The organism is Rhizobium sp. RHZ02, from assembly GCF_014851575.1.
GTDB lineage: Bacteria > Pseudomonadota > Alphaproteobacteria > Rhizobiales > Rhizobiaceae > Rhizobium > Rhizobium altiplani.
Map to the genome: position 1 here is coordinate 1 of NZ_JACUZX010000013.1, position 56,644 is coordinate 56,644.

54 protein-coding genes and 4 pseudogenes (1 of these 58 cut by a window edge) are annotated in these 56,644 nt (G+C 58.1%); 20 read left to right on the forward strand and 38 right to left on the reverse strand.

The features are described 5' to 3' along the window. Positions 1-82: 82 nt before the first annotated feature. The 7 genes and pseudogenes from IB244_RS18535 to IB244_RS18565 all read right to left on the reverse strand — a co-directional run bounded on the left by IB244_RS18535 (position 83) and on the right by IB244_RS18565 (position 5,563). Complete coding sequence (locus IB244_RS18535; protein WP_192305170.1) at positions 83-409, reverse strand: hypothetical protein; 327 nt, start codon at positions 407-409, stop codon at positions 83-85. 18 nt (positions 410-427) lie between these two features. Further along, positions 428-904: pseudogene (locus IB244_RS18540) on the reverse strand (LysR family substrate-binding domain-containing protein); the annotation flags it as partial. 8 nt (positions 905-912) lie between these two features. After that, positions 913-2,531: pseudogene (tnpC, locus tag IB244_RS18545) on the reverse strand (IS66 family transposase). 75 nt (positions 2,532-2,606) lie between these two features. After that, positions 2,607-2,951: an IS66 family insertion sequence element accessory protein TnpB gene (tnpB, locus tag IB244_RS18550; protein ID WP_007536941.1), complete on the reverse strand. Its 345-nt coding sequence runs from the start codon at positions 2,949-2,951 to the stop codon at positions 2,607-2,609. Beyond that, positions 2,948-3,331 (reverse strand): transposase, encoded by a 384-nt coding sequence (locus tag IB244_RS18555; RefSeq protein ID WP_169684544.1) that lies wholly within the window; start codon positions 3,329-3,331, stop codon positions 2,948-2,950. Before IB244_RS18555 ends, tnpB begins: the two co-directional genes overlap by 4 nt. A gap of 76 nt (positions 3,332-3,407) precedes the next feature. Further along, a pseudogene (locus tag IB244_RS18560) lies at positions 3,408-3,680 on the reverse strand (LysR family transcriptional regulator); the annotation flags it as partial. 1,037 nt (positions 3,681-4,717) lie between these two features. Beyond that, positions 4,718-5,563: a hypothetical protein gene (locus IB244_RS18565; RefSeq protein WP_192305171.1), complete on the reverse strand. Its 846-nt coding sequence runs from the start codon at positions 5,561-5,563 to the stop codon at positions 4,718-4,720. A gap of 183 nt (positions 5,564-5,746) precedes the next feature. On the opposite strand from IB244_RS18565, the gene IB244_RS18570 reads away from it, so the two are divergent. Both IB244_RS18570 and IB244_RS18575 read left to right on the forward strand, forming a co-directional pair. Next, positions 5,747-8,563 (forward strand): TrlF family AAA-like ATPase, encoded by a 2,817-nt coding sequence (locus IB244_RS18570; RefSeq protein WP_192305173.1) that lies wholly within the window; start codon positions 5,747-5,749, stop codon positions 8,561-8,563. A 70-nt stretch (positions 8,564-8,633) separates the two neighbouring features. Beyond that, on the forward strand, positions 8,634-10,217 hold the full coding sequence (locus tag IB244_RS18575; protein WP_192305175.1) for a hypothetical protein: 1,584 nt from the start codon (positions 8,634-8,636) through the stop codon (positions 10,215-10,217). Positions 10,218-10,397: 180 nt separating this feature from the next. On the opposite strand, the gene IB244_RS18580 is transcribed toward IB244_RS18575, so the two are convergent. After that, positions 10,398-10,547, reverse strand: a complete 150-nt coding sequence (locus IB244_RS18580) for a hypothetical protein (protein ID WP_192305177.1) — start codon at positions 10,545-10,547, stop codon at positions 10,398-10,400. A gap of 488 nt (positions 10,548-11,035) precedes the next feature. Between IB244_RS18580 and IB244_RS18585 the strand changes: the two genes are divergently transcribed. Continuing rightward, positions 11,036-11,878, forward strand: coding sequence for a hypothetical protein (locus tag IB244_RS18585; RefSeq protein WP_192305179.1), 843 nt, complete (start codon positions 11,036-11,038; stop codon positions 11,876-11,878). A 44-nt stretch (positions 11,879-11,922) separates the two neighbouring features. On the opposite strand, the gene IB244_RS18590 is transcribed toward IB244_RS18585, so the two are convergent. Next, a complete protein-coding gene (locus IB244_RS18590; protein WP_192305181.1) occupies positions 11,923-12,432 on the reverse strand; it encodes a hypothetical protein in 510 nt (169 codons plus the stop codon). A 286-nt stretch (positions 12,433-12,718) separates the two neighbouring features. On the opposite strand from IB244_RS18590, the gene IB244_RS18595 reads away from it, so the two are divergent. After that, positions 12,719-13,015 (forward strand): hypothetical protein, encoded by a 297-nt coding sequence (locus tag IB244_RS18595; RefSeq protein WP_312867250.1) that lies wholly within the window; start codon positions 12,719-12,721, stop codon positions 13,013-13,015. A 301-nt stretch (positions 13,016-13,316) separates the two neighbouring features. Here IB244_RS18595 and IB244_RS18600 read toward each other — a convergent pair. After that, positions 13,317-13,772: pseudogene (locus IB244_RS18600) on the reverse strand (LysR family transcriptional regulator); the annotation flags it as partial. Positions 13,773-13,925: 153 nt separating this feature from the next. Between IB244_RS18600 and IB244_RS18605 the strand changes: the two are divergent. After that, entirely contained in the window at positions 13,926-14,141 is a 216-nt protein-coding gene (locus IB244_RS18605; RefSeq protein WP_026371877.1) for a helix-turn-helix domain-containing protein, read from the forward strand. Between the two features lie 938 nt (positions 14,142-15,079). Here IB244_RS18605 and IB244_RS18610 read toward each other — a convergent pair. From IB244_RS18610 to IB244_RS18640, 7 genes are all read right to left on the reverse strand, one after another. After that, positions 15,080-15,268 carry a hypothetical protein gene (locus IB244_RS18610; protein ID WP_192241062.1) on the reverse strand — a complete coding sequence of 63 codons (189 nt, stop codon included), beginning with the start codon at positions 15,266-15,268 and terminating at the stop codon, positions 15,080-15,082. Between the two features lie 215 nt (positions 15,269-15,483). Continuing rightward, positions 15,484-16,554, reverse strand: a complete 1,071-nt coding sequence (locus tag IB244_RS18615; RefSeq protein WP_192305183.1) for an ABC transporter ATP-binding protein — start codon at positions 16,552-16,554, stop codon at positions 15,484-15,486. A gap of 22 nt (positions 16,555-16,576) precedes the next feature. Continuing rightward, positions 16,577-17,431, reverse strand: a complete 855-nt coding sequence (locus IB244_RS18620; RefSeq protein WP_018116377.1) for a sugar phosphate isomerase/epimerase family protein — start codon at positions 17,429-17,431, stop codon at positions 16,577-16,579. A gap of 31 nt (positions 17,432-17,462) precedes the next feature. Continuing rightward, a complete protein-coding gene (locus tag IB244_RS18625) occupies positions 17,463-18,701 on the reverse strand; it encodes an ROK family transcriptional regulator (protein WP_192305185.1) in 1,239 nt (412 codons plus the stop codon). A 41-nt stretch (positions 18,702-18,742) separates the two neighbouring features. Beyond that, on the reverse strand, positions 18,743-19,585 hold the full coding sequence (locus IB244_RS18630) for a carbohydrate ABC transporter permease (protein WP_062369753.1): 843 nt from the start codon (positions 19,583-19,585) through the stop codon (positions 18,743-18,745). Then, a complete protein-coding gene (locus IB244_RS18635) occupies positions 19,582-20,511 on the reverse strand; it encodes a carbohydrate ABC transporter permease (RefSeq protein WP_018116374.1) in 930 nt (309 codons plus the stop codon). The genes IB244_RS18630 and IB244_RS18635 overlap by 4 nt, the downstream gene beginning before the upstream one ends. A 68-nt stretch (positions 20,512-20,579) precedes the next feature. Next, positions 20,580-21,878 (reverse strand): extracellular solute-binding protein, encoded by a 1,299-nt coding sequence (locus IB244_RS18640; protein WP_192305187.1) that lies wholly within the window; start codon positions 21,876-21,878, stop codon positions 20,580-20,582. 269 nt (positions 21,879-22,147) lie between these two features. Here IB244_RS18640 and IB244_RS18645 point away from each other — a divergent pair, with 269 nt between their 5' ends. Further along, positions 22,148-23,194 carry a Gfo/Idh/MocA family protein gene (locus tag IB244_RS18645; protein ID WP_192305188.1) on the forward strand — a complete coding sequence of 349 codons (1,047 nt, stop codon included), beginning with the start codon at positions 22,148-22,150 and terminating at the stop codon, positions 23,192-23,194. Between the two features lie 15 nt (positions 23,195-23,209). Here IB244_RS18645 and IB244_RS18650 read toward each other — a convergent pair whose 3' ends face one another. Continuing rightward, the gene (locus tag IB244_RS18650) at positions 23,210-24,346 is read right to left on the reverse strand and encodes an ROK family transcriptional regulator (RefSeq protein ID WP_113470917.1); all 1,137 of its coding nucleotides are present in this window, start codon (positions 24,344-24,346) and stop codon (positions 23,210-23,212) included. Positions 24,347-24,558: 212 nt separating this feature from the next. On the opposite strand from IB244_RS18650, the gene IB244_RS18655 reads away from it, so the two are divergent. The 4 genes from IB244_RS18655 to IB244_RS18670 all read left to right on the forward strand — a co-directional run bounded on the left by IB244_RS18655 (position 24,559) and on the right by IB244_RS18670 (position 29,261). Beyond that, complete coding sequence (locus tag IB244_RS18655) at positions 24,559-27,585, forward strand: alpha-mannosidase (RefSeq protein ID WP_192305190.1); 3,027 nt, start codon at positions 24,559-24,561, stop codon at positions 27,583-27,585. Between the two features lie 252 nt (positions 27,586-27,837). After that, complete coding sequence (locus IB244_RS18660; protein WP_192305259.1) at positions 27,838-28,227, forward strand: antitoxin Xre/MbcA/ParS toxin-binding domain-containing protein; 390 nt, start codon at positions 27,838-27,840, stop codon at positions 28,225-28,227. Further along, positions 28,224-28,742, forward strand: a complete 519-nt coding sequence (locus tag IB244_RS18665; RefSeq protein WP_192305192.1) for an RES family NAD+ phosphorylase — start codon at positions 28,224-28,226, stop codon at positions 28,740-28,742. Before IB244_RS18660 ends, IB244_RS18665 begins: the two co-directional genes overlap by 4 nt. A 297-nt stretch (positions 28,743-29,039) precedes the next feature. Continuing rightward, positions 29,040-29,261: a hypothetical protein gene (locus IB244_RS18670; protein WP_018857951.1), complete on the forward strand. Its 222-nt coding sequence runs from the start codon at positions 29,040-29,042 to the stop codon at positions 29,259-29,261. Positions 29,262-29,584: 323 nt separating this feature from the next. On the opposite strand, the gene IB244_RS18675 is transcribed toward IB244_RS18670, so the two are convergent. From IB244_RS18675 to IB244_RS18710, 8 genes are all read right to left on the reverse strand, one after another. After that, the gene (locus IB244_RS18675) at positions 29,585-30,418 is read right to left on the reverse strand and encodes a sugar phosphate isomerase/epimerase family protein (RefSeq protein ID WP_192305194.1); all 834 of its coding nucleotides are present in this window, start codon (positions 30,416-30,418) and stop codon (positions 29,585-29,587) included. Further along, a complete protein-coding gene (locus IB244_RS18680) occupies positions 30,418-31,623 on the reverse strand; it encodes an NAD(P)/FAD-dependent oxidoreductase (protein WP_192305196.1) in 1,206 nt (401 codons plus the stop codon). Before IB244_RS18680 ends, IB244_RS18675 begins: the two co-directional genes overlap by 1 nt. Before the next feature lie 51 nt (positions 31,624-31,674). Continuing rightward, entirely contained in the window at positions 31,675-32,619 is a 945-nt protein-coding gene (locus tag IB244_RS18685) for a substrate-binding domain-containing protein (RefSeq protein ID WP_192305198.1), read from the reverse strand. 74 nt (positions 32,620-32,693) lie between these two features. Beyond that, positions 32,694-33,005 carry a MocE family 2Fe-2S type ferredoxin gene (locus IB244_RS18690; protein ID WP_192305208.1) on the reverse strand — a complete coding sequence of 104 codons (312 nt, stop codon included), beginning with the start codon at positions 33,003-33,005 and terminating at the stop codon, positions 32,694-32,696. Next, on the reverse strand, positions 33,002-34,036 hold the full coding sequence (locus IB244_RS18695; protein ID WP_192305209.1) for a sterol desaturase family protein: 1,035 nt from the start codon (positions 34,034-34,036) through the stop codon (positions 33,002-33,004). The genes IB244_RS18690 and IB244_RS18695 overlap by 4 nt, the downstream gene beginning before the upstream one ends. Before the next feature lie 148 nt (positions 34,037-34,184). After that, positions 34,185-35,186, reverse strand: coding sequence for a LacI family DNA-binding transcriptional regulator (locus IB244_RS18700; RefSeq protein ID WP_192305210.1), 1,002 nt, complete (start codon positions 35,184-35,186; stop codon positions 34,185-34,187). A gap of 123 nt (positions 35,187-35,309) precedes the next feature. Then, complete coding sequence (locus IB244_RS18705; protein WP_192305212.1) at positions 35,310-35,810, reverse strand: GNAT family N-acetyltransferase; 501 nt, start codon at positions 35,808-35,810, stop codon at positions 35,310-35,312. Between the two features lie 597 nt (positions 35,811-36,407). Beyond that, on the reverse strand, positions 36,408-37,172 hold the full coding sequence (locus tag IB244_RS18710) for an AraC family transcriptional regulator (RefSeq protein WP_192305213.1): 765 nt from the start codon (positions 37,170-37,172) through the stop codon (positions 36,408-36,410). Positions 37,173-37,259: 87 nt separating this feature from the next. On the opposite strand from IB244_RS18710, the gene IB244_RS18715 reads away from it, so the two are divergent. Beyond that, entirely contained in the window at positions 37,260-37,979 is a 720-nt protein-coding gene (locus tag IB244_RS18715; RefSeq protein WP_192305215.1) for a class I SAM-dependent methyltransferase, read from the forward strand. Between the two features lie 132 nt (positions 37,980-38,111). Here the strand turns inward: IB244_RS18715 and IB244_RS18720 are convergent, their stop codons facing one another. Then, positions 38,112-38,414: a hypothetical protein gene (locus IB244_RS18720; protein WP_192305263.1), complete on the reverse strand. Its 303-nt coding sequence runs from the start codon at positions 38,412-38,414 to the stop codon at positions 38,112-38,114. On the opposite strand from IB244_RS18720, the gene IB244_RS18725 reads away from it, so the two are divergent. Both IB244_RS18725 and IB244_RS18730 read left to right on the forward strand, forming a co-directional pair. Further along, the gene (locus IB244_RS18725) at positions 38,343-38,531 is read left to right on the forward strand and encodes a type II toxin-antitoxin system HicA family toxin (protein ID WP_192305217.1); all 189 of its coding nucleotides are present in this window, start codon (positions 38,343-38,345) and stop codon (positions 38,529-38,531) included. The genes IB244_RS18720 and IB244_RS18725 overlap by 72 nt on opposite strands. 5 nt (positions 38,532-38,536) lie before the next feature. Then, positions 38,537-38,974, forward strand: a complete 438-nt coding sequence (locus IB244_RS18730; protein ID WP_192305219.1) for a type II toxin-antitoxin system HicB family antitoxin — start codon at positions 38,537-38,539, stop codon at positions 38,972-38,974. A gap of 51 nt (positions 38,975-39,025) precedes the next feature. On the opposite strand, the gene IB244_RS18735 is transcribed toward IB244_RS18730, so the two are convergent. After that, the gene (locus tag IB244_RS18735; protein WP_192305261.1) at positions 39,026-40,402 is read right to left on the reverse strand and encodes a PLP-dependent aminotransferase family protein; all 1,377 of its coding nucleotides are present in this window, start codon (positions 40,400-40,402) and stop codon (positions 39,026-39,028) included. A 315-nt stretch (positions 40,403-40,717) separates the two neighbouring features. Here IB244_RS18735 and IB244_RS18740 point away from each other — a divergent pair, with 315 nt between their 5' ends. Together IB244_RS18740 and IB244_RS18745 are read left to right on the forward strand one after the other, a co-directional pair. Next, the gene (locus IB244_RS18740; protein ID WP_018857939.1) at positions 40,718-41,134 is read left to right on the forward strand and encodes a DUF983 domain-containing protein; all 417 of its coding nucleotides are present in this window, start codon (positions 40,718-40,720) and stop codon (positions 41,132-41,134) included. 53 nt (positions 41,135-41,187) lie between these two features. Further along, entirely contained in the window at positions 41,188-41,562 is a 375-nt protein-coding gene (locus IB244_RS18745) for a DUF983 domain-containing protein (RefSeq protein ID WP_113471142.1), read from the forward strand. 473 nt (positions 41,563-42,035) lie between these two features. On the opposite strand, the gene IB244_RS18750 is transcribed toward IB244_RS18745, so the two are convergent. The 3 genes from IB244_RS18750 to IB244_RS18760 form a co-directional block, all read right to left on the reverse strand. Then, positions 42,036-42,206, reverse strand: coding sequence for a 3,4-dihydroxy-2-butanone-4-phosphate synthase (locus IB244_RS18750; protein WP_192305221.1), 171 nt, complete (start codon positions 42,204-42,206; stop codon positions 42,036-42,038). 210 nt (positions 42,207-42,416) lie between these two features. Beyond that, entirely contained in the window at positions 42,417-43,139 is a 723-nt protein-coding gene (locus tag IB244_RS18755; protein ID WP_113471140.1) for an aspartate/glutamate racemase family protein, read from the reverse strand. A 22-nt stretch (positions 43,140-43,161) separates the two neighbouring features. Further along, positions 43,162-43,791 carry a flavin reductase family protein gene (locus IB244_RS18760; protein ID WP_113471139.1) on the reverse strand — a complete coding sequence of 210 codons (630 nt, stop codon included), beginning with the start codon at positions 43,789-43,791 and terminating at the stop codon, positions 43,162-43,164. A gap of 130 nt (positions 43,792-43,921) precedes the next feature. On the opposite strand from IB244_RS18760, the gene IB244_RS18765 reads away from it, so the two are divergent. Beyond that, positions 43,922-44,599, forward strand: coding sequence for a GntR family transcriptional regulator (locus IB244_RS18765; RefSeq protein WP_192305222.1), 678 nt, complete (start codon positions 43,922-43,924; stop codon positions 44,597-44,599). A 148-nt stretch (positions 44,600-44,747) separates the two neighbouring features. On the opposite strand, the gene IB244_RS18770 is transcribed toward IB244_RS18765, so the two are convergent. From IB244_RS18770 to IB244_RS18795, 6 genes are read right to left on the reverse strand one after another with little or no spacing between them, the layout of a single operon-like run. Beyond that, entirely contained in the window at positions 44,748-45,737 is a 990-nt protein-coding gene (locus IB244_RS18770) for an ABC transporter ATP-binding protein (protein ID WP_192305223.1), read from the reverse strand. Further along, positions 45,734-46,717 (reverse strand): ABC transporter ATP-binding protein, encoded by a 984-nt coding sequence (locus IB244_RS18775; RefSeq protein WP_113471137.1) that lies wholly within the window; start codon positions 46,715-46,717, stop codon positions 45,734-45,736. The genes IB244_RS18770 and IB244_RS18775 overlap by 4 nt, the downstream gene beginning before the upstream one ends. Then, complete coding sequence (locus IB244_RS18780; protein ID WP_192305225.1) at positions 46,710-48,197, reverse strand: amidohydrolase family protein; 1,488 nt, start codon at positions 48,195-48,197, stop codon at positions 46,710-46,712. Before IB244_RS18780 ends, IB244_RS18775 begins: the two co-directional genes overlap by 8 nt. Further along, the gene (locus IB244_RS18785) at positions 48,197-49,390 is read right to left on the reverse strand and encodes an amidohydrolase family protein (protein ID WP_192305227.1); all 1,194 of its coding nucleotides are present in this window, start codon (positions 49,388-49,390) and stop codon (positions 48,197-48,199) included. The genes IB244_RS18780 and IB244_RS18785 overlap by 1 nt, the downstream gene beginning before the upstream one ends. Positions 49,391-49,395: 5 nt before the next feature. Beyond that, the gene (locus IB244_RS18790) at positions 49,396-50,355 is read right to left on the reverse strand and encodes an ABC transporter permease (protein WP_192305229.1); all 960 of its coding nucleotides are present in this window, start codon (positions 50,353-50,355) and stop codon (positions 49,396-49,398) included. An 18-nt stretch (positions 50,356-50,373) separates the two neighbouring features. Then, on the reverse strand, positions 50,374-51,342 hold the full coding sequence (locus IB244_RS18795) for an ABC transporter permease (protein ID WP_113471133.1): 969 nt from the start codon (positions 51,340-51,342) through the stop codon (positions 50,374-50,376). Between the two features lie 13 nt (positions 51,343-51,355). Between IB244_RS18795 and IB244_RS18800 the strand changes: the two genes are divergently transcribed. Continuing rightward, the gene (locus tag IB244_RS18800; RefSeq protein WP_169682114.1) at positions 51,356-51,520 is read left to right on the forward strand and encodes a hypothetical protein; all 165 of its coding nucleotides are present in this window, start codon (positions 51,356-51,358) and stop codon (positions 51,518-51,520) included. A gap of 177 nt (positions 51,521-51,697) precedes the next feature. Here IB244_RS18800 and IB244_RS18805 read toward each other — a convergent pair whose 3' ends face one another. Beyond that, positions 51,698-53,263: an ABC transporter substrate-binding protein gene (locus tag IB244_RS18805; protein WP_192305231.1), complete on the reverse strand. Its 1,566-nt coding sequence runs from the start codon at positions 53,261-53,263 to the stop codon at positions 51,698-51,700. 170 nt (positions 53,264-53,433) lie between these two features. Here IB244_RS18805 and IB244_RS18810 point away from each other — a divergent pair, with 170 nt between their 5' ends. The 3 genes from IB244_RS18810 to IB244_RS18820 form a co-directional block, all read left to right on the forward strand. After that, complete coding sequence (locus IB244_RS18810) at positions 53,434-54,990, forward strand: amidohydrolase family protein (protein ID WP_246733693.1); 1,557 nt, start codon at positions 53,434-53,436, stop codon at positions 54,988-54,990. A gap of 94 nt (positions 54,991-55,084) precedes the next feature. After that, the gene (locus IB244_RS18815; RefSeq protein ID WP_169682112.1) at positions 55,085-56,104 is read left to right on the forward strand and encodes an amino acid ABC transporter substrate-binding protein; all 1,020 of its coding nucleotides are present in this window, start codon (positions 55,085-55,087) and stop codon (positions 56,102-56,104) included. A 68-nt stretch (positions 56,105-56,172) separates the two neighbouring features. After that, a protein-coding gene (locus IB244_RS18820; RefSeq protein WP_169682111.1) for an amino acid ABC transporter permease crosses the window boundary here: on the forward strand, positions 56,173-56,644 show its 5' portion. It continues 677 nt past the right edge of the window; the window shows 472 of its 1,149 coding nt (coding positions 1-472); it begins with the start codon at positions 56,173-56,175; its stop codon lies off the right edge, out of view.

A 56,644-nucleotide genomic window follows, 5' to 3' on the forward strand; every position in this document is an offset into this window, starting at 1 on the left:
GCCGCAAGGAGTTTCGACGCAATATCAAATGCCCTGAGCGACATCTGTGCACTGTTCCCCGTCGAAGAATGTCGAAACTACTTCAGGGCCGCAGGGTATGAGGCGATTTAGACGCGACAAGCTTTAGAATCTCGAAAAACTCTAGAAAGGTGGCAACGGCTTCGCAAGCAAAAGCTTCTGCCTCGTCGGCATCCGGTGTCTCGACCACGAACCAGCTGGAAGCCTTGACTTCATCGTCAGCTGCAAGAGTCGAGAGGGTATGACCGATCAATTCGCGAATTCCGGTCGAAAACTGCGACAGGCGAAGAGGATTGTCGAGCGCCTTGTAGGCCATCAGCGAGCCTTTGAGCACCTCCCTGGAGAACTCATCGAGAAGCATGGCGTTCAGGAACTCGCTGAGACGTTCCAATTCGGATGGTTGTGATTGTCAGCCGCGCCGTGCCAGCGACCGTGCAATGTCGACGATATCATCGCGGCCAGCGGTTGGGTCCTCTTTACTCCAGGCAATGCCAAGCCCGATCCGGAAGTCGATCCCGCTTACCTTCTTCAGCTCGAAGCCGCGATTGGGAAGATCAAGTGTCCATTCCGGGGCAAAGCCGATGCCAAGCCCGGCAGAAACCAGCGAGTAGGTGTCATCACAGCTGAAGGCGATGTTGGCGGTGAGGTCGTATTCCGCAAACTTCTCATTGAAATAGCGTTCCGTAAAAGACAGATTCTGCCGGTTGAAGGCGATGATCTTCTGAGTGCGCAGATCGTCGATGCTGATTTCCTCCCTGGCGGCCAGCGGATTGGCATGGCCAACCGCCAGATAGTAGCGCTCATGCGCAAGCGAGACGAAGCGCAAGGAGCCGATGTTTTCCACCGGGCGGATGAAGCCTAGATTGAGCTGGCCGGTCTCCAGGCCGTAAGCGGTTAGCCGATGGCGTCAGGCTTGAAGTTCCATGGCATAAGTGCCTCGATTTCAGATACAGGCCAGCCTTGTGCAATGCGGGTCAAGGTCTGGGAAAGCCAGTCGAGCGGATCGACGTTGTTCATTTTGGCCGTCTGGAGAAGCGTGGCCAGCGTAGCCCACGTCCGTCCACCGCCCTCGCTGCCGGCGAATAGACTGTTCTTTCTCGTAATTGTTTGGGGCCTGATCGCGCGCTCGACGATATTGGAGTCAATTTCGATCCGGCCGTCCGTCAGGAAACACTCCAGTGCTTCGCGCCGGGTGAGCGCGTAACGGATTGCTTCGGCGGTCTTCGACTTGCCAGAGACCTTGCCCAGCTCCTTCTCCCAAAGATCAAAGAGTTCGGAGACGATGGTTGCAGATTTTTCCTGACGCAGCATGGAACGGCTGTCGGCATCCCGACCGCGGACCTCATCCTCGATGCGCCACAGCTCGGTCATCGCGATGATCGTGTCCGTTGCAGCCTTTGAGACACCACTGATGTGAAGGTCGTAAAACTTGCGGCGAAGATGCGCCCAGCATCCTGCGAGCCGGATCGTTTCATTGCTGCCGTCTTTGGCACGCGTCTTGGCGAGACTGGATAGGCCGAGTAGCCGTCAACTTGCAGGATGCCGCTGAATCCGGCGAGATGACGCACCACGCAGTCAGCGCCCCTACTGTCCTCAAACCGATAGGCCACCATCGGCGGGCTGGTTCCACCATAGGGTCTATCATCGCGAGCATAAGCCCAAAGCCAGGCCTTCGTCGCTTTCCCCGAACCGGGCGCAAGAGTGGGTAAGGTCGTTTCGTCGGCGAAGATCCTTTCACCCTCCTTGACGCGCTCAAGGATGTAATCGGCGCATATCCGCAGTTCGAAGCCCAGATGCCCCATCCACTGGGCCATCAACGATCGGCTGATCTCGACACCGTCGCGTAGATAGATTGCCTCCTGCCGGTAAAGCGGAAGGCCGTCTGAGTATTTGGAGACGGCGATATAGGCGAGCAGCCGCTCCGTCGGCAGGCCGCTTTCTATGATGTGCGCCGGTGCCAAAGCCTGGAGCACGCCATCGTGGCCGCGGAAAGTGTATTTGGGGCGGCGCGTCACGATGACACGGAACTTCGGCGGCACGACATCCAGCCGTTCGGAGCGATCCTCACCGATCAGGACCTTTTCCAAGCCCACGTATTCAGCAGGGATCTCCGGCTCGATCACTTCCTCGATGCGTTCGAGATGAGCGGCAAAACCCTTGCGTGGACGTGCTGCCCGTTTCGGCTTGTCCTTGGCCGCGTGATCAAGCTCGCTCTGGATTGCCGAAAGGCCGGTCTCGACTTCCTCGAAGGCAAAGGACACCTGTTCGTCGTTGACGCCAAGCCGCAGTCGCTCGGAACGGGTGCCATGTTGGGTGCGCTGCAGAACCTTCAGGATCGATGTGAGGTTGGCAATCCGCTCGTTGGCGCTCTTCTCCACCGCCTCCAGCCGGGCGATCTCAGCTTCAGCGGCCTTCAGTCGGGCTTCTTTCGCAGCCTGCTCGCGCGCCATCGCGAGGACCATCGCTTTCAGCGCGTCAACGTCGTCCGGCAGGTCGTGAGGGGGCAAATCCATGGCAATGAGTAGAGCACAAAAACAGCCGTTTTCCCAACCATTACAGCGCCATGATTCATCTTGCCGCAGGCGCTGTCAGCCAGTCAACAAGGGTCGCCTGACCTTGGCCGGGCGGATCTTTTTCCAATCCATTCCGGCCAGCAACGCCATCAGCTGCGAATGGTCCAGACGGATCCGTGCCGTCGATATGCCCGGCCAGCAGAAGCCCTGATCTTCCAAAGTTTTCGAATAGAGGCAGACACCACTGCCATCCCACCAGACGATGCGAATACGATCGGCCCGTTTCGAGCGGAAGACGTAAAGTGCGCCATTGAAGGGATCGAGACCGCCATCCCGCACCAGCGCCATCAACGAGGCGGCCCCCTTGCGGAAGTCGACCGGCTGGCACGACACATAGACCACCACACCCGAAGCGATCATGCCTTGCGAACCGCCCGTAGAACCCTCACCAGGTGATCGGGGTCAAAATCGCCGCCGACGCGCACGACCATATCCGCAATGACAATATCGACCGAGCCGTTGCTTACCGTTTCGACGCGCGCGAACTTCTGCTTGCCCGTTCCCTCAGTCAGGGGCGCAACAGTGCCCGATGCCAGTGCCGTGCGACGCCATCCATAAAGCTGTGACGGATCCAGGCCTTCAGATCGAGCAACCGCCGAGACGTTCGCCCCAGGCTGCAGCGCCATGGCTAGGATCCGCGCCTTTTCGTCGTCCGACCACTCACGCGGCTTGCGTCGTCTTCGCACCGGCTCCGCAGTCAAAACCTCAAAGGTTCGAGGGTGATTCACACTGTCGCTCATAGGATTCTCCGCATGACTCATGCAGAAAATCGCCGATCAGCAGTCCGAAAGATACGTGGGATGGCCTACGCGCTTACTCCAGGCCGCGAATGATCTCGCCGGTATTGCCAGACGCGATGTGGATGCGGACATCGGGATACTTGCGGGCGATCTTGGCAAGGAAGGTCGGTAGCATGCCCATGGTGGCCGGGTAGATGCTGCCGATCCTGATCTGGCGGATGCGACTGCCGCCGGCTGCCCGGGTCAGTTCGGTGGTCAGGTCGATGTCGCTCAGGATCCGCACACAGCGATCGTAAAAGGTTTCCCCTGCCCTGGTCAGTTCCACCCTTCTCGTCGAGCGGATGAACAGCGGACAGCCAAGCTACACGAAATGTTGGTTTCGCAATTCAAGGCAATCAAATTTTGGGCGGCGATCTGGGCAGCAATGTAGCGGTGATTCGCAAAGCGAGCACGATGTCCCAGCTGTATCTTGAGAATCGAGCTTCACATAGGCTGGGCTGAGCAGAACGTGGAAGAGATCAATCCGAGTATAACAAATTTTCGGTCCTCAAAGCACGTTGCGTTCAACAAAAATCTGTTGGTTGTTACGACGACAAGCCCCCTGCAGGCCAATGCCGTTATCGTCACTCGGCAGCCATCTCACCTGCTCTGCCACTGCTTCCAACTGGCAAAGTTTGTCCGAACTGACACCTCCACTCCCCATTGATGCAAAGCTTCGATCCTGTTTTCTTTGGAAACGTTACGAATGCTGCCTTCGCCTCTGATTTATCTGATCTAATCTTGCGGCGAAAACCGGACCTATGGATTCACGGACATATTCATAAGTTTCGTGATTATATCGCTGACAAAACGCGGATCATCTGCAATCCGCTCGGATACAGGGGCGAGCTATATACCTCTGGATTTCGCCCGAACTTCGTGGTCGATCTTTAGGGCTGACTTAGCTTAGAATTGAACGCTAATTTACCCGGCTTGCCCCCGTCGGTAACTACACTCCGGCAATTCTGCCGTTCCGGTAGGCGATGAGCGCAACTGCCATTTCACGCGCGTCTGTGTAGGTCAAAGACGCAAATTTATCCCCCGACCGAAGAAGGTGAGACATCAGGCGACGCGTAATCAGATCAAGCTCATCATTACCGTCACAAACCACCGCGCTTGCCTCGTGCGTGTTAGGCTCGGGGGAGCTGGCTCTCCCACTGGAAACAGACGAAGGTTTAGGCAGCTCGGAGATATAGACCATTTCGTAAGCTCAAGTGCGGCAAGGAAATGGTCGTTTAAATCAAGCCCTCTTGTCAACGCGGTTCCAGCGGGGTCCGATGGCTCATCGCGGGCGCCATCCCGCGAAGCACAAACTCGATCCAAGGGTTGGTCCAATTCTCATTCAGGCTAAGACGCTTTCAACGAGGATTTCTCCCCCGCTTTAAGCACAAAATACGTTGTATCGAGCACCGTGTCCTGATTGACGACGGCGTCAATTGACTTGTTCTCCGGGTATTCCTTGACTGTGAACGCAAACCGAGCGACCAGCATGCAACGGAGATCGCCTGCATCCTCCCCAAACCATATTACAAGCTCAGCTGATCCCTGGCGCGTGCGCTCGTCGTAAACCCGAAGCGGCTTAAATTGGACGGTAGCAGTTGTGCTAGCGGCGACCGGTGTACTGAACCCATGAGAAGGCGACTCCAGCGACTTCCCCTCAATTTCATACCTGACATGCACAGGCTTGATATGGAGTGGCTTGGTACTTCGATTTCGGAATCTGAGTAAAGCAGGCATATCGAAGCCGTCGTCGCTTCGCGTGCAGCGCACAACTAGACTGTCTGCAATCAGGTCGAAGTCAGTGCGCTTGCTCTCCACCATTCGATAATCGACAAATCCACTAACGGCGGGGAAAGAAAGCGTCGGTGCGGGTTCCTTGGTCAGACGTGCATCAGCGGCAGAAGAGATCGACGCAATATTGAGGTGCTTGTCGGGGCGTTGAAAAGCTCTGTCCAGGCCGATTCCGCAGACGGCACCAAGCAAGAACGTTGTTGGCAACACAAAAAATAGAGAGCGCGTGCCCACGACAATCGCGTTGAATGCAATTGCAACCCATTCTGGAAGCAGTGAGAATAGGTTGGCGTGGTCCGCAGCTCGCACGACCAGCTCTGTCCAAATGGGCGCGAGGAAAAGTGTCGCAAAAAACGTGACGATCCATCTGTATTTTTTCAAAAATTCAAAAATTAGCGCCATGCCGACGTCTTCCCCAGATGGTTGCAGACACATTCACTGCTTGCGGGCATCTTACCGCAGCTGATTTACCCGAAGTTATCGCGATAATCCTGCGGTCCCATCAGAACAAAGCAAACATTGAGTTGTTTTTCCCCGTCTTTTACACTTGAATACCGCCCAAATCGCATTTCTTGGTAGGTGTTTATGCTTTCAGACAACGGTCGCCCTATTCCGCAGTATCGAGGGGCACGATTTTTTAAATGCGACTTGCAGATGCAAACACCGTTCGACGGCGGACATTGGGTCGGTGAGAAACACGAAAGCGCCGAGGCGGCAGCGGAGGCATACATACGCCGGTGCTACCAGGAAGAGCTGGAAGTAATCGCGCTCACCGAACATAATTTCGTGTCGAAGAGCTACATCCCTGTGTTTCAGCAGAAAGCCAAGGAGCTGAGCAAAGAATTCGGCTACGAATTGGTGATCTTTCCAGGTTTCGAATTTACCGCAAATGTTGGCAAGGGCATCCATGTCCTCGCGATCTTTGAACCGGGCTCGGACCTCGACCACATTGACCACATTCTCACGGAATGCGGTGTGCCTATTCCGCGCCAGACAGGGTCGGGTCAACACCAGCCGTCGACGAAGTCTCTGACCGAAATCATCAGCGTTGTTCAGGCAGCAACTGAGAAAGGCGGTAAGCGCGGCCTCATCATCCTGCCGCACATACAGTCCAATTCCGGGATATTTGACGGCGAAAAAACGGCTGACTGGCTCCAGCAGAAAGAGTTCACCAATCCTGAGCTACTGGCTGTTGAAGTTCCGAAATCACCAAGCCGGATGAGCAACGCGTTCCAGACACTTCTGTCGAACTCAGACGCTTGCCATCCTGACTGGAAGAGGACGCGTGCCGTCTGCTGCGTCATGTCGTCAGACGCCAAGGCGCTGGTTGCCAACGAAAAAACGCAAAATGCAATCGGGTCGAAGTACACTTGGATCAAGATGAGCACACCGTCCATCGAGGCGCTGAGGCAGGCATTTCTGGACCATGACTCGCGTGTGCGCCGGTCGGACGAGTGCCCTGGGCGGCCCGAGCTGGCCCACAGCCATCCACATCTCGACAAGGTTCGCGTAACGGGCGCTAAGTTTCTCGCGGACGATGAGGTTTACTTCAGCCAGAACCTAACCACGCTCATTGGTGGACGCGGTACTGGCAAGTCCACGCTTATTGAGTATCTGCGTCTCGCGCTTCAGCAGCAGGCGGCGTTGGAGGCAGACACTAAAAGCCAGCTTTATCTCGACTTCCAAAACGTCCGAGATACGCTCAGTTTGCCTGGTTCACTTGTAGAAGTTACGTACGATAAAGGTACTGACTTTAAGAGCCAGAAGATCGACCTGTCCGTTACGTCTGGTGTCGCCAAGGGTATCGACCCAGCTTTCGGCGACCTAAACACTTTCCTGCCGGTAAAGATTTATAGCCGTGGCCAGATCGAAGCGATTGCAAATGACCCACAGAAGCAAGCGTCGATAATAGATGACCTGATCATTTCCCCCCTGGAGGCACTGAGAAATGAAGAGCGAGATATCGTCAGGCGCCTGAAAGACCTCAACGAGTCTTTACGGCAGGAACCTGAGATTCTCGCAGCAAAATCCAAGCTTGTGGCTGAGGTATCGAACTTGACCGCGCAGATTAATGCGATCAGGGAAAAAAGTGGTGACCTTGAGAATTGGTCCAAGTGGAACGCTGAAAAGCAAGTTCTCGCCACGATGTATCAAGCTGCCGACGACTACCTGGATTTCCTGAGCCGGACTAATTCGGACAGTCGGTTCGCGCCCGCTCAGACCCTGGATGGTGACTTTCCTTCCGCGCAGCATGCCGAAATCAGCGCTGCGATGGACGTGGTCAAGAAAGAAATCGGCGAGGTAATCCTTCGGGGAAAGGAAACCTTGGCAAAATTGGGGAAGTCAGAGAAGCAAATCGCCTGGCAAACTGAATTCGACAAGGTCGAGGAAGAAAACAGAAAAGCCACAGCTGACCTGCTTAGCCGAGGCATCGATTTCAAGCTTTATGCTGATCTCCAGCGTAGCCGCGACGCAGCCCATTTGCAATTGGAGCAACAAAGCCTCCGACTTTCGGAAATTGCGGCCAATCGTAAGGTGTTTGGGGACGAATATCGCGAGAAGCTCCTGAACGTCTGGGAGCGGCAGTTCGCGCTACGCAGCGCGATGGCAACTCGTCTGAACGACCAAGTCACCAAAACGAAGGTCGGAACGCCCACTGTTGAGTCTGAGATAACCAAACACGGCGACTACCGCGATTTTTTTGAAGCGATGGCACCCTATCATCGCAACAGGCGAGTTGTCAGCCAAGCTGACTGGGAAGCGATCTTGAAGGCCGCGTTCAACTTGGGCCTGAAGGATCAGATTTCGCCGATAGACATCCTGGAGCAGTGGATTGCGTCGCGGGATTGGGTGCCGGACAGTTTCCCTGCCGGTGATGTACAGCCCAAAAAGCTTGCATCCTTAGCCGAGTGGTTCACGGAGACTGACCTCAACGATCTGAGGACCCACAGAATAGCAGACTCGGTAACCGTCAGCCTAAACCGTCGAGACGATGGCAAACGAGTTGGTGATTTGATCGGTAGAAAGCTTTCAGCGGGCCAGAAAGCAACGACAGTCCTCTCCCTCCTGTTGGCGGAAGGCACCTGCCCTATCATCATCGATCAGCCCGAGGACGACCTCGACAACGAATTCGTGTTTGAACAACTGGTGCCAATGCTCCGCTCAATCAAGGAAAAGCGGCAAATTATTGTAGCGACCCACAATGCAAATGTGCCCGTGAACGGCGACGCAGAGCTAATCATTCCGCTGGAAGTTCGCGACAGCAGGGGATCACAGAAAATCATCGACAAGGAGCTAACCGTCGGGGCGCTTGATCGGCATCCTGTTCAGCAGGCGGTCGAACTCATTCTTGAGGGAAGCTCCGAGGCATTCCGGCGCCGCCGCGAGAAGTACGGCGTTTAGTCGCTAATTTGTTGTTATTGCAACCGCCCGCCTCGGCAAACCTGGTCGGGCTAGCGCTTTTGGAAATAGGATGCGCCCAGGGTTTACTCGACGAGAATTACATCGCAGGAAGTTTGCGAAAAACGTCGCACGGCTCAACGAAGCGTTTGAGAGCCTAGATTCGGAGATTGGCTTCCTGAAGCTGATTTGGGCCTCGGACATGCTCCAGTCGAAACTAGGAAAGAATGTTAGTCGCTATCTACAGTATCCAGCCGCCGCCGCCAGCCTCTCGGCTGACTCACCTTACGCTATTCGCAAATGGGAGTTAGAGACGCTTGTCGCCCTGTTTTTCAAGGAGTCGCGTGCGGCAGCTTCTAAGCAGTGGGGCTCACAAGCGCTGAACACAGCGCAGTTTTCGACTATATCTGACCTCGTAAACATCCTGAGAAGCATCGAGGATTCAGAAAGCGGCGCGAAGCTAACGGCCGAAACAGTGCTACGTGAAATGCACAAAATCGCGCATAGACAGTTCGAATGGCAACGAAATTTCGCTACCAGAGAACGCCTGTACCGATTTGCGTTCATTTACGGCCAAGGTGCCTGCGCCGAATTCTTTGAGGCGAAACATGGCCTTTCAATCAGCGAATTTCTTAAAGCAGGCTTCCTGATCTTTGCCCATGCTCACCTGACCCCATGGATGGGGGCTGTCGGACTTGAGAAGCTTGCCATCAGTAAGGCGAGCGTTGAGCAGGCCGTCGCCGTTATGTCGCTCAGCCGCACCGACTTCCGGTCGCAGACAGCAGACCTGAACCGACAGTTGTTGAAGAGCAGCGACGTTCCACTCGCTTACCTTCCAAGCCTCCTGAGGCAGTACCCCCTGATTGCCGAGCCCAGATTCAACTCCTTCATCGCGCCTCTCCCTGAACTTATCATCTATCGTATAACGGTGGGACTATTTTACGATATTGCGTCGGGCCCCCAGCACCTGCTCAACGAGGCAAACAATCGCTTCGAGCAATATGCTCAACGGCTGCTAACAGGTTTCTATCCTGGCTTCGAGGTCCTGGATAGCACTCGCTACGGCCCAAAGAAGGCGACTATCGACACACCCGATATTCTAGTCTTGGCGAACGACACTGTTGAGATCGTACTGGAGTGCAAGGCAACGAAACTCACCTATGTGAGCCAATATTCAAATGATCCTGTGACTGAAGCTCGGAAACAATATGAGCAGATTGCGAAAGGAGTCGCTCAGCTATGGCGCTTCTTCGCCCACGCGCGTATCGGCCTTTATAATGAACGCCCCGTGTCGCCTAGCGCAGTAGGCGTTGTCTTGACACTCGACGCGTGGCTGCCGATGTCAGTGGAACTGCAGGATGAGGTCATAGATATCGCGAGGGGTTTGGTGTCCAAGGACGCAGACGTGGTCGCAGACGACATGAGAAGGGTTGTTTTCTGCCCAATGCAAGACCTCGCAGACACGTCGATCATCTCCACACAAGCCCAGTTTCAGCGAACGCTAGCACTTGCAAGTGGGGACGAATTTAAAGGATGGTCGTTGCGCGAGATCAGAAGAAGGTTAGACGAACCGGAGATTCCGAATAAATTCCCGCTAGCTTATGCGGATATCTTGCCGTGGATGGAAAACATTGCTCCGCCCGCCTCTCAGGATTGACACCATACGCGCCCACCATTGCATGTTGCCAACCATCTTCGACGACTAAGAATGTCCCTACAGTCTAAAAGGATTCACGAAATGGACGTTCCCGATAGTCCTCTCACGCGTTTGCTCAAAAGCCTTCTTTCCATAGAGGAGCAACAATCCGGCGCTTACGAAGATGCAGCTAAGCCACCGTCAGGCGGGAAATGGTCCGAAGCGGGTGTGCCGCACAAGGGTTGGGAAGTGGTCGAGTGCTTCAAGCTCGAAGACCGCGAACAACTTTGTGAAATGTGCGAACGCCAGCACGTCATGTTCGTTCATGTCATGCGCCATGAGAAATACCATGACGACCTCCGGGTCGGATGCGTCTGTGCGGGACATATGGAAGGAGACCTTTCCGCAGCGCACCAGCGCGAAGTGCAGTTTCAGAACCGCACCAAACGGCGAGCCAATTGGCTTAAGCGCAAGTGGCGGGCCTCAACTTACCAAGCAGGCGGTCAGGTTCTGAGAACCGACGGAATGCAGATCACCGTCTATCCCGCCGGTCACCAATGGGCAGCAGCGATCTCGCACCGCGCGAGCGGTCTCCGACGACATTCGAAGCTCTTTTACAGGACCGCCGAGGAGGCAAAGCTTGCGGCTTTCGATGTCATGATGGACTGGCTTAAGAGGAAGCCATGGACCAAACCCGGGAATTCTCGTCGCGTAGTGCGCGGGTAGAATTCCGACAACGCCAGCTGAGTTATGTTGAGTAACGGAGGCAGGAGTGCTGATTTCTAGGGTCCGAACTCCAGACCCATGTGTTATGGACAGCTGAATGAGTGGAGTTTCCTATGCCTGAATATGAAGATCGACTGATATTGTTCATCGATTTCCTCGGCTTCAAAGAGCACGTCGATCACACAATAGATGACCCAACATTTCTCGACCGCCTCGTGCATGCGCTTGAAACGCTGCGCGAGGTTGGAATGGAGCAGGAGGTGTTCCCGAGCCAGCAAATGACGCACTTCTCTGACTCAGTTGCTCTGTCCTTCAGAATTGACGAAAGGTCCGCCGTCTTCTGGATGCTCACGCAAATAAGGCTGGCGATCTTTAACTTGGCAGGCGAAGGCTTCTTGGTGCGCGGCGCAGTTACCGCCGGGCCGCTATATCACACCTCTGAAATTTTGGTTGGACCCGCAATGGTCCGAGCATATCAGCTTGAATCACGGATCGCGGTATTTCCGCGCGTGCTTATCGACCCCGCAGTAATCGAGATCGCCAGGGTTCATCGCAGTTCCATCCACCATGCAGACGACGAGGAACAGTACGTCCGGAGCGGACTTGCCATGGCTGAAGATGAATGGTTGTGGATCGACTATATTTCCTATGAGGCTTACGAAAGCGCGGGAGCAGAAACGGACGAATATCCGTTCTATCTCGAACGGATTGGCCAGATGATCGCGGCCGGTTTGGGCCATTCATCCACGTCAGTCGTTCGCAAACATGTTTGGCTCCACCCATGCTATGTCGGGCAGATCGAGCTATTCGAAAGCATCGGCCCGCAGGAAGATGAAACCATGGAGGCGCAACGCAGTTACGTTGCCAACCTTCCGACATTCGCGAGCGAAATGGCCGATGCGCTTGCAAGAATTGCTGCCGAGGACGCGTTACAGGCTGCTGCCGCAAATATCTGAGTTCAAGCGAACGAACTAGAAAACCGTGTTGCCAACTGCGCCGCTCAGAAATCGCAACCGCCTTCGCCAACTCTCCGACCAGGTCGCATTGGAGTGTTTCCAAAGCGATAGGTGTGTTCGTGGTTGATTTGGCAAATCTTGTAGTCGCCTTGTCCGGTGATGAAGATGAACAGACGATCCTTGTTGAGGCAGGCTGGGCAAATGAAGTGCTCGGGCTCATTCTCAGAGGCGAACTCCGGTCGCAACTTGTAGACAATGTCGTCTTGCGATGTTCGGTGCGTTACGTAGCGAGCCCGCTCCTGCTCGAACTGGTCTTCTTTCCGCAACTCGTCACTCAGACGACGGAGCGCATCGCTGAGCTGCATGTTCATGACGTTTGCAGAGGTCAGCTCAACGGCAAGGACGTTGAGAAGCTTAGCGGCTTCATTGGCGTCCTCCGATTTTCCAGACGACACCAGACCTTTGACGACGCCTGCCACTTCGGCTGCTTTGCCCGTCAAACCTACAGCGCTTGTCGCTAGACCTAGCGCGGTTTGAAGCATCGTCATGTCCATATGAGGGTGTCCTCAGTTTTCAAGAAGTCAAAGTGGAAGGTATCGGCCAGCCAGCGCCACTAGCAAGGCGGCGTCGGCGGTTTTCCCAAAGCTTTCTCTATAATGGAAGAGCACCATGGCCGTGGCGTCCGTGGACAGCCGGTGGGGCCACAGATGAACGGTAGTGCGAGGCTCTCGCTTATAAGTGTATCACCTACATCGCGCCCGTCGATGACAAGCCGACCGCAGCTGCGCCCGTAGTTGCACCGCTTGGTGCCCTCTGCGGGGCGGGGTCGCCTCCCTGCTCCTGGCCGCCTACGCGGGTGACACCCTAAAATATGTCGGGAGTGTAGGAACGGGGTTTAAAGAGCGGGACCAAGCTACTTTGCGGACGACCATGGACAAATTGGCATGGAAGCGAAAGACGCCGCCTGTCGAGTATAGTGGAAACCGCCGGGTCGTCTGGGCTCAACCAACGCTGATTGCTGAAATCGAATACAGAGCTTGGACATCAGATAGAAAACTTCGCCATCCGTCATTCAAAGGGCTCCGCGACGTACAGGACAAAGCTGACGTTTATCTTTTGACTGACGATAAGGCGTAGGGCGCCCCTCGCCCAGATCACAACCGGTCGCTCCGACTTAAACATCTGTTTGCAAAACTTTTTTACGAAACCTTGAAAGCTCTTGAGCTAACGCAGAGTTGCAAACGCTCGGGGCCACGCAATGCTTAGAACGATTAGTAATTTTAGTTATCCAACGTTTATCGGTGTTTGCGGCGTCGTCAGCACCGTCAGTGACTTAACCCAGAAAACAGATGTTGCCTTACGATGCGCGATAGCCCTTCTGTGCCTCGGCTCAGCAATACTGGTGTTACCGCGAGCGTTCGTCATTGACCGGATTTGGAAGGGTTGCCACCGGGCGGATGAAGCCTAGATTGAGCTGGCCGGTCTCCAGGCCGCGGATGATCTCGCCGGTATTGCCTGAGGCGATATGGATGCGGACATCGGGATACTTGCGGGCGATCTTGGCAAGGAAGGTTGGCAGCATGCCCATGGTGGCCGGGTAGATGCTGCCGATCCTGATCTGGCGGATGCGGCTACCGCCGGCCGCCCGGGTCAGTTCGGTGGTCAGGTCGATGTCGCTCAAGATCCGCACACAGCGATCGTAGAAGGTCTCGCCTGCCCTGGTCAGTTCCACCCGTCTCGTCGAGCGGATGAACAGCGGACAGCCAAGCTCCCTTTCCAGCGACATCACATGATTGCTGAGGGCCGGCTGGGCAATGTGCATCCGGGCTGCCGCCCGGCCGAAGTGCAGTTCCTCGGCCACTGCTTTGAAATAGGAGAGTTGGCGTAATTCCATGAAGGCTGCTTCCCCCGAACATTTCTCGTCGCGATCACGAAACTGACGATACCCTATTTTGGGGTATTCGAAAATCGGTTTTATCGGAAGTGCCGGTGAAATTTCAACTGGCATTTGGCATTGTCCTCTTTCGACCGCATACTTTACCGACGATTGATTGAACTTCTTGTTGAAGCGAGGAGAAGGGCCAACATTACTCAAGTGGAACTCGGAAGACGTATCGGTCAGCGGCAGACCGTGATTTCCAAGATCGAGACTGAAGAAAGACGATTGGATACCGCAGAGTTTTTGCTCGTCAGCAAGGCGATCGGCGTGGACCCGTATGAACTAATGCATCGAGCGGAAATTGATTGCAGTTCATTGCCGTAATAGACGTCGCCTGAAAGAAAACGGCTTTCGACCTCCGATTTCAAAGAATTTCCCGATTGCGGTAGTTTCTTGGCCATACGCGCGACTGCCCTGCAACCGCGACAGCGGGGCCTTTTTCCGCACATTAGTAATTGCGTAAATACTAAATTAACCATGAACGCTTAACTTCCAGCACGTTGCTTTTGGAGCCAGGACCCCAGCCCCTCCGGAGCAACGGGTGTGCGGTTGGAGTTTATGGCGAATTTGCTTCGACCGCGCGCTCTCAATGCTAGACGTGCAACAATCCCGACGGCCCCGTGAAATAGTGCGAAGAACCACTTCTGTCTTGGTACGAACGTATTATGGCTCTCACGCGAAACGCCGGAGCCGAGCCACTTCTCCAATACTATGTCGAAGACCCACGATTGGCTTGGCGCATCCCCAGCGATAGATGTTTACGCGCACTGCGGTCCGTATGCCCGGCGGCGTGGACCGCTCCTGGGATCGCTTCGCGGTCAGCAAGGCCGAATGAGATTTAAGCTGAGCGGTTGTCGGCCGAATTTGTCACCTAGACCGCGATCTGCGCGTCACGTTGTGAACCAGCTCACTGGTCGTCGCGAATTGGCCAAACAAAGCAGTGAGCCTTGCTTCTTCCTTGCTGTCCAAACGGTGCTGCAAGCAAAAATCCGCGATACTCCATACCCTCGTTGTCATGATTGGCTCGGCGGCAGTCGAATCGATGTTTTGCATTTGAGTCCTCCCCACGTGGAGAGGCTATCGGAGCGCAAATTAGCTTGCAATAAAATAAGATCCCCGACCTCAAATTGTCGAAGAAAAGGCAGATTTGGAGAAGGACGACAACGCCGGAATTAACCGTGAGCCAACCCAGGACATGACCACCGCCCCCTGGGTCGACGACGTTCGGTCTTTGCTAAAGACGAATGGCCGCGACCGCGCGCTCAATGTTCGCGTTCCGAGACGTCATCGAAATCGACCATGATGCCGTGACGCGACGCCACTTCCGTTGCCACCTCAAGGGCTTTCTGGATGAAAAGCAGAACGAGGTCATAGTCGGGGCTTTCCCGCGACGCAATCTCTTGCGCAACGCGCAAGGTGAAGATCAATTCTTGCGCAACTGTCTCGGTCACAACACCGCCCCCCGGAAGCCGGGGCAATTCTAGACCTCGGTCGGACGTGCAACTATCCCAACGGTCCCGTGAACTGGTGCGAAAAACCACTACGGCCTTGGTACACACGTACCAAGCCTCTCACACGAAGCACCGCAACCGAGCCGGTTGACCTACAAGCGGTGGCGAAACTTCCATCGGGCAATCTCGCACAATGTTCACAGTGGCAACCCGTTTCACGCGCACGTGGTCAACATCGGTTCGCCTGCGGTGATGCGCCGTTCACCCTCGTCAAACAGGTGGACTGCATCGTGGACCGGAGCAATCCGCAGTACCTCGTCGGGGGCTGCCCTGATCCTTTCACGAAAGACGCAACTGATCGTCTGGGTACCAAGGCGGGCTATCACCAACGTCTCCGACCCCGTCGGTTCAACGACAACAGTTTTCACTTCGATGCCACTGGGGTCGAGCCTGATGTGCTCCGGGCGAATGCCGTAGGTAACGGCGCCGGACGGGCGTCGCTCGCTTGGCAGGACGAGCCCGTCCTCTGTCCGGAAGCCCTCATTCGTCATGCTTCCCTTGATGAAGTTCATTGCGGGAGAACCGATGAAACCGGCGACGAAGAGGTTGTTCGGCCGATCGTAGAGCTCAAGCGGCGAGCCCGACTGCTCAATCAACCCGTCCTTCATCACGACGATCTTGTCCGCCATCGTCATCGCCTCGATCTGATCGTGCGTGACATAAATAGTCGTAGTCTGCAGCCGCTGATGCAGCTCTTTGATCTCGGATCGCATCTGGACACGGAGCTTGGCGTCAAGGTTCGATAGAGGTTCGTCGAAAAGGAAAACGGCAGGATCCCGAACGATCGCGCGGCCCATCGCAACTCGCTGCCGCTGGCCGCCGGACAATTGCTTCGGATAGCGCTCGAGAAGGGCCTCAAGGCCCAGGATCTTGGCAGCGTTGCCGACACGCTGATCGATTTCCGTCTTCGGCATGCGCTTCAGCCGCAATGAGAAGCCCATGTTCCTGGCGACCGTCATATGCGGATAGAGGGCGTAATTCTGGAACACCATGGCAATGTCGCGATCTTTTGGCGCCAGCTCATTGACAATATGCTTGCCTATCTGGATCTCGCCCGAGCTGATGTCTTCCAGACCGGCGATCATTCTGAGCAGGGTGGATTTGCCGCAGCCCGAGGGCCCGACGAGCACGACGAATTCACCATCGCGGATATCGACGGAAACGCCCTTGATGGCTTTGAAGGCGCCATAATCCTTGCGCGCGTTATTCACTCTGACATGGGCCATTTGCGTCCTCCCGGGGTCGCTCTCAAAGCTTGTTCAAAACGTTTCTGAGATAGGCGAGGCCAAGGCGTTCGCCCTCTTTTCGTGCTTCGAGATCCTTGCCCGGCCATCCGTAGGCGGCATCCTCGTGCTCGATCGAAAGGGTGCCATTAAAGCCGTTGGTGCGGGCCTGTCGCAGGAACCGCGGCCAGTCGAGGAGGCCCTTGCCTGGCAGCTTGTACTGCCACCAACCCTTGCCGTGATAGCCGACGGCCTGCTGCGTGGCCGCATCGATTGCGGTATCCTTGGCGTGGAGGATGGCGATGCGATCCCTGACTGCGTCCATCGCGGCATAGGGGTCAATGCCAATGCGGATAAGGTGCGAAGGATCAAATTCGAGACCAAAGCGCCGGTCGGGTATCCGCTTGAAGAGCTCTTCCCAGCCCTTCGGCGTGGTTCCAATGAAGTTGTCCTTGGGGCCCGGCCAGTTCTCGATTGCGAAGATGAGACCGCTTGCTGCCGTCTTGCTGATTAGCCGATTGGCGAACTCGGCAAAACCATCATAGTTGGCTTCGTCATCAGCATTGTCGTCGCGCCCGGGAAAGATCACAAAGATCGGCACGCCCGCTTCGCCGATCGCCTCAGCGAAATCCTCCGTTCTGGCGCGAAGCTCGCTACGCTTGCCGCGATCGCTGTCGAGTTGATTGCCGAAGTAGGTGATAGAGGAGACGAAGAGATTGTGGTCGCGAGCGAGTTTTACGGCGGCCCGCACCCTCTCCGGCGTCTTGATATGGCCGCCGACATCAATTTCGATTGCGTCGAAACCGGCAGAGGCAGCGAACTCCACTACTTCCTCAAGCGGCCGATCGTTGAATGTCGACGTATAAAACCCAATCCTCATCAAAATCCTCCCAGTGGCATTGCCGGCTGCTTCAGTTGTTCAGGCGATCCATGAATTTGAGGGGCGAACGGGTGCGTTGAACGGCGTCGGCCGATGCCAGCATCAGGGCCGCCCCCATTGGCATCGCTGCCGCACCAAGCGCTGAGGCGTCCTCGCCGAGCGAAGCGCGATGCAGCGAAGGCAAAGCGATGTCTCCTGCCGTCAGATGTTCGTGAACATAGCGCAGCAACTCGTCGATCATGCGGATCGGGAGTCGGCCCCCTATAATGATGGCGTCGGGGTCGACGATCATGCCGATATGCTTGACCGCAATGGCAAGATGCGCACTCATTTCCTTAAGCCACTTCGAAACAAGCGCCCTGCCGTGCCCGTCAAGCGATAAGAGGTCCTGGGGTACGCTTGCGCGGATGCCGTGCTCTGCCAGGAATTTGTAGAGGAAGAAGAGCGTCACCTTTTCGCCAAGCAGATCGACCTTCTGTGCGGTCTTGTCCCGGTCATTGGCAATCGGCAGCCAACCGATTTCGCCGCTTAGAGCCATGGCGCCGCGATGGCCGCTGCCATCGAGCACGAGGCCTCCGCCCAGGCAGGCATTGATGGCGATATAAAAGAAACTGCGGCTTTCCGCTCCAAGGCCGTAGTCAAGCTCGGCAAGGGCTGCGGCATTCGTCTCATTTTCGATGAAGACCGGATGCTGTGTCAGATTTTCAAGTGCCGCGCGTACGTCGAACTCCATCCAATCGGAGTAGTCGTCAGGCATGCCAAGGAACGAGATTTCGCCGAGCCAGTCCGGCATCGCAAGGCCAATTCCGGCCAGATGTGCGTCGTCGATCAGCCGGCTTCGCTGGAAATGCGATATCGCATCGGCCGTCAACTGCATGAAATCGGCAGGGCGCACGTAACGTTTCTCGTGATGGACACGTGCGCGCACGTTGCCGACGGCATCAACAGCGACGATCGTCAGGTGATCGCGGTCGATGTTGATGCCGATCGCGAAGAAGGCGTCGGGATTGATCTCGAGCTCGATTGCCGGCTGGCCTCTCAGCCCATGCCGGCGGCGAGCCTCAATGATAAGTCCCTCGTCAAGCAGGCGATCAACGATCCGGGCGATCGCCGGCTTGGTAAAACCGGTCTGCCTGGCGATCTCCGCTCGTGAAATCGGTGCCTGCCGGTGGATACAGCGCAGCACAACGGCTCTGTTGTGCTCGCCCGCATCCTCAACATTGGCCCCCGTCAGATCGGGGGACAATCTGGTGCCAGTTATCTGGTTCATCAATCGGGATCCTTGATCAGCCACGGAAACGCAAACCGTCCCTACCCCTTTACCGCGCCGCTGGTCATGGCACCGAGGATTAGCCGCTGGAGCGACAGGAACGCCACGATCGCGGGCACGACGGAGATCAGGCAGGCGGCCGCAAGCAGCTGGATGGACGAGTCGGTTTGCATGCCACGGAAGTTAAAGATTCCAACGCCGATCGGCATCAGATTGTTTTGTGTGAGCAGAAGAAAGGGCACAAGAAACTGCGACCAGCCCGCAATCACGGTGATGATGAAGACGGAAGCGATACCAGGCGCTGACAGCGGCAGGACGATCCGCCAGAAAACCGAAAAGCGGTTGCATCCGTCGATCATGGCCGCTTCGTCAAGACTGCGGGGGATCCCGTCGACCGTGCTTTTCAACAGCCACGTCGCGAGTGGCACGCCAAGAGCAATGTAGACCATCGTCACCGCAAAATGTGTGTCGAGCAGACCGAGACGGTTCATGTAGCGATAGAGCGGCACCATGATGACCAGCGGCGAGATCATCTGGAAGAGCAAAAGACCCATCATCGACAGCCCCTTGCCGCGGAACTGGAAACGCGAGAAGGCGTAAGCGGCCGGCAAGGCGACGATCAGGACGCCGAGGCCGCTCAGCGCGGCAAGCTTCAGCCCGTTCCAGAGATAGAGCGGGAAGTAGCTGTTATTGAGCACTGTCACGAAATTGTCGATGGTGGGGTTGTGCGGGATATAGCGTGCCACGCCGCGATAGATTTCGCGTTTGTCACGCAAGGCCATCGACAGGAGATAGCTGAGGGGACCGGCGAAGAAGATGAACATCGCCAGCATGAAGAGGTAGCTCAGGAAATCGCCGGAGCGCGTGCCGGTACGCCTGCTCATTGCTGTTCCTCCTTGGGCAGGAACGATGCGTAAACGAAGGCAAGTCCGAGGCTGATGATCAGCATCAGAACTGAGAGCACACTTCCGCCCGAAAGATCGTAATTGCGGAAGACGATATTGAACACGTAAAGCGAGATAACCTCGGTCGCGCGCCCGGGGCCACCGCCCGTCAGCGTGATGATCGCATCGAAGGTATTGAGCGTCATGATCGTGATCAGGATCATATTGACGAGCATGGCTGCGCGCAGCTGGGGGATGGTGATGAAGAAGAACTGCTGCGAGCCCGTTGCGCCGTCGACATCAGCCGCTTCGTAAAGCGAGGGGTCGATCGATTTGAGCGCGGCGTACATGACCACCATCGAGAAGGCAGTGCCGCGCCAGATATTGGCAATCAGCGCCGACCACGGGGCGATTGCCGGATCGGAAAGCCAGGCGACGACGGGCAGGTGCATGAGCCGCAGGATGCTGTTTAGCGCCCCGTATGGAGCCTCGGAAAACAGCATCTGCCAGATGATGCCGCCGGCAATCCCCGGAACGACCCAGGCAACGAGCGCTGTCGTGCGCAGGATGGTCGTGCCGAACAGGCCACGCTTCTCGCCGCGAACGACGACGACGGCCACGGCAAGACCCAGTATCTGCTGACCGATGACGCTGCCACCGACAAAAATTACGGTTGCCCACAGGATGTCGGGCAGCTGCGGCGATCTCAGCGTGTTTGATATCGTGCTCAACGTATAGACGGGATTGTCGCCTATCAGTGTTGCATTGGTGAACGACAGGCGGAAAACGTCGATCACCGGGTAGAGATAGAAGATGCCGATGACGACGATCACGGGCATGATCCAGGGCAAGGGTGCCCCGGCAAAACGGCGCATGAACGGTCTGCTGTGAGGCGCGCTGGCAGCCTCGATGGCAATTGGGCTCATTGGGCTTCTCTGTCCGGGTTTGACACGAACGGCGACGCCCGTCATGGGCGCCGCCGCGATCTCATTCGCTAGAGACGCTTGTAAGCCTCCATCGTGGCGTTGAACGCGGCATCCAGAGCCTCTTCCGGCTTCTTGGTACCAGACAGCACATCGCCCATCATGATCTGGATCTGGTTGGAGATTTCCGGATAGATCGGGGCGCCTGGACGGGCCTGACCATCGACAAGTGCGCCGGCAAAGGTCTTGTTGGCTTCCGTGGCGAAGACATCATACTTGTCGAAGAGCGACTTGCGCGTCGGCAACTGCTGCTGCAGCGCATTGGCTGGTCCCATGTAGACTTCGCGAGCAAGGTTGGCGCACATCTCCACCTTGTCCTTGTCCTTGCTGAACGAGGCGATCGTCCATCCGCCCGTTCCTGTGGAGCGCTGATCGGCGGTTGGACCGGGGATCGGCGAGAAGGTCCAGTTCTTGAACTCGTCTTCGTCCAGCGTGACCTTCAACTGGGCATATTGCCAGTTGCCACCGATGAAGAGAGCGGTGGTTCCGGCCGCCGCCGCGGCGTTGAGGTCGTCATAGTTGCCGATGGTTGTCACACGCTTCGGCGCTGCACCGGAATCGACGAGGTCCTTGTAATAGGTCAGGGCCTTCAGGAATTTCTCCTTGTTTTCACCCTCGCCGAAGATCGGCTTACCGGAATCGTCGACGAGCTTGCCGCCGAGCGCCCAGTAGTTCGCCAGCCAATCGAAGGTGGACCCCTCGTAGCGGCCCGCGTTGAAGAGGATGCCTTCCATGCCCTTGTCGACGGAAGAAAGCCCGGCCTTCTTCAGGTCATCCCAGGTCTGGGGCGCATCGGCCACGATCGATTTGTTGCGGTAGAGCACGCGAAGGTCTGTATCCCACCACCATGCACGGATCGACTGGTCCTTGTCGGTAATGCCGTTGCGGATGAAGGGGAAAAGGTCGTTGATCTCGTCCTTCGAGAAATAGGGCGTGAAGTCGGCGAGGACGTGGTTGACCATGAACTGGGAGAGCACGAAGGAGTCGACCGCAGCGCAATCCGGAGCATTTCCGGCCTTGGCCTGCTCGAGCATCTTGGCCTGTTCGGTGCCTATGTCAGCCGACATGAACTGCATCTGCAGTTTCCACTCGGGATGCTTCTTGATGAAGTCGACGAAGAGTTTCTGATACCCCTCGGCAATAGCCGGATCGGCGTTGTTGGGACTATCGTTCGTGAGCCGTACGACGAGGGTTTTCGGTGCGTCGGCAGCGCCGATCCGGTCCTTTGTCGCGAGCTCCTGGGCAAATGCGGCAGGCACTGAAAATAACATTGTGCTCAGCGCTAGTGCGCTGATGAACGCTCTCTTCATGATGGGTCTCCTCCCCATTTAAACGGATACAGCCTGGTAGTCGGTTGACCTCTCCTCATTTCCATGCTGCATTAATTAGATTAAGTTACTTTGATTTGATGTCAAGCCGCAGCTTGGGAGGATTGAGATGCCGGCGACATTCAACACAAGTTAGCGGCTCGCAACCGCACTTCCCGATCACACAAGAATTGAGCCGTTTCGGGCACCCGCAATGGCGTGGTGAGGCTTTGCCTCGGCTATGGCCAAATGTGACTTCCATGGAGGAAAAGATGCGCTTACTCATTCTCGGCACCGGTGGGATGGCAAACCAGCATGCTGTAAATTTCAAGGCGATCGACGGCGTTAGCGTCGTGGGCGGGGTGGACGTCGTGCCAGAACGGCTGGCGGACTTTTGTTCGGAGCACAGCATCCCCAACCACTTCAGCTCGCTGGAGGAAGCCCTTGCCTGGGGCGAGTTTGATGCCGTTGCCAACGTCACGCCCGACCGTATCCATCACCCGACTACGCTTCAGGCGATTGCAGCGGGCAAACATGTCTTTTGCGAGAAACCGCTGGCGACCGATGCCGTCAAGGCGATGGAAATGACCGATGCCATCGAGAAAGCGGGCAAGGTCGGCATGGTCAACTTCACCTATCGCAATTCGCCCGCCCTGCAGAAGGGCCGCCAGATGGTGCTGGCCGGTGAGATCGGCGAGGTCAGGCATGTCGAGGCATCCCACCTGCAGAGCTGGCTTGTCGGGCGTCATTGGGGCGACTGGACAACCGAGAGCAAGTGGCTTTGGCGTCTCAGCAAGAAGCATGGGTCGAACGGCGCGCTCGGCGATATCGGCATCCATATCGTCGATTTTGCCTCCTACGGCTCGGGACTGGATGTCGCCCATGTCTTCGCGCGGCTGAAAACCTTCAACAAGGCGCCCGGCGACAAGATCGGCGAATATGATCTCGATGCGAATGACAGCTTCACGATGAATGTCGACTTCACGAGCGGGGCGATCGGCACCATCCAGGCGACACGAACTGCCGCCGGCCAGATGGATCAACTGCGTCTCAGGGTCTATGGCGAGACGGGGTCGATCGAGATGATCTATGACACCGGAAAGTCAACGCTGCGTGCTTGCCTCAAAGAAGACGTTCACACCGCGACATGGCGTGACGTTCCCTTCGAGCCGGTGGAGACCAACTACCAGCGGTTCGTGCAGGCCGTCCGGGCAGGCAAGACACAGGAACCCTCCTTCCGCCGCGCGGCAAATATCCAAAAGGTGCTCGATAAGGCGCTTGCCTCCGACATCAGCCACGCAGACGAGGCATTGGCCTGAGACGGCACGTCGGTGTCAGACGGAAACCGGCGGCAGCAAGGTGTTGAGGAAGGGTAGCAGTGCCGCCCCCAACGCTACGCCGCCGCCACTGAAGCTTGCGGGTTTCATCGGCGAAATCCATGGCGTCAGGAAGGGCCGTTTGGATGTGTCACGGCGTTCGACCGAGAGCTGGTGAATCAGAGCCTCGATGGCGCCTCGCGGAAGGTCGCCGCCAATCATGATGGTGCTCGGCGCGATGAAGCCTGCAATCGCAATGATCGGGTCGAGCAGGTGGCTTGCGGCGTCGCGGATCCACTGGGTCAACTGAGGGGAAGACGCCTCCTCGCCCGCGATAAGGCACTTGAACTCGTCATCACTGACGAGTGCGCGCAGGGCGCCGAAGCCGACCACCGTGTTCAGCTGGACATTGTCGGGGCCGGTCAGCATCTCGCCGATGCTGCCTGCGCGTCCATGCATGCCTGAATAAGGAACGCCGCGAACGAGGAACCCGGCCTGCACATCTTCGTCGATGATGATCATCGCCAGTCCACCTTCGGGGGCAGGCGCGCCAATGGTGCGCTCGGCAAGGAGGCTTGCCGTGCACTCATTTTCCACATGGCTGCGAACAACGATCGATGCCGCGTCGAGCTCATCGCTTTCTTGCGAAGTCCAATCATTTGACCCTATCCCCATGCCGATGATCGGCAGGCCGGCATGCCGACCCATCATGGTCTGCGTGGCTGAAAGGATCGACGGAACTCTTGCTGTCGGCACGAGCGGAAAATATTGGCGGTCACGGACCTGGCCGCTGAGATCGATAAGGACGGCTTCGCCCCTGCTTTGGCGGACCCTCACGCCGATTGAAAATGCGCCATCCGGGCGTAACGCAAATTCGGTGGCGGTTGCACCACTACCGGGGCCGCTTCGCCGGTGCGATGTCACCAGACCCTCGTCGCCGAGGCGGCGCAGAATATTGGTGATACCCGGGCCTGTGAGCCCGGAGTGCTGGCCGAGCTCCATGCGGGTCAATGGACCGTGCCGGCGGATTGCCTCAAGGATGACGCGGATATTTCTGTCTGCGATTTCTCCCGACCGCAAACCAATTGTTTTTCCCCGCGAAACGGCCGATTCATCTGGTTGGCGTCGTCGCGGCCCAGAACGAAGATACCGCATAACTGTCTTCCCCAAGCACCTGAATGCTTGTGTATCACAAGGAAAACTCTCGCAACTTATTTCTTGTGCGCTTGACGGGAAAACAAAGTTACTTAATCTAAGCGCTGCAACGCGCCCCGGTTGGAGGAGACGGGACGCGGATGCCAGCGGCCCAATCGCGCGACCACGTGTTCTCCCCGCCCACAGTTGCTTCTTTTCCGATAGGACCCGCCATGTCTCTCACGATTGCCCAACGCCTTGATCGTCTGAAGGTCCGTACAGCCGAGCTTGCCCACTGGCGCGACAGGCAAAGCGTCCTGATCGACGGCTGGACCTTTGAGGGCGAGCCGATTGCCCATCATCAGGATTGGCCGCACCGCAAGGGGACAGTTCATTTCGCGACATCGGTGAGCGCGCCGCGCGACTGGCCAATTGATGACATTCGCCTGCAGCTCGATCTCGGTGGTGAGAGCTTGATCACGTTGCATTATTCCGGCGGCCAGACCGAGACATTCGGGCTCGATCCCTATCATCAGGAGTTCCCGATCAAAGGCAGGGAGTTTTCGATTACCACGGAGAGCGTCGCGCGCTTTCCCTTTGGAGAGCCGAACCGGGCACCGCGGCTCAATAAGGCGCGGCTGATCTGGCTGGATGAGGCGGTCCACAAGCTTCACCTTCTATTGCGGCAAATCGGCGAGGCGGCAGACGCACTCGAAAACCATGAGGTGGTGCCGCACCTGATTGATGCGGCCGAACAGGCGCTTCGCAGCCTCGACTGGCCTTCGGACACACCATCCTATATTTCGCGCACATCCGATGCGGTCATGCAGCAGAAGATCTGGGAACTGCCGGAGCTTCGGGCAAATCCGGCCGGTTTGAGTGAGGCGCAGAGCGCTTTGGCAGCTACGGCTTTCGATGCGCTGATTGTGCGACTGAAGGAGCTTCAGACACGTTTTCCGCCGAACGGCGAATTGCTACTGACCGGCCATGCTCATATAGACCTCGCCTGGCTTTGGCCCTACGGCGAGACGCGTCGGAAGATGCGACGCACTTTCAACACCGCGCTTTCGCTGATGGAGCGGTCGGACGACTTCCGGTTCAATCAATCGACTGCTCACTATTACGCGCAGATGGAGGAAGATGATCCCGAGCTTCTCGAGCGCATCAAGAAGAAGGTCGCCGAGGGCAAGTGGGAAACTGTTGGCGGCATGTGGGTCGAACCCGACACCAACATGCCAACCGGCGAAAGCCTTGCACGGCAGGTGCTCTATGGGCAGCGCTATTTCGAGAAGCAATTCGGCTTGCGCCACACTGTCTGCTGGCTGCCAGATTGCTTCGGCTTTTCGGGGGCATTGCCACAGATTTTGCGGCTTGGAGGTATCGACAGCTTCTTCACGATCAAGGTGAACTGGAGCGAGACCAATCATATTCCGTCTGATCTTTTCTGGTGGAAGGGGCTGGATGGAAGCAAGGTACTGACCCATACCTTCGACAACCCCATGCAGGGCTATAATGGTTTTGTGCAGCCGGACTGCTTCGTGCCGACGTGGAAGAATTTCCGCGGCAAGACGCAGCACGACACGTCTCTGCTGGCGGTCGGCTACGGCGATGGCGGTGGCGGTGTCACCCCGGAGATGGTCGAACGCGAAGTGCAACTGCGTGACTTCCCTGCAATCCCCACGGCACGCTGGGGCACGGTGAAGGGCTATTACGAAATGGCGCACCGGGTTGCGGCAGATAAGGACCTTCCGGTCTGGGATGGGGAAATCTACCTCGAGCTCCACCGCGCCACGCTGACATCGCAAAGCGGCGTCAAGCGCAAGCACCGCCAAGCAGAACGGGCGCTGATAACAGCAGAGACACTCGCCTCACTCGCTCATCTGCTGGGCGCCGACAGACCTCAAAGCCTCGAGGCGGATTGGCGCGTCGTCCTGAAGAACGAGTTTCATGACATCCTGCCGGGCTCGAGCATACGCGAGGTCTATATCGATGCCGAACAGGAGCTCGACGGGGTTATACACAATGCCAGGGTGGAGCAGGCCAAGGCCCTCAAGTCGCTGTCGGCCAATCTTCCGGCAGGTGGAGTGTCGGACGCGTTGATTGCGGTTAACCCGTCACTTGCACCGCGGCCACTTGCTGCAAAGCTCTCCGACGGAACGGTTCTGTCATGCGCCGATCAAGTCGCGCCTCTTTCCGTCGCAGTTTTTGATCGCAAGACACTCAGGCCCGCAGGCAGTTTAAAAGCCACCGCGCACAGCCTCGAAAACGAGTATCTGTCGGTCGTCATCGGCAAGGATGGAGCCGTTTCAAGCCTCGTCCACAAGGCATCGGGAAGGGAAGCGTTAGATGGCACGGCAAATCAGCTATGGGTCTATCCGGCCGACAAGCCCCGCAATTGGGATGCCTGGGACGTTGACGCCGACTATGCCGAAAAGGCTGTCCGCCTCGACAAGCCTGAGAGCATTACGCTTGTCGAACAGGGACCGCACCGTGCCGCGATCCGTGTCGCCTACCGGTACCGAAACTCAACGGTTACTCAGCTCTATGTGCTGACGGCCAATGCGCGCCGGCTTGACGTCGAGATGACGATCGACTGGCATGACCGGCGTACGCTTTTGAGAACGCTGAACCCGGTCGCTGTGCGCTCGCGCACCGCCAACTTCGAATGCGCTTACGGCGTCGTCGAGAGGCAAACGCATACGAACACGTCTTGGGAACAGGCGATGTTCGAGGCTGCCGCGCATCGTTTTGTCGATCTGAGCGAACCGGGCTTTGGCGTCGCTTTGCTCAACAACGCCAAATACGGACACAGCGCGCGCGGCAATGTCATCGGCATGAGCCTGGTGCGCTCACCGATCTATCCCGATCCACTTGCCGACGAAGGCGAACAAAGCTTCACCTATGCACTGATGCCACATGAGGGCGCATGGCATGAAGGAGGCGTTTTGCAAGAGGCGATCGATCTCAATCAGCCACTCGTTACCATCGAGGCAAGCGGTCTCTCGGCGGGCACACTATCGCCTCTCGGCGTGGAGGGCATACCGGTCGCCCTCTCGGGATTGAAGCCGACCGAGGAGGGAAAGGGTCTGATCCTGCGGATTTACGAACCCGCAGGCCGCCGCGGGCGCCTGTCACTGACATTGCCGTCGGGATGGCAGGCTTCAGGAGCGTTGAACATCCTTGAAGAGCCGATTGAACGTGTTGGACCGGCAGATATCATGCCCTTTGAAATCCGGACCTGGCGGTTGCAGCCACGCTAGCAGCAGCCGGGTCAGGGTCGGCGATGTCATGTCTGGCTTTTGTTTATATAGGCCCCGCCTGATTGCAGCGGTCGCAGAATATCGACCGATGTCGGTTCCAATCACGGTGGTCTCTTCAATGGAGGCTCTGCCCATGCGGTATCCAATTCGTGCCCGTAGACGCGACGTTGTGTATTTTGCCTCCTTGAATGGAGCCGAGGTATGTCATATATTTTGTACAGAAAATGTGACATCCAATATGGCAATAAGACGATGGGACAGGCTCTCAAGAAACCCGCTCAAAATGAACCCTTAATTCTGTCCTACATGGACAGGTCCGGCAAGATCGGCATTGCGCAGGTTGCGGACGGGTTTGGGATGTCCAGAGGCCAGCTTGCCGAAACAGCCGGATTATCACGCGAGACGCTCTACAGAGCAGAGCGAAGCGGAGCAGCAAAAGCCCAGGGGCGCCTACGAGAAATGCTTGAAATCATCAGCCGGGTCAGCGACTGGGCAGGTGGCAAAGAACAAGCCATGGCATGGTACCGTGCTCAGCCGCTTCCGGCGTTTGGCGGAAGAACAGCAGAAGCGCTCGTCAAGGACGGCAAGGCCGGGGCGGTCAGGGACTATCTCGATCACATGGCGGTTGGTGGCTTTGCGTGAGGTTTACCTCAACCTGCTACCGAGCCCATGATCCACGCTGGTCTTTCAAACCGACGTCCGGTGACGGTGCGGCGATCCGTGGCGCTCGCTTCAATCCCCGAGGCGTACCGGCGCTCTATCTCGGATTGAGCATCTTAACGGCCATAAAGGAGGCCAACCAGGGTTTCGCTCACCGTATCGACCCCTGTGTATTGTGCTCTTATGAAATCGACTGCGAGGATATAGCCGATCTCTCCGCCGATGAGGGCCGGAGGGAATTCTCGGTGACGCTGGAGGACATGAGCTGCGCCTGGGCGACCGCGCTTGCGAACGGCAACCGGCCGTCCTCTTGGTCAATCTACGACCGGCTTACGGCCAACGGTATTGCGGGCGTTGTTGTTCCGAGCTTTGCGCCCGGCACGGATCCGTCAGACCGCAATCTGGTGCTCTGGGACTGGGGACCGAACTTGCCCCATCGGGTAGAGGTTTTCGACCCCAGCGGGCGGCTGCCAAGAGACCAACTGTCTTGGCTCTGATGGCGACCCTGATGCTTACCTGTTCCTGTCCTGCACCAAGCCTCGTAGGCAACATGCCAAGGGGTCAGACGTCACCGGACGTATAGGCGCGCCTGGCTGCCATTGCCACACTTATCACCATTGCAATTTACAAATCGGTCTTGGTGCGAGTAATGCGAAGCGGGAGCGGCGCGGATTGGCTCATTGGCCTTGCAAGGCGGGCGTCTCACCGATACTTCGACTAACGAGCGCGTACGCACAACTCAACGCGCAGCGGCACTTTCCCAGATAAATCTGAAGGATCTCTAAAGAAAGCTCATGGAAACCGAAACAGTTACGATCGAAAGCCGGAATGACTTCGCGCAATGGGCAATCGAGCGGGCACGGGCAATCGTCGCCGAGCAAGGTGGGAACTTGGCGATTGCAGCACGCGATATGGATGAACCGGCAATCGCTGCGACCGGAAACGCGCTCGGAGCCGCCATTGCAGAGGCTCTCCTTGAAGTCTTCGACGTTCTGGTGCCAAACGACGACGAATAGGCTGAGCTGCGGGCCCCGTCCTTTTCCCCACCTAAAGGCTGAGCCATCCTCTTCGAAGGGATGCGCCAAACTTTCCCGTCAAAGTGGTATTATGCTATGTACTCTAGCTCTTCTGTGAGCAGGGTTTATCGGCACCAAGGCCCGACAGACCCCGGTTGGCCCTTGTCCGCCTCTGTCGACAGCCAGGCCGCGACATTTGCCGCGGCCTCGGCATTCCGGAAAGCAGGCCGTCAACTCATGAACGAGCAGCATCTTTAAACGCACCGAAGATCACGTGATGGCTAGCGGCGCGGCGGTAAAGTTAGCTGCCTTTGGCGACGGCTCTACTGCGCGGTGGCGTTCCAAAGATCATGCACCATCTTGCGGAGCATGAGGGCCTCGGCCCAGCGGTCGGTCGTGTCGTTACCATCCCTTCCGGTTATCGCGTAAGGCTTCGGTCCCAGCTCACAGGTAAAGACCAGTTTGGCGTCTTCCGAAGCGCGCGCACGCCACGCGCGAAAACCGTACTCCCACCAACCCAGGAAGAGATCGACCCACGGACGATGGTGCGAGAAGGAGATCTCGATCTGCACCTGTTCACGCGAGGCGACACGGCCGTGGAAGGCGTGAGCATTGGCAAGTATGCGCCGGATGGATGCATCGTCTTCCTTCGTAACCGGAAAGGCGAACTCGCGAGCGACGAGGAAGTGCGAGAGGTCGGCAAGGAGTGGCAGATCCGGTCGCCGATCCAGAAGGTCGAGCGTGAAGTACAAGTCCGTCGTCATCCGGTCGCGATGGGTTTCGATGAAAACGGGAATCCCGGCGTCCTGCGCAAGCCGCATCCAACCGTCGAGGAGCGGTAGGCAATCGTCCACTCTTCTCAGGCGCACGTCGGGCTGCAAATTGATATGAGTGACCGGAAATTCTGCCGCGAGCTCCAGCGGCAGGCGCAAGTCCTCCACGGAACGCGGAAAGCACACGCCTTCGATCTTCAGCCCCCTGCCCCGGATCGCCTCATTGAGGCCGACAACATCCGATCGCTTCGTATAGTGGGCGCTGATGCCGTCGAAGCCCGCCTCCGCAATCATCTCGATGTTCTCTTCGAGGCTGCGCTCGTGGCCGTCGGTATGGCGGCGCTCCATGGCCCAGAGCGACTGAAAGAACAACAACTCCTGCATCACGCAGCCCGCGCAGTTTTGAGAAGGGCCTTCAGATTGACCGCCGGGTCTTCCAAGTCAGCAGGATCTGGATTGACACCCGCCATGATCAGTAGCTCCGCCAGCTTGATTTCCTTGGCAAGGCTGTTTCCGGTGCCAAGTCCTGCGGCAGCAACGAGGCGGCCTTCTTCGAGATAGAATTCAAGCACACCCCCGTCAAGCGAGCGGAGGACGATCTGATGCCGCGGCTGCGGCACGCCGGCGACCTGCAGGCCGAGATCATACTGATCCGACCAGAACCAGGGCATCGCAGCAAAGGTCTCGTTCGCACCACACATATTGCGGGCGGCAGTCTCCGCCTGGTTGCGCGCGTTGCGCCAGCTTTCGAACCGGACATGGCCACCTCCCGGCTGGGCTACTGCGGCACAGTCGCCTGCAGCAAAGATATGTCGATCGCTCGTGCGCAGAAAGCTGTCCGTCAGAATGCCGTTATCCGTCGCAAGCCCTGCTGCTTGTGCGAGTTCAATGTTCGGCACGACGCCAATCGCGGCCACAACAATATCGGCGGGAACCTGCTTACCATCAGCCAGCACGACGCTATCGGATCTGACTTCAGCAACGCCCTGCCCGAGATAAAAGCCGGCGCCCTCCTCGACGTGGCGGGCGTGCAGGCTTTGCGCAAATCGTGCCGGCACTGCGCGACCGAGCGGCCTTGATGCCGCCTCGATAATGTTGACAGCAACCCCCTTGCCGCGCAACACCGCTGCAAGCTCCATGCCGATCAGTCCGCCACCAATGATGGCGACGGTTCTGGCGCTCTCCACGCGTGAGAAGATCGTGGACGCGTCCGCAAAAGTCCGGAAATCAAGTGCCCGTTCCGCGCCGGGGCAGCACAACTGCCTGGGGCGCGCGCCCGTTGCAAGAAGCAATTTGTCATAAGCCAGCGCCTGTCCGTCGCTCAAAACGACGCGCCGCTCGTGCGGATCAATCCAAGACACCGATCTGCCGGGAAAATACTCGATGCCGGCAGCGTCCAATGCCTCAGCGGAGCAGATCGCTTTCATCTGCACCGCCCCGTCCAGTGGTTTGGAGAGAGGCGGTCGCTCATAAGGCATGTTCGGCTCGGTGCCGACCATCGCAATGGCTCCGCCGTATTCAGCCTCCCGCAAGGCAAAGGCTGCGCGCGTGCCGGCTTCTCCGGCGCCGATAATGACGATCCCGCTCATGCGTTCTCCCCTTGAAAAGTGGCCGGCGCATGAAAGCGCCGGTCGGAAGGATCAGTTCTTATTTGTGTAGTCGGCCATGTTCTTCGGCGTGACGAGTTCGAAGGGCACCCAGACCTGCTTGTCGATGGCTTTGCCGCGCGCAAGTGCGACTGCAGAATCCACTGCACTTGCGGACTGGCTCTTTGCGTTCTGGAAGACGGTCGCATCAAGGTCACCGGCAGCCATTGCGGCAAGGGCATCCTGGGTTGCGTCGATACCGATGACAATCACATTGTCCATAGAGACGCCCGCTGCCTTCAACGCTTGAACGGCGCCGATGGCCATTTCATCGTTATTTGCAAAGACGACATCGATCGGTTTACCCGCGGTGATCCAGTTCGTCGTCAGGTCCATTGCGGTCGTGCGGTTCCAGGCGGCGGACTGCTCGTCCGCAATCGTGACACCCTTGCAATCTCCGGCCGCCAGCGCTTCCTTGAAGGAGTTGGTGCGATCGCGCGAGGCCTGGTGAGCCAGATCGCCCATCAGAATGTAGACCTGCGCATCGCTGGCCTTTCCCTTCTCCTTCAGAAGCGAACATGCCGCTTCTGCGCCAAGCCTGCCTGAATCCGTTTCCTTCGAACCGACATAGGCCTGCTTTTCAGGCAACTTGCCGGAATTGTCGGGTTCAAGGTTGAGATAGACCAGAGGAATGCCGGCTTTCTCCGCGGCTTCGCTGATGCCGGGGGCAGCAGACGTGTCTGTCAGCGTCATGACGATGGCATCGACACCGGCGGCTATGAAGTTGTTGACCTGGTTCAGCTGTTTGGAAATGTCCGTCTGGGCATCTTCCACCTGCACGCTGACACCATCGACCTGCGATGCCCGGGCAGTGATGCCTTCACGCAGAAGCGTCTGGAAGTTGTTGTCGAAGCTTTGCATCGAGACGCCGATCGTTTCAGCGAAGGCAGCACTTCCCATCGTGGCGGCCAGAGCAGCCGCCAAGCACACTGATTTCATGTCATCCTCCGTAAGGTGCCGGATCACCCCGATTGCACTCCGGAAGCCCGATGGGCTATTGGCTGAAGCGCGGCCTAACCGAGGGCCACACGAACCTCTCCATCAACCAACTCCGCCGGATAGGTCTTGAGGTTCTCGCAGGCCGGAAGCCGCATGGCCTCCCCCGTCCGATAGTCGAAGGCACCGGAATGTTTGGGACATTCCACCTCGAAGTCCATGACGAGCCCGTCCGCAAGATGGATCTTCTCATGGGTGCAGAGACCGGCCGTGCAGTAGATGCTGTCATCCGGTCCGCGGTAGATCGCATAGGTGCGGCCTTCATGATCAAAGCGGATCGCGCCTTCCTGTTCGATGTCTTCGAATTTGCATGCGGATACCCAGCTCATTTGGCGGCTCCCTGCAGTTCGGAGGAAGCCTTGCGGGCGGAGAGCCTTTCCTTGCGCTTGCGATAGCGTTCCTGCATGCGGGCATCGCCGTCGGCAGAGCCGTCATGCCAGGTCCCGAACCACTTATCGAGCGGGATCAGGGCATCGCCGTAGTTCACCTCGAAATACTTGTGGTGCAGGTAATGTGCATAGGCGTGGCTGTCGACGAGCTTGTCTTCACCCACTTCCACCTTGTCAAAGCCCACATGACCGGGGATTGCGCCGAAGCCCGCATAGTGAAGCTGATAGAGCATCAGGATCGGGTTTGACGGCAGAATGAGGTGATAAAACGCGGTTCCGAGATAAAGGAGATGTTCCACCGGATGCATCGACAGCGACGACCAGGGCGACGGATTCACCGAATTGTGGTGTACCGAGTGCACCCACTTGTAGAGGAACGGCGTGTGGATGAGCCTGTGGATGCAGAAGAAATGGAACTCATGGATGATAGGAACAACGAGAGCGACAAGCGCCAGTGTCCACGGATTTTCCGAAAAGCTCAGCCACGGCGCGTAGCCATTGGCATGAGCCCAGAGCATCACGACCTCGATGCCCGTCCAGATCGTCACGCCCGACAGGAATGTACGCACCATGTTGTCGAGGTTCTGGCGATCAAACCAGAAGACGTTGTTCTTCTGATCAGCCGGGAATTTGGAATTGTACTTGAAGCGGTTTTCCTGCCGCTTCAACACATAGAGATGAAGCTCGAAGGCTCCGTAGAACAGGAACACGCAAACTGCGTTGACCGCATAGAGCCAAAGTGCCCACCCAACACTCAACGTCTGCAGCGTCTCGACTGACGGAATGATCAAAGCCCAATAGGCGACAGCAGAAGCCGCGAAGATGACGTTCCAGGGGAAGAAATAGTGCGGCAGCCACTTTGCGATTGCCAACAGCTTTGGGGGAAAGACGAACAGCGGCGCAGTCTCGACCGGCTTGTTCGGCGCCCAGTCGCCTCGCTTGTTCCGCGTCCCGTATTTCAGGTCGTCCATGGCGCTCTCCTTCGGCAAATCCTTTTACGGAAAGGAGTGGCCAAGCGCTTGAATCCGTGTCGTTTCCCTTGAAACGCCGGCTCTCCTCCCGCTTTTGAAACTAGCAGGAGACACTGAAACCTGCGAAGACTTCATTGATCAAAATAGATCAAAGGCTTTCGGCGGTGATCGTGATGAAGCGAATGGGGGTACGGTCCGGCTCGATTTTCGTAAGACCGACGCGGTGCAGCACGATATCGAGGGCGCGCTGCGCCTGTGCTTCGGGCGCCTGATCCAGCACCACGTCCATGATGCCGTCGCGCAGCGCCGTGCGGGTGTAGTCGGTCAGTTCGTGACCGACGAAAAGAATGTCTCTGCCCCGGTCGCTGCGGCGGAGAACGTCGATCAAGGCGGAATTCGCGCCACCGGCATTATAGAGCCCGACGAGGTTCGAATATTTCTGCATCGCCATGATCAAGGTCTCCGCACTGAACCGCTCCTCATCGCGGGTAAAGCCGAGCCACTCGAAGTTGATCGAACCGGGGTGATCACGGAAGTACTCGGAAAAGCCGCGGATCCGATCGCGATGCACCTGGTAGATAGGGTGGCAAAGGGCGACAACCGGCCCCTGCGACCGAACCATGCGACAGATGAAATGAGCCGCCGTACGGCCGGCGGCATAGTTGTCTATTCCGACAAATTCGACCTGATCCTCAGACGCGCGCGTAACCACATGGACGATAGGGATACCCTGCGCTGCCACAGCTTCCACCGCCGCCTTGACCAGCGGGCTGTTGGGGACGGCGAGTATAAGGCCAGCTCGCGGATAGTCCGCCGCTGTGATTGCCCGAGCGATTTCCTGCGGGTTCATTTCCTCGACGAAGCGCCTGTGGACGACGACCAGCGGATCAATACTGTGGGCGATCTGCTCAAATGCCTTGGAGAGCCGCCGATAAAACGTGGTTTCCGGACGAACCATCAAAACGTCAACCCGCAGCAGGCCACGATGGGTATCGGGAAGCACGCGCGGATAATCCAGACTGCGCGCGGCAATAACGACCTTCTCGACCAGTTCCGGCCTGACGCCCCCTCGCCCGTTCATCACTCGCTCGACGGTGGCCGTCCCCACCCCCGCCTCGCGGGCAATGTCCGTGTAATTCGCCCTGCTCATGTTCCTCCCCGCGTGTCGCGGAATTATCCGATGGGAACCGCCGGTTTGCAATCTTGTCGAGGTTCGCCAACTTGGTGGCGCCCATCAGGCGATCCAAAAGCGGTTGCCAATCGGGGCCGCAGTTCAAAGCTGGAGGGTCATTTCCACCATCGTTGGCTTAAAACCCATGGAGGCGAAGAGACGTTGGCCGTCGTCATTACGGTGCGCTGTCGACAAGACGATCTGTGTCGCCCCTCGCTCTCTCAATTCCCCGACCACTGCCGTCAGCAACGCTCGACCGGCTCCTCGTCGACGGTGGCTCTCCTCGACGAAAATGTCATAGATAGCGCCAGCCGGCCCACGCAGTGCCATATAATCGGATCCCTCAAGACCCGCATAAGCGTATCCAACAACCTTTCCATGGATCTCCGCAACGAGAACCACGACGTCGGGCTTGTCGAGTTGACCTCTCAGGTGACTCGAATATGCCGTCGGAGTTCTAGGACCTCCGGCGATAAAGCGTCGCGCATCCCAGCCGTGGTGGATCGAGACAAGCTCCGCTCCGTACATGCCAAGGAGATCGATGTCTGCCTTTGTTGCAGACCTCACAGTCGTCTCAAACTCGTCAATGGTTTCCGGTTCCATTTTGCTTTCCAGTTCGAAGCCCGCAAGCTCATTCACAGTGGTAGCGAAGGGCCTCGACCAGCACGAAAACGCTGCCGAAGGTTGCCGCCTACCCGGGTAGTATAAGGTGACAGCGTGCACCAGGCGTCGAGTACACGGATCAACCTGTCGTTCGCTAGATGGTCGGCGACACTATCCTGATGACGAAGCCCAGGCCGAAGCCATCCACGCTTGATTGCTCTGACGATCATGTCCGCATTGTTGAACGCAAGCCGCCGTCTGACGGCTCTTTCCACGCACCCGAGTACTCTGGTCGCATTGGCGCGGTTCAGCCCATCACTGAACATGCTTTGTTAGAGGCCACCTCTCCTATTTTCCGCTCGCCCTCGGCACTAGCGCCGAGAGAAACGGAAGGTCATGTCAAAAAAGATCCTTCATCACGCCATTTTCCTCGAAGCATGGCCTCGGCTCGGCCAGAAACTTTCCGCTTACCATCGGAACTCCTCAAATTTGCAACGTCTTGTATTGGAGGCAGCCGTTCCGTTCTCGTTATCGGTGGGGCAGTCGCGGAAGACGAGTGTCCACGGAAAGCACCAGAGTCGACGACGATGGTGTGCATCATCCATGCGCTTTGCTCTTTATCGGGGGAGACCCGAATTTGCGCGAAAATGCGCGGGAGAACGCGGTAGCACTGCCGAAGCCGACAAGGGCGGCGACCGATTTGACACTCCGGCCAGATCGCAGCTCAGCGCGTCCCAATGCCAAACGCCAGGCGTTCAAATAGGCTACAGGCGACTGGCCGACGGTTTGCGTGAAGGCTCCGATGAACTTTCCCCGCGACATGTCCGCTACGGCCGCTAGATCCGCAATCCGCCAGTTCCGCTGAGGATCGTCGTGCATGGCAACCAGGCTAACATAAAGTCTGGGATGAGCGAGGCCCGCCAGCAACCCGCCGTCGACAGTGCCGATTGCTATCGCTTTGCGGATAGCCCACACGACGACGATCTCGCACAGCCGTGCTTTGATCGTCCCTCCACCGCATCGCGCGTGGGCGACCTCAGCTATGACCAGCTCGGACAAGCCCAACAATTGCGGCTCGTCCGGCAATGAGAAGCGCAATTCATCGGGCAACGCGCCGACCAACGGATTCATATTGCCACCAAAATCGACTTTGGCGCCAGCATATAGAGTCACCCCTTCTGGCAACGCCCCCGCTGATCGGGCGCGGTAAAGCAGGTCGGTCGCCCCGCCGGAACCACCGGCGCCAACGATAAGAAGATTCGCAGCCTCCGCCGAGTTGCAAGGCGTAGCACTAAGTGGAAAGGCTTTGAGAAAAGCTGTTAGCCGATCATGTTTATGCTCGAAATGCGAACTTTCAATCATGCCTTTCTTCCATATCCTGCTCGCAAATCTTCTATCCTGTCGTCGGGCCCCATACCAGCCTGCCCAGGAAACAATCGAGGTGATCGCATGACACAGGGTTCCGCCGCCAAATTCGACGCCACCCGCGCAGGGGAGTACGCACGGCAGAGCCGGATCGCGCTGGCCGGATATGACGCCTGCCATGAGCTTTCCGCCTGCATGCTGTCGGCTGCGCTGGGCGAGGAAAAGCCGGCACGCGTGTTGGTTGTCGGGGCCGGAGGGACTGGGGGCGAAATTGTCGCCGCCGCCCGGCTGGAGCCCAAATGGAACTTCGTCGCCGTCGATCCGTCGTCGCCGATGCTGGATCTTGCACGGACGCATCTGGCGAACGCCGGCGTGTCGGGCCGCGTGGAAGCCATTTTGGGTGCTGTCGCCGATCTCGATCCCGCGCCGTCATTCGATGCGGCGATCATGATTGGCGTATTGCACCATCTGCCGGGAGATGCGGCGAAGCAGGATATTCTGGCGCAGATCGCAACGCGTCTGCAGCCGGGCGCACCCTTAGTACTCGCCGGGAATTACCGGACCTATGCGTCCCAGCCCCTGCTTATGGCCGCCTGGGCGGCTCGATGGCGCATGAACGGTGCAGGGCCGGAAGAGGTCGAGGCCAAAATGGGCAAGATCCTGCAGGGCGCCGAACCGCCTCGTTCGGAAAAAGCAGTGATTTCCCTGCTGGCCGGCGCCGGTTTCGATGAGCCGCTTCGGTTCTTCGCCAGCCTCTTCTGGAGTGCTTGGCTCGCTCGACGCGTTCATCGGCCCCATTTGTGAAACTGGTATAGTGCACAACATGCGTGGATGAACTGACGGGGCTTTCCAATCCCTTTTCCACGTCATCTCAAGCACAATGGGCCGCTTGAACACGACCCATTAAGGGGACTGGCCACCAGACGGCTCGGTTCCTCAGCCAGCGAAGAGAAACCAATCGAACAGCAGATTCTCCATGGCAAACTTTATTTCACGATGCCAGACGCGCTGAGCCTGGCGGGTGGCGAAGTCACAACGAACCCAGTCGACTTTTCCCCGGATGTGGTGGAAGACCGCGAGCTTATCACGGGCCAGAATCCCCGATCGGAATCCCCTTGCAGCGAAATTGATCGCCGCGCGACCGAGTGACCGTTTCGGCCTGAAGTGATGAAGTGCGGAGATATCATTGTGGTCTTGCAAAAGGATGGCTGGTACGAAGTCGCCACCGATGGCAGCCATGTCCAGTTTAGGCATCCCGAGAAACCTGGACGCGTCACTGTTCCACACCCGAAAAGGGACATCCCAGTCGGAACAGTGAAGAGTATCGAGAAGCCAGCCGGACTTAAACTGAGGTAGCGACCATGCGCAATTATATCGGATTGATCCACAAGGACGCTGACAGTGATTACGGCGTGTCCTTTCCCGATTTTCCTGGCCTGATCACTGCTGGAACTGACCTCGACGATGCGCGAGCTATGGCCGAAGAAGCCTTAGCCCTACACATCGAAGGTCTAGCCGAAGACGGCAAGGCAATTCCCAAACCCTCCACACTGGAGGCGGTGATGGCAGACGCGGAGAGCCAAGACGGCGTTGCAATTCTAGTTGGCGTCAAGACGGAAGCCAAAAGTGCGGTTCGCGTAAATATCACTCTGCCAGAAGATGTCCTGAAGGCAATCGATGCGTTCGCGGAAGCCCAAGGGTTGACCCGATCAGGCTTCTTGGTCCGAGCTGCCATCCATGAGATCGGCCACGCAAACGACGACTACGACGATAACTACGCAGAGACACGGCTTCTGTAACGGGCCTAAGCGGACGACGGTGAGGATGGTCGAGGCCTTGCGACTCTTCGGTCAGACCACCATCGTCGAGAACGCGGGCTGCTGGGCTAGAAGGTCTGCCAAAATCCGGAGGGCGCGTGTAAGTTCCTCCAGGTTCACCGGCGCGCCAAGCGCAAGTCGTATGGCTTCGGGCGCGGAGGCAATCGCAAAGGCGTCGCTGGTGACGATACCGATCCCTATCGAACGCAATCTGGAAACCAGTTCGCCTCGCGTCCAAGGTTCAGGAACCTTAAGCCACACGTGGAAGCCGCCCGGAGAGGATTCAACATCGAACGGAAGGAGCGCCTTGACGGCATCCAGGCGCTTCGCTGTTTCCTTGACTATTTCGCCTCTGACAACATCCGCTACTCCCGTCTCTATCCATTGAGACGCGAGAGCACTCGTGAGCGGAGAAACAATTGACGCCGACGCCCGGATCGCGTTGGCCACCCTCTGCGTACGACCTTCCGGCACGGCGACATATGCGACTCGAAGGGCGGGAGACAGGCATTTGGATAAGCTCGCCACATGATAGACCGCCTCGGGCAGCAGTGCTGCGAGTGGCGGTTGCGGGGCCGGGACAAGGGCGCTATACGCGTCGTCCTCGATAATCGGCACGCCATATGTCCGCGCAACATTTACGAGATCGTGCCTTCGATGAACGGGCAGTGTCCGTGTAGTCGGATTGTGAAGCGTTGGCATACAATAGAGCGCTTTCGGCTTCGCCTCCCTGCATACCTGCGCAAAGGCGTCCGGAATAAGCCCGTGATCGTCCATTGCAACCGGTGCCAATTTGAGCCTGAGATGGGATGCGATCGAGCGGAATCCGGGGTACGTGAGTTCTTCCGCGCAGACGACATCGCCGGGCTCTGTCAGGACGCTGAGAATGGCGTGAAGCGCTCCCTGCGCGCCTGAGGCAACGACCACACGATCAGGCGATATCCCCGGAAGCCGCCTTGAAAGCCAAGACGCGCCGACGATACGATCCTCCATGATGCCGCCGGGTTCCTGATACCTTAGCAGGAGGTCCAAGCCCTGTTGCTGAAGGTCTTTCGCCCCATCCCACATTCTCTGTTCCAGGACGGGATCGAGAAACCGCGGCGGCAGGTTCATGCTCATGTCGACGACGCCAGAGGGCTGTTGTGATGGTCGCGCGCCACGCTTTGATCGCACGTATGTTCCTTGACCCACCTTGCCTTCAATCAGGCCACGGCTGCGGGCCTCCGAGTAGGCTCGGCTGACTGTGGTGAAGTCTATGCCGAGGTCGTCAGCGAGTTTGCGCTGCGTTGGAAGTTGCACCCCTTCGGCCAATCGACCACTTGCGATGTCCTCGGCCAAAGCATCCGCAATCGATAGATAAATGGGTCCCTCGCGGGTGCCAAGGTAAGGTGTCCAAGATGCCGCGGTCATCGATTTTCCATTCAATGTAACTACATGGTATCCATATAAGCTCCATATATTTCTCCTGATTGTCAAGGAGATTGGGCCGGGATGAACGGCTCCCAGAAATTCGGGGCCATAATAACAGAAATGATGTTTTGTTGGAGTGGTGATCGAGTGGCAGCTCCCAGATGCGTCGAGGTTGCGGCGGTGTTCAGGCTTAAAACTGAACCGGTCAATCACGTTCAGGTACGCGCTGACAGCTGCGACAAATTGTAAACTGTAGGAGTTGATTGGATTATTGTATGCATACATTAATTCAATCAATTCTGGAAGTGTAACGCGATGACGATGGAATGGCCTCCACTGCCACCCATTCAAACGGGACTGCGCGGATTGTGTCCCCAGTGCGGGCAAGGGCATCTTTTTGACGGCTTTTTGACTGTGAAGCCCAAATGCGAAGTTTGCGGCCTCGACTACTCCTTCGCCGATCCCGCAGACGGGCCGGCGTTTTTCGTGATCTGCTTCACATGCGTGCCGGCCGTCGCGGTGGCATGTTGGATTGAGGTTGCCTATTCCCCCTCAATATGGGTGCACCTATTCACCTCTCTACCGCTGGTACTGCTGGCATGTCTTTTGCCGCTCCGGCCATTGAAGGGCTGGCTGATCAACAGTCAGTTCTTCTTCAAGGCAGAGGAGGGAAAAATCGACCGCGACTACGTGAGGCCTACGGCACCCGAGCCGCAAATCGAGCACGACTGACGTCGGCTCCTGCGGGCATAGACACATCCGATCAATTCTTGGAACGCACGAAAATGACCAACCAATGGCCTCCGCCGTCGTCAATCAAAACTGAATTGCGAGGGCTGTGTCCCCAGTGCGGGCAAAGCCAGCGCTATGTTGGCTTTCTAACTGTGAAGCCTAAATGCGAAGTTTGTGGCCCCGATCGTTCTTTGGCCGCGCCGGCGGATAGACTGGCGTTCTTTGTAATTTGCTTCATATGGGTAACAGGTGTTGCGCTGGCGTGGCGGATCCAGGTTGCTTATTCGCCTTCTGTCTGGGTCCACCTCTTCGCCGCTTTTCCGCCCGTGCTTCTCGCTTGTCTTCTGCCCCTTCGGGCGTTGAAAGGCCGGCTTATCAGCAGCCGGTTCCGCTTCGACGCAAAAGAGGGAATGATCGACCCAGACTAGGTTCGACGGGAACCACGCAATCGCACACCGAGCGCGGTTGATATCGACACCAGCAATCGCAGACCGAATTGAAAACGCGTTGACGTGTCAAGCCGGAAGCCGGGGTGCTTGCAAATACGGCTACACAATTGGTCGTCACGATGCACATGAGAGCCTTCATTATGGATTGGGTACCTATAGTCTTCGTTACGTTTAAGCTACTGGCGTTAGGCATCGCCATGTTCTTCGCCATCAAGTGGCACTACGATCAGGGGGAGAAGGGGGAAACGCAAGCTATGCTACGCACCGGCGGCAAGATGGCTGCAGTCTTCATGCTAGCACTAATAGGCGTGGGGCTAGTCGCCTTCACCTTTAGCAGGATGCTCGGTTTGGACTTGAGCTTCCCATGATGGTACCAAATGCGCCAAGCTTAGAGACGTTCCCGGAGCGCTACATTTTCCGATTGCGTTGAACGCGATCGCCGGTGGACTCGGTCAGCCTTGGCCCTGAAGACCGTGCCGCTTCGCGAATACTTCCAAGTCTGGAAAGTGGGCTTTCGTTGCCACCTCGCAGATCACGCCTGACGGAGCGAGTCCTGCAATCCTCGAAAGGTCGACGGCAGCTCCCGTATGGCCTGGCCGGAACAGGACGCCGAAGAGCGACATAGCCCATTGCAATGTGCTGCTAGCGGTAGGCCCAGTCGCGTACCCTGCCACCCTAAAGCCGCGAACGCGTGCAGAGGGCGATTCTCAGAAACGCCGTGGCCAACAGACCGGGAAACGTGCTGGCGCGTCGAAGGCCGTTACTCGACGATCAACTTTTTGTCGCGCGGCCGTGGTTAGGCGCTTTGCTGTTGTCGTCGTCTGGTTTCCAATTCACGCGCAGGCAGCCACCTTGGTCTCCTTGATGCGCGGATAATCATAGGCATTGACCTTCGACGTCGTATACCCGGCACCGACCAAAGCCTCGGCTAGTTTGATCGCCGATGTTACGCCGTCAATGACAGGAACGCCCGTGGCCTCGCGCAACCGATCGCAGAGTGCCGACATGCCGGCGCAACCGAGGATGATGGCTTCGGCCCGGTCGTCCTTCTTGGCAATCTCGATCTCGCGGATCAACAACTGCTCGGCGGCAACCGGATCTTCCTCCAGCCCGAGCACCGGCAGGTTGATGGCTCGCACCTTCCGGCAATGACGCTCGGCGCCATAATCGCTCACCAGATCCTCGATTATAGGGATGGAGCGCGGCAACGTGGTGATGATCGAGAAGCGGCGACTGATGGTCATGGCGACCTGTACGGCGGCCTGGCAGATACCGATCACCGGTCCCCGCGCTACCTCACGGGCGGCATGGAGCCCCGGATCGTCAAAGCAGGCAACGACATAGGCATCGACGCCCAGATGCTCGCCCTTGCGTATTTCATCCAGCATGCCCGGTACCGCCATCGCTTCATCAGCACCACCCTCGATACTGACCGGGGCATCGAAGGGGTTGACGGCGGAGACATCCGTATCCCGCTGCTTCACACGCAGGGCACTAGCCAGCGCCTGGGCCGTCATGGACGCGGTTGAATTCGGATTGATCAAACGAATGTGCATATGGTCGAACCTTTCAAAGCCCTTATTTGTCTTGCGGCTTTATGAAATCGGCAATCGGTGGAGCCGTCAGGACGAACTGACGGTCCGACGTGATGTAATTGTCGGCATGCAACCGAGCGATAGGCTGGTAGCGCTCAGGGTCGACATAGCGCCCCTCTTCATCCAGGCATTCGCGGCGGACGTGCATGTGAACAACTTCGCCAAGAACGAGGGTACGACGCGGGTAGTCGATCAACCGCTCGATCCGGCATTCGAAAACGCACGGTGCTTCAGCAGGATAACTCGCGTCGATCTTGCTGCAGGTCTTCGCCGTCAGCCCGGCCATGGAGAGTTCGTCGATCTCGTTGTCAAACCCCAGTCCGCACACCAGCATTTGCCGGGAAATGGTCATATCCACCATGGAGATGGCGAATTCCTGCGTCCGGCGAATATTGGCCATCGTGTCTTTTTCTTCGCCGGAAAGGCGCGGTTGAATACCGAGCACCACGATGGGCGGATCGTGAGAGAAGACGTTGAAGAAGCTCATCGGCGCTGCATTGTTGTGGCCGGCTTCGGACCGGGTCGTGACAAGCGCAATCGGGCGCGGGCCGATGAAGTTCGTCAGCAGACGGTAGCGGCTTTGCGGCTCAAGCTGGGTGAAGTCGAATTCCATGATCGAGTTCCGGTATTTTAATCAACAATATCGTTTCATATTGTTCACAATCTTGCAATCAAAATCCCATTGTTGCGGTTGACTTTTTCTGCGGCATCACGCTCTCTACGGCCAATGGGGAGTCAACTTGATGACTGAGCAAAACGGTCCTTCTACGCAGCAGATTGTCGAGAAAGTCTGGCTGTCCATCGCCGAGCGTCGACTGCGTCCGGGGGTACAGCTGAAGGAAGAGCAACTGGCCGCGATCTTCAATGTCAGCCGCGCCCGCATCCGCCGGGCGCTGACAGTTCTGGAACGCGACGGTCTCGTCACCATCATTCCCAATCGCGGCGCCTTCGTTTCCAAGCCCTCCGTCGAAGAGGCGCGCGACGTGTTCTTCGTGCGTCGCACGGTGGAGCGTTGCGTTGTTGAGCGCCTGTGCAAGTCCGTCTCCAAAGCTGACCTGAAGCGCCTGCGCGAGCATGTTGCCAAGGAGCGCGTCGCCAATACCCAGGATGTCACCACTGATATCATAAAGCTCTCCGGCGGCTTCCACCTGCTGCTTGCTGAAACCGTCGGTTCCGACTTCCTATTCACCACCATGAGGGACTTGATCTCCCGTTCCTCCCTGATCACAGCCGTCTATCGCAACACAAACCGCTTCAACTGCGGACCTGACGAGCACGCCGAGATCGTAGAGGCGATCGCTGCCAACGATGCAGACAAGGCGACCCACCTGATGGCGCATCATCTCGAACACGTTGAATCCGAGCTCGACCTCAGCGAGATCCGCGACCTTTCTCACGACCTGCGTGCCGCGCTGGCGTGACAATCGAAGCTAGTGCCGAGCGAATGCGAGGCGATGAGAGGTTGTCTCCACGACCCTGAGGAAGCCTTCCCCTTTATCCGGTCCGTCTAGCCCCTCCGCCCGGCTGCGGCGAAGGTGGCAAGCCGCACCTTGCAATATGAATGCCGACTCAAGCCGGAACGACCTCATCGTTTACCAGATGGCAGGAAACGCGCGTGCCACCGGCAAGCGTGCGCACGGCCGGCACTTCGGCCGAGCAGCGCGCGGTCGCCATCGGACAGCGCGGATGGAAAGTGCACCCTGTCGGCGGCTTTAGCGGGCTCGGCACTTCGCCGCCCGAAAGCTCCCGATCGCGCTGCGGCGCGTCGATGTTGGGAATGGTCTGCAACAGAAGCTGCGTATAGGGATGGCGCGGGTTCGCGAAGAGCTCTTCCGTCTCCCCCTCTTCCACGATGCGGCCGAGATACATGACAGCGATGCGATCCGACATGTGCCGTACCACGCTCATGTCATGGCTGATGAAGAGATATGTCAGGCCCAGCTCATCCTGCAACCGGCGCATGAGGTTCAGAACTTGCGCTTGTACCGAAACATCGAGCGCCGACGTCGGCTCGTCGCAGACTAGGAATTCCGGCTCGCTCGCAAGCGCACGTGCAATGGAGATACGCTGGCGCTGGCCGCCCGAAAATTCGTGCGGGAATTTTTCGCCGTCCGAGGCTGAAAGACCAACTGTGCGCAGCAGGTCTTCCACGCGCTCGGTGATCTCGGCCCGCGTCTCCCGCAGCTTCAGCTCGCGCAGCGGTTCTGCGATGATGTTCTTCACCCGCCAGCGTGGGTTGAGCGAGGCATAGGGGTCCTGGAAGATCATCTGGGCGGAGAGTGGCGCCCCCTTGCGGCCCGGCGCGAAGCCAATTTCGCCCGCGCTCGGGTTGAACAGGCCGGTCACCAGCCGCGCCACGGTCGACTTGCCGCAACCGCTTTCGCCGACGATGCTGAGGCAGCCGCCGGCCGGCACAGTGAAATCGATGCCGTTTACGGCCTGCACGAACTGACGGGGCTTACGCTCGATGACGCGGTTCAGCCAAGGGGCGGAAACGTCGAAGGTCATGGACAGGCCGCGGACGGTCAGCGCCGGTACTTTCTGAGCGGATACGGTCATGCGGTTCCTCCTGCGTTCAGCCAGCAGGCACTTGCACCATCGCCGACAGCGGTGAGTTCGGGACGTTGGTCTAGACACCGCGCCCCGGCGGAGCGACAGCGCGGATTGAAGCTGCAGCCGGGCGGAATCGCGTCTAGCCGGGGCATCGAACCGTCGATTTGGTTCAGTTTCTGCACCCGCGCGCCGAGCGACGGGATCGAGGCCATCAGCCCCTGCGTATATGGATGGCACGGGGCATGCAGCACTTGCTCGACCGGGCCGATCTCGATGAGGCGGCCGGCATACATTACCGCAACGCGATCGGCGGCTTCCGCTATGACGCCCATGTCGTGGGTCACGAGCATGACGGCAGTCTGCTTCTCCTTGCAGAGACGGCGCAGCAGCGAAATGATCTGCGCCTGGATCGACACGTCGAGCGCCGTCGTCGGCTCGTCGGCGATGACCAGCTTCGGGGACGCTGCGAGTGCAAGCGCGATCACCACGCGCTGGCGCATGCCGCCGGAAAACTGGTGCGGATAGTGGCTGACCCGCTCCTCCGGCGAGGGGATGCCCACATCGCGCAAGAGCTGAACGGCGCGTGCCCGCGCTTCGGCCTTACCGAGTGAGAGATGCTGGCGGATGGTTTCGGTGAGTTGCGCGCCGACCGTGAACAGCGGGTTTAGCGAGGTCAGCGGGTCCTGGAAGATCGCGCCGATCTCGCGGCCGCGGATGCGCTCCATTTCCTTGTCGTCAAGCGAGTCGATTCGGCGTTGGCCAAGCCAGATTTCGCCGGCGGCGATCCGACCGGGACGTTCGAGCAGGCCCTGGATGGCAAGGCCGGTCATCGACTTGCCGGCGCCGGACTCCCCGACCACGCCGAGAATTTCGCCCGCACGAATCGAAAGGCTAACATCAGACAGCGCAGTCACCGTGCCGCGGCGACCTGGAAACTCGACCTTCAGGTTGCGGACATCGATGACCGCCTGTTGTGCTTCACCCATTTGCGTCCACCTCGATTGGATAGCTCGGCGGGAAGATTTCCGAAACCGGGGGATTGTCCCAGCTTCGCTCGGGGTATTTGGCGATCAGTCTGTCGTACTGGACCTGTGCCTGAATGCGGGCCCTTTCCATGTCGATGCCCGCCACCTTGCGCGACAGCATCGAGACGCGGCCATCGACGAAGACGGCGCGGGTGACCTTACCCGAACCGCCGGTGACCAACGTCGTGATCGGGTCAATCGACGGCGCCATCACTGCGTCATCGAGATCGAAGACGGCGATATCGGCGCGGGCGCCAGGCGACAGGTGGCCGATATCATCGCGCCCGAGCGCGCGAGCGCCACCGATCGTGGCCGCATCGAAGAGATCGACCGTACGCAGCTTGTCGGGTGCACCGTCGGCGATGCGGCCGGTGATCAGGCCGGCGAGCAGGTTCATCAGCATGTCCGCCGGTGTCGTGTCCGTGCCCATCGCGATGTTGATGCCCCGCTTGCGGCAGGCGGAGAAGGAATTGAGGATGCTGCCGCCACGGCCGGAAACCAGGGGGCAGTGGACGATCGAGACGCCGTTTTCCGCGTAGAGTCCCAGGTCCTCTTCCGTCGCATTGGTCGCATGCGGCGCGATCAACCGATCGCTGAGCAGGCCGGCATTGGCCAGCCAGACCGGCGCCGTCGTGCCGTGCAGCATCCGCACCGTATCGACTTCCATCGCACCCTGGGCCATGTGCAGGCGGAACTTGCAGCCGAGATCGCGGGCTGCCGCATCCGTGCGCTGAATCAGCGCGAGCGTACTGGTCTCTACCCGGTCGGGCGCCAGCATACCGCGCACGAGATCGCCATGGCGGCCGTTCTGACGCTCGATATAGGCGATGGCTTCCTTCAAGCCTTGGAAACCACGCTCCTCGTCGAACACCGGTACCATGCGACCGGGCTGTTCCAGCACCATACCGCCGGAGCGGTAGGCGGGGCTCAGATAGACCCGCAAACCGAGTTCGCCGGCAGCATCGGCGGCAGCATCGAATTCGGCGACCGTTTCGCCCCATTCGCGATAGAACAGCGAGGCGATCGGAGCAGCGGTGGTGATGCCGTTCAAGAGCAGTTGTCCAAAGGCGAAGCGCTTCTGGAAGGCCAGCTCTTCCTGGCTGTACATTTCATAGGGACCAGCCTCGACATAGGAGCGCGGCCAGACCCGGCCTTTGGCCCAACCGGGATGGTGATCGATACCGAGTATGGTTGTATCGAGATCCGACAAGGCATCGAGATCGATCAGGCCGGGGCTGATCAGCGCATTGCCGTAATCGATGCGGCGGGCGACTTCGCCAGGGAAGCGATGGCCGACAAACAGGATTTCGCCACCTTCGAACACCACTTCGCCGTTGCGCAGCAGGCGGTGGGCGCCGTCCCTGTGGCCGACAACCCAGCTTGCAGTGATCAGCGTGCGGCCTTCGGGGCGACGGCCGAGATCGAGGGAAAGATCGCTCATCATGGCATCTCCACTATAGCCTTGCCCTGACGGGCAACGACGCGACCACCCTTGACGACCAGCGGCCGCGGTGCAATGTCAACGACGGCATGGGCGAGAGTTTCGCCGGTCAAGAGCGTGAAGTCGGCATTGCAGCCGACATCGAGGCCGTACCCCTCCAGTCGCATGACATCGGCGCCTCCCTGGGAGACGACGTGCAGCACATGGGCCAGCTCGATATCCGAGCGCAGGCCATTCTTCATGCCGATGATCTTTGCGCGGTCGAGCATGTCCGGTTGGCCCCACGGACCCCAGGTATCCTGAATGCCGTCACAGCCGCCGCCGACCCGCACGCCGGCTTCCTTCAGTCGCATGATCGAGGGCACGGTGGCCGAGGGCGCACCGGTGGTCAGGATCGCGACGTCGAGGCGGGCGATCTCTTCAATCAGCTTGCCGACGCGGAGATAGTCGTTCATGCCGAGCGCGAAGGCGTGACTGATCGCCACCTTGCCTTCCATACCGTTGGCGCGGATGCGCTCGAAAATCAGTTCCATCGTAAAGGCACCCAGTTCGCCTGCCTCGTGCAAATGGATGTCGATATCGACGCCGTGCTTGACGGCAAGCGCAAAGAGGATGTCGAGCTGCCCCTTGGGGTCCCGATCGATACCGCAGGGGTCGATACCACCAAGCACCTCGCAGCCTTGACGCAGGGCTTCGTCCAGAAGCTCCACTGTGCCCGGCATGACCATGACGCCGGACTGCGGGAAGGCGACAATTTCGATATCGATGATGCCCTTCAGCGCATCCCGTGTCTTCCAGACGCCTTCTACGATCGACAGGCCGTGCGTAGTGTCGATATCGACATGGCTGCGGATATGGGTTGAGCCGTGGGCCGCAAGGCCGATTGCGTGTCGCATCGACTGGCGATGCGGATCGATGCCTATGTCCAGGCGGTTTTCGCGTTCGAAGTCGATGCGGCCACGCAGGATCGCGGCACGATTGTTGACATGCCAAGGCATGCCCCAGGTCGTCTTGTCGAGATGGGTATGGGCATCAATCAGGCCTGGCGAAACGATTGCACCGTGACCATCCTCCACGGCCATGCCGGTCTCGGGCTGATAGGTACCAAGGCCTGCGATCTTTCCGTTCTTGATCAGGATGTCGCAGCTTTCGCCGGCCATAGGCCTGACATTGCGGAGAAGCAGATCGTGCATGGGACTTACCTCAGTTTCGGATTAAGGGCGTCACGCAACCAGTCGCCGAGCATGTTGACGGTGACGACAAGCAGGCAGAGTTGAATGACGGGAAACAGGACGATCCACCAGGAACCGGAAAACAGGAACTGGTTGCCAATGCGGATCAGCGTGCCGAGTGACGGCTGGGTCGGCGGCATGCCAATGCCGAGGAACGACAGCGTCGCTTCCGTCAGGATCGCCATGCCGAAGTTCAGCGTAGCGGCGACCATGACCGGTGTCAGCGTGTTGGGCAGGATGTGCAGCATCATGATGCGGCGGGCCGGCACACCAATGAGTTTTGCCGCCGATACATAGTCCTTGCCGCTTTCCACGATCGCCTGGGCACGTACAGTTCGTGCATACTGCACCCAGGCTGAGAGCGCGATGGCAAGCACGAGCACCGCAGAAGCTCCGGCGTCGCGCAGATATTCCGGGAGCATCTGCCGAACAACCGTCGAAACAAGGATGGCGACAAGGATGGTCGGGATCGACAGCGTGATATCGCCAATGCGCATCAAAAGGTTGTCGGTGAAGCCGCCGAAATAGCCGGCGATCAAACCCGCAGCCATGCCGATCACCAGCGACAGCACCACGGAGGCGACGCCGATGACGATGGAAATGCGTGTGCCGTAGAGGATAGCTGAGAGCATATCGCGTCCCTGCGTATCCGTGCCGAGCAGGTAGGGCCATTCGCCTTCAGGAGCCCAGATCGGCGGCAGTTCCGCCTTCCACATGTCGAGTGAAGCGCCGTCATAGGGATTTTGCGGGGCGATCAGCGGGGCAAAGACCGCCGCGAGAACGAGGATCGCCAGCACGAGCGCGCTGATCTGCGCCGAGCGGCTCTGGGTGAATGACCACCAGATGTCGCTGCTGCGGATACGCCTCAGGATCGAGGGACGGGTCGGCTTTGCCGTTGGCTGCATGGTCGTTTGTGGAAGGGTCATCGAACCGGTCCCCTTAAGTTAGCGTGTCGAACGCAGACGGGGATCGATCACCGCATAGGTGATATCGACCAGCGTGTTTAGCACGACGAAGATGAAGGCGATGATGCAGAGATAGGCGGCCATGACGGGGATATCGAGGAAGGTCACCGCCTGGATAAACAGCATGCCCATACCCGGCCACTGGAAGACGGTCTCGGTGATCAACGCAAACGCAATCAGCGAACCGACATTCATGGCCGTCATGGTGACGACCGGCATCAGACAGTTGCGCAAGGCATGGCGGAAATAGATGCGCCAACGCGGGATACCGCGGGCGCGGGCGAACTTGACGAAATCCGATCGAAGGACTTCCAGCATTTCAGCGCGCACCAGCCGCATGACGAGCGTGATCTGATAGAGTGCCAGCGCGATCGACGGCAAGATCAGGGCGGCGCGCCCGGACGGCGTCAGGAACCCCGTCGACCACCAGCCGATCTGCACCACGTCCCCGCGCCCGAAGGATGGCGCCCAGCCAAGAATGACGGCGAAGACGAGGATGAGCAGGATGCCGACGACGAAGCTCGGTAGTGAAACCCCGACAATAGACAGGAACTGCAGGCCTTCAGTATACCACTTGCCGCGCTTGATGGCTGTAATCACCCCAAGCGGCAGGCCGACGACGAGCGACAGAAATGTTGCGACCAGCACCAATTCCAGTGTCGCGGGGAAGCGTTCGGCGATCAGCGGCAGCACCTTCTGGCCGTTGCGGTAGGAAACGCCGAAATTGCCCTGCGCCGCATCGCCGACGAAACGCACATATTGGGTGATGAGACCGTCATTAAGGCCCAGCCGTTCGCGCAGCGCATCCTTGTCCGCTTGCGAGGTCTGCTCTCCGACCATCAGCTCGACGGGGTCACCCGCCAACCTGAAGATCAGGAAGGCAAGCATGGCGACGGCAAGCATCACCAGGATCGCATTCCCGAGGCGCTTGATGATGAAAACCAGCATGGGAACCCCTTAGGTGCGCGCCACTCCCGGCAAAAGGCCGGACGGCTCGATCAATCACATCAAGAGCTGGGAGACCGGCTCGCGGGAAGCCGAGCGCCCGCCGCTGCAGCTTGCCGATCGTAGCGAGACGAGCACTCCTCCGCGCACAACCTCCCTTGCTCTCGTCTTTGCCTATTAAGACAGGCTTTAAAAAGTTGTCAACGTAATTGTAGACAATATTGGTGATTAAAAATTGCGTTATTTCCAACATTTTCGGCCGAGCTGTGACCGGTGGAACTCGTGCAACCCCACATGAAAAGAGCGCTTCATGGCTCGATGAAACGCTCTTCTATTGTCACACGAGAATGTCTGGCCGTTACTGTCCCATCTTGGTCAACCACTGGCGCGGTTTGTTATCGGCGCGAAAGTCGATACTCTTGACCGTGCCCAGCATGGCCCAGGCGATCGGCTGCTGGTGCAGCGGAATCAGCATGACTTCGTCCTTGGCGATCTTCAGGGCCTGGCCTTCAAGCGCAAGGCGCTTGGCATTGTCCGGTTCCTGGGCAGCGGCGGCAACGAGCTTGTCGAGTTCCGGATTGGACCAGTTGCCGTAATTGGAAACCCCCATTGCGCCTTGCTTGGTCGACAGCACCTGCGCCAACATCGAGTAGGCATCTAGCGTCGGCTCGTTCGCCCAGCTGAGGTTGAACATGTCGGCCTTGCCGGCGCTGCGCTTCGGGGTTTGGACGGCGCGCGGAGCGATATCGATCGTTGGTTTGAAACCGCCGCGCTTCATCATGTTGGCGATACCTGAGCAGATATCTTCCTCGTTGATGCTTTCGTCATTCATGCAAGTGTAGGTGAAGGCGAGATCCGTCTGGCCGGCTTCGACCAGCAGCTTCTTCGACAGTTCCGGATCAGCCGGACTATAGGTATCGAGTGCCTTGTCGTAGCCGGAGATTTCTGGCGCGATCAACGAACCGGAAGGGCGGGCAAGGCCGCGCATGACTTTTTTGTTGATGAGCTCACGGTCGACAGAGGCTTCGACAGCCTGACGCACGCGGATGTCGTTGAAGGGGTTCGGACGACCGTCTTCCAGCTTTTCCTTGCGGTTGAAGTTCAGGAAAACAGTGCGCAGCTCGGTGCGCTTCTTGACGGTGATGCCCGGCGACGACTCAAGCCGCGGCAGGTCCTGGATCGGCGCGCTGTCGATGAGATCAATTTCCCCGGAGAGAAGCGCAGCAACACGGGTTGCGGCAGAGGCGATCGGCACGAACTCGATACGGTCGAGATTATGCTTCTTCTCATCCCACCACCCGTCATTGACGACGAGAACCGTCTTGCTGTCCGGCACACGGCTTTCGAGCTTGAACGGGCCCGTGCCGTTGGTGTGCATGGTGGTATAGCCTTCGGTCTTCGTGGCAACGTCCGTCGGCTTCTCGCTATTGTTGGTCTTCAGCCAGCCGGCATCAAAGATGAAAATGTTGGTGATGTCGTTGAGGAACAGCGAGGTCGGCGCAGTAACGGCGATATCGACAGTATAGTCGTCAACCTTGGTCACGCCAGCATAGAGCGGAATGTTTCCACGTAGCGGTGAGGTCGCATCGGAAACGCGGGTGAAGGATGCAACCACGTCGTCGGCCGTAAAATCGGCGCCGTCATGGAACTTCACGCCCTTTCGCAAGGTGAAGCGCCAGGTCTTGCCATCAACCAGCTTCCATTCGGTGGCAAGTGCGGGCTCGATCCGGAATTCAGGCCCATAGCGCACCAGGCCCTCATAGATGTGATTGAGGAAAGCGAGGTTCGAGGTCGACGGCACCGAATAGGGGTCGAGCGAATAGAGATCGGCGCGTCCGCCCCAGCGAAGTGTTTCTGCGCTGGCAGGAACGGCGATGGCAGCCGCGGCCATCGCGGCGAGGATGAAGCTTTTCACACGGGACATGATTCCCCCCTTATGGATCGTTGATAAGCCTGACCGGCCTAGACCCCAGGCAAAGCGGAGTATTGTTTTGCTCGTCGTCATTGTCAATTATATTGTTGACAATTATCGTACCCAAAAACAACGATTAAAGTTACCAATATTACGACGTTCGAAAAAGCGGAGGAAAGAGCATGGGAAATTTGCTGCTGCTGCACGGCACCATGGTAACCGTGGATCACGAGAGGCGGATTATCGAGGACAGCGCTCTGGCAATCCAGGGCGACCGGATCGTCGATATCGGCACGGCAGATGAGCTTCAGCAACGACACACGGACAAACAGGTTATCGATTGCCGCGGCAAACTGATCATTCCCGGCCTCATTGACGCCCACGGACATGCGGGCCATGCGTTGATCCGCAGCATTGCGGCCGATACCAACTCCATGTGGATGAAAGTCGTCACGCCCACCTACTACCACTACGTCACGCGAGACTATTGGTACGCCGACGGCCTCGTTTCAGGCATCGAACGCCTGTGCGCAGGGGTAACGACGTCGGCCAGCATCATCACCTCGATGCCGCGTGCCGATGATCCGGTATTTGCGATCAATCACGCTCGTGCCTACAGCGAAATCGGACTGCGGGAAATCATCTGCGTCGGCCCCTCCGGCCTGCCCTGGCCGCATCCTGTCACGCGCTGGGAAACCGGCTCACCAGAGCGACGTCACGTCAGTTTCGACGAAATGATCGAAGGCAGCGAAGCCGTTATTGAGGCGCTGGACGGCAGCGCGCAGGGCCGCATCAAGGTGTTCCTCACACCGTTCACCATCGTTCCCTCCGTCGAACCCTCGAATGCCTCCACGCCGGACCAGGCCGTGAGACTCACCGAAAATGATCGCCTGCAAGCTCGTCGCATCCGCGAAACTGCACGAAAGTGGGGCGTTCGGCTGCATTCCGACGCCTTTGCCGGTCAAATCCGCATGGCGTTTCAGGACAAGGAAAATGCCCTTCTCGGACCGGATATCCACCTCCAACACTGCTGGGGCATCTCGCATGAGGAAATCGATATCCTGGCCGAGACCGGCACCCACGTTACACACGCCCCGCCCGGCCGCTCAACACCAATCATGGAGATGATGTCAAAGGGTATCCGGGTTGCCATCACGACGGATGGCGCAGCACCCAGCCGTCATTTCGACATGCTGCAGACCGCCCGGCTGGCGCAATTCACCCAGCACCTGCTGCACAACCACGATCGCTACTTGCTGCCACCGGGCAAGGTCTTCGAGATGATAACCATCGACGCGGCTCGCGCCATCGGCATGGAACATGAAATCGGATCGCTGGAAGTCGGCAAGAAGGCCGACATCGCCATCATCGACATGCGCAAGCCACATCTAATGCCGATGTGGATGCCCGTTCACCGACTCGTTCACCAAGCGCTCGGAAGCGACGTCGATATGGTTATTGTCGATGGCAATGTCCTGATGGAGGGTGGCCAGGTAAGGACCGTCGACGTTGATGCGGCCATTTCCTTCGGCCAGGCGGAAGCATTGGCATTGGCGGCGCGTGCCGGTCTTGAAGCCCATATGCACGACCCCGGCTGGGGCCGCCTGCTGCGCACCTTCGACGAGCCAGTTTTGCCGCCTCACCCCCCATGTGCTGACCCAGGAAGTCGTGCATCCCGCCATACGCCGGGTGACGTGCATTCTTCGTGCATCAACTATCAGAGTCCGTGTTGCCAATAATTGAAAGGTATTGTACACAATCGTGTATGCATTATGGCCCTCGAGGCGGAGAGGAGCTGCCGGCGATCATGCATCAATCAAAAGGGAGGAATGAATGAAAAGACGGACTCTGGCAGGTTGCCTTGGTGCAGTTCTCGGACTACTGGGAACCACGACAGTGCATGCAGACACACTCGACACCGTAAAACAGCGCGGCAAGCTCGTTTGCGGTGTCTCCCTTGCGACACCGGGCTTTGCTGCCCCTAACGACCAGGGTCGCATGGAAGGCTTCGACGCCGACATCTGCCGCGCCGTTGCAGCTGCCGTCTTCGGTGATGGCGAAAAGGTCGAGTACGTACCGACCAACATCAACACTCGCTTCCAGGCGCTGCAGTCCGGCGAAATCGACGTCCTGTCGCGCCAGACCACGCAGACCTATACCCGTGATGCCTCGCTCGGCCTCGATTTTGCGCCCGTCGTCTTCTATGACGGCCAGGGCCTGATGGTCTCGAAGTCGCTCGGCGTGACGAGTGCCGCCGAACTCAAGGACGCTGCGATCTGCACCCTGCCGGGCACCACCACGGCGCAGAACCTTACCGACTTCTTCGGCAAGCTGGGTGCAAAGTTCGAACTCGTTGTGTTCGAAAGCCCGGATGAAAACCGCGCTGCCTTTTTCAGCGGTCGGTGCGACGCGATCTCGTCTGACCGCTCGGACCTAGCCTCGATCCGCGCGGTCTCCAATAATCCTGATGACTACGTCGTTTTGCCGGAAACGATCTCGAAGGAACCGTTGGCGCCGGCCGTCCGTCAGAATGACTCCAACTGGCGCGATGTCGTCTCCTGGTCGGTTTGGATGCTGATGGCGGCCGAAGAAAAGGGCATCACAAAGGCCAATGTGGACGAGAAGCTCAAGAGCGACGATCAGGAAATCCAGCGCATGCTCGGCGTTACCGACAAGCTCGGTGAAATGCTGAAGCTCGACGACAAGTGGGGCTACAACATCGTCAAGTCTGTCGGCAATTACGGCGAAGTCTTCGAACGCGCCGTCGGCGAGAAAACCCGTCTCGGCATGACCCGCGGTCCAAATACCCAATGGAACGCGGGCGGCCTGCTCTACGCGCCGCCTTTCCGTTGAGATAAGGTTCGCGTCCGCCCCCGCGCGGGCGCGACCACCTCTCGCGGTTCTCTCGACGGAGGGCTCGAATGGCTCTGCTGCGCAATGCGCGCTACCGCGCGCTTTTTTATCAATGGTTGGCGATCGGCGTGATCGCTCTCATCGCCTGGTCGATGTTTGCGACCGCAAGCCAAAATCTTGCTAAGCACGATATCGCAACCGGCTTCTCCTACCTTTCGAGGCAGGCTGGCTTCGTAATCAGCGACGCCGCGATATCCTATCAGCCGACCGATACGGTAGCCCGAGCGTTGTTCGTCGGGTTCGCCAACACCGTCAAGGTCTCCATCTTTGCCGCCCTCTTCGGCACCATTCTGGGGCTTCTGGTCGGTATCGGCCGCATGTCGCGTAATCCACTGCTGCAAAGGCTGATGCTCGCCTATGTCGAGGCGTTGAGAAATGTTCCGCTACTGCTCTATCTGCTGTTCTGGTATGCCGTCATTATCAATGTGCTGCCGCCGGTGCGCGCAGCGCTGACTTTAGCGCCACATGTCTATCTGTCGA

Excerpts from the sequence above, each read along its gene's own strand:
- tnpB (WP_007536941.1), bottom strand. The coding sequence starts at position 2,951 with ATGATCGCTTCGGGTGTGGTGGTCTATGTGTCGTGCCAGCCGGTCGAC.
- IB244_RS18555 (WP_169684544.1), bottom strand. The coding sequence starts at position 3,331 with ATGAGCGACAGTGTGAATCACCCTCGAACCTTTGAGGTTTTGACTGCG.
- IB244_RS18565 (WP_192305171.1), bottom strand. The coding sequence starts at position 5,563 with ATGGCGCTAATTTTTGAATTTTTGAAAAAATACAGATGGATCGTCACG.
- IB244_RS18570 (WP_192305173.1), top strand. The coding sequence starts at position 5,747 with ATGCTTTCAGACAACGGTCGCCCTATTCCGCAGTATCGAGGGGCACGA.
- IB244_RS18575 (WP_192305175.1), top strand. The coding sequence starts at position 8,634 with ATGCGCCCAGGGTTTACTCGACGAGAATTACATCGCAGGAAGTTTGCG.
- IB244_RS18580 (WP_192305177.1), bottom strand. The coding sequence starts at position 10,547 with ATGGTATTTCTCATGGCGCATGACATGAACGAACATGACGTGCTGGCG.
- IB244_RS18585 (WP_192305179.1), top strand. The coding sequence starts at position 11,036 with ATGCCTGAATATGAAGATCGACTGATATTGTTCATCGATTTCCTCGGC.
- IB244_RS18590 (WP_192305181.1), bottom strand. The coding sequence starts at position 12,432 with ATGGACATGACGATGCTTCAAACCGCGCTAGGTCTAGCGACAAGCGCT.
- IB244_RS18615 (WP_192305183.1), bottom strand. The coding sequence starts at position 16,554 with ATGGCCCATGTCAGAGTGAATAACGCGCGCAAGGATTATGGCGCCTTC.
- IB244_RS18620 (WP_018116377.1), bottom strand. The coding sequence starts at position 17,431 with ATGAGGATTGGGTTTTATACGTCGACATTCAACGATCGGCCGCTTGAG.
- IB244_RS18625 (WP_192305185.1), bottom strand. The coding sequence starts at position 18,701 with ATGAACCAGATAACTGGCACCAGATTGTCCCCCGATCTGACGGGGGCC.
- IB244_RS18630 (WP_062369753.1), bottom strand. The coding sequence starts at position 19,585 with ATGAGCAGGCGTACCGGCACGCGCTCCGGCGATTTCCTGAGCTACCTC.
- IB244_RS18635 (WP_018116374.1), bottom strand. The coding sequence starts at position 20,511 with ATGAGCCCAATTGCCATCGAGGCTGCCAGCGCGCCTCACAGCAGACCG.
- IB244_RS18640 (WP_192305187.1), bottom strand. The coding sequence starts at position 21,878 with ATGAAGAGAGCGTTCATCAGCGCACTAGCGCTGAGCACAATGTTATTT.
- IB244_RS18645 (WP_192305188.1), top strand. The coding sequence starts at position 22,148 with ATGCGCTTACTCATTCTCGGCACCGGTGGGATGGCAAACCAGCATGCT.
- IB244_RS18650 (WP_113470917.1), bottom strand. The coding sequence starts at position 24,346 with ATGCGGTATCTTCGTTCTGGGCCGCGACGACGCCAACCAGATGAATCG.
- IB244_RS18655 (WP_192305190.1), top strand. The coding sequence starts at position 24,559 with ATGTCTCTCACGATTGCCCAACGCCTTGATCGTCTGAAGGTCCGTACA.
- IB244_RS18660 (WP_192305259.1), top strand. The coding sequence starts at position 27,838 with ATGGGACAGGCTCTCAAGAAACCCGCTCAAAATGAACCCTTAATTCTG.
- IB244_RS18670 (WP_018857951.1), top strand. The coding sequence starts at position 29,040 with ATGGAAACCGAAACAGTTACGATCGAAAGCCGGAATGACTTCGCGCAA.
- IB244_RS18675 (WP_192305194.1), bottom strand. The coding sequence starts at position 30,418 with ATGCAGGAGTTGTTGTTCTTTCAGTCGCTCTGGGCCATGGAGCGCCGC.
- IB244_RS18680 (WP_192305196.1), bottom strand. The coding sequence starts at position 31,623 with ATGAGCGGGATCGTCATTATCGGCGCCGGAGAAGCCGGCACGCGCGCA.
- IB244_RS18685 (WP_192305198.1), bottom strand. The coding sequence starts at position 32,619 with ATGAAATCAGTGTGCTTGGCGGCTGCTCTGGCCGCCACGATGGGAAGT.
- IB244_RS18690 (WP_192305208.1), bottom strand. The coding sequence starts at position 33,005 with ATGAGCTGGGTATCCGCATGCAAATTCGAAGACATCGAACAGGAAGGC.
- IB244_RS18695 (WP_192305209.1), bottom strand. The coding sequence starts at position 34,036 with ATGGACGACCTGAAATACGGGACGCGGAACAAGCGAGGCGACTGGGCG.
- IB244_RS18700 (WP_192305210.1), bottom strand. The coding sequence starts at position 35,186 with ATGAGCAGGGCGAATTACACGGACATTGCCCGCGAGGCGGGGGTGGGG.
- IB244_RS18705 (WP_192305212.1), bottom strand. The coding sequence starts at position 35,810 with ATGGAACCGGAAACCATTGACGAGTTTGAGACGACTGTGAGGTCTGCA.
- IB244_RS18710 (WP_192305213.1), bottom strand. The coding sequence starts at position 37,172 with ATGATTGAAAGTTCGCATTTCGAGCATAAACATGATCGGCTAACAGCT.
- IB244_RS18715 (WP_192305215.1), top strand. The coding sequence starts at position 37,260 with ATGACACAGGGTTCCGCCGCCAAATTCGACGCCACCCGCGCAGGGGAG.
- IB244_RS18725 (WP_192305217.1), top strand. The coding sequence starts at position 38,343 with ATGAAGTGCGGAGATATCATTGTGGTCTTGCAAAAGGATGGCTGGTAC.
- IB244_RS18720 (WP_192305263.1), bottom strand. The coding sequence starts at position 38,414 with ATGGCTGCCATCGGTGGCGACTTCGTACCAGCCATCCTTTTGCAAGAC.
- IB244_RS18730 (WP_192305219.1), top strand. The coding sequence starts at position 38,537 with ATGCGCAATTATATCGGATTGATCCACAAGGACGCTGACAGTGATTAC.
- IB244_RS18735 (WP_192305261.1), bottom strand. The coding sequence starts at position 40,402 with ATGACCGCGGCATCTTGGACACCTTACCTTGGCACCCGCGAGGGACCC.
- IB244_RS18740 (WP_018857939.1), top strand. The coding sequence starts at position 40,718 with ATGACGATGGAATGGCCTCCACTGCCACCCATTCAAACGGGACTGCGC.
- IB244_RS18745 (WP_113471142.1), top strand. The coding sequence starts at position 41,188 with ATGACCAACCAATGGCCTCCGCCGTCGTCAATCAAAACTGAATTGCGA.
- IB244_RS18750 (WP_192305221.1), bottom strand. The coding sequence starts at position 42,206 with ATGTCGCTCTTCGGCGTCCTGTTCCGGCCAGGCCATACGGGAGCTGCC.
- IB244_RS18755 (WP_113471140.1), bottom strand. The coding sequence starts at position 43,139 with ATGCACATTCGTTTGATCAATCCGAATTCAACCGCGTCCATGACGGCC.
- IB244_RS18760 (WP_113471139.1), bottom strand. The coding sequence starts at position 43,791 with ATGGAATTCGACTTCACCCAGCTTGAGCCGCAAAGCCGCTACCGTCTG.
- IB244_RS18765 (WP_192305222.1), top strand. The coding sequence starts at position 43,922 with ATGACTGAGCAAAACGGTCCTTCTACGCAGCAGATTGTCGAGAAAGTC.
- IB244_RS18770 (WP_192305223.1), bottom strand. The coding sequence starts at position 45,737 with ATGACCGTATCCGCTCAGAAAGTACCGGCGCTGACCGTCCGCGGCCTG.
- IB244_RS18775 (WP_113471137.1), bottom strand. The coding sequence starts at position 46,717 with ATGGGTGAAGCACAACAGGCGGTCATCGATGTCCGCAACCTGAAGGTC.
- IB244_RS18780 (WP_192305225.1), bottom strand. The coding sequence starts at position 48,197 with ATGAGCGATCTTTCCCTCGATCTCGGCCGTCGCCCCGAAGGCCGCACG.
- IB244_RS18785 (WP_192305227.1), bottom strand. The coding sequence starts at position 49,390 with ATGCACGATCTGCTTCTCCGCAATGTCAGGCCTATGGCCGGCGAAAGC.
- IB244_RS18790 (WP_192305229.1), bottom strand. The coding sequence starts at position 50,355 with ATGACCCTTCCACAAACGACCATGCAGCCAACGGCAAAGCCGACCCGT.
- IB244_RS18795 (WP_113471133.1), bottom strand. The coding sequence starts at position 51,342 with ATGCTGGTTTTCATCATCAAGCGCCTCGGGAATGCGATCCTGGTGATG.
- IB244_RS18805 (WP_192305231.1), bottom strand. The coding sequence starts at position 53,263 with ATGTCCCGTGTGAAAAGCTTCATCCTCGCCGCGATGGCCGCGGCTGCC.
- IB244_RS18810 (WP_246733693.1), top strand. The coding sequence starts at position 53,434 with ATGGGAAATTTGCTGCTGCTGCACGGCACCATGGTAACCGTGGATCAC.
- IB244_RS18815 (WP_169682112.1), top strand. The coding sequence starts at position 55,085 with ATGAAAAGACGGACTCTGGCAGGTTGCCTTGGTGCAGTTCTCGGACTA.